The organism is Caldinitratiruptor microaerophilus, from assembly GCF_025999835.1.
Taxonomy (GTDB): Bacteria; Bacillota; Sulfobacillia; order Symbiobacteriales; family ZC4RG38; genus Caldinitratiruptor; species Caldinitratiruptor microaerophilus.
Map to the genome: position 1 here is coordinate 401,413 of NZ_AP025628.1, position 57,671 is coordinate 459,083.

47 protein-coding genes, 1 other RNA gene and 2 CRISPR repeat arrays (2 of these 50 only partly in view) are annotated in these 57,671 nt (G+C 69.5%); of the genes, 31 read left to right on the top strand and 17 right to left on the bottom strand.

The window, feature by feature from the left end; all coding sequences use genetic code 11:
* The 3 genes from caldi_RS01930 to caldi_RS01940 all read right to left on the bottom strand — a co-directional run.
* On the bottom strand, nucleotides 1-351 hold the 5' portion of the coding sequence (locus tag caldi_RS01930; protein ID WP_264843421.1) for a nitrogenase component 1. It extends 957 nt beyond the left edge of the window; only the first 351 of its 1,308 coding nucleotides appear in the window; the start codon lies at nucleotides 349-351; the stop codon falls past the left edge of the window.
* Nucleotides 348-1,721, bottom strand: a complete 1,374-nt coding sequence (locus caldi_RS01935) for a nitrogenase component 1 (protein ID WP_264843422.1) — start codon at nucleotides 1,719-1,721, stop codon at nucleotides 348-350. The genes caldi_RS01930 and caldi_RS01935 overlap by 4 nt, the downstream gene beginning before the upstream one ends.
* 419 nt (nucleotides 1,722-2,140) lie before the next feature.
* Entirely contained in the window at nucleotides 2,141-2,596 is a 456-nt protein-coding gene (locus tag caldi_RS01940; RefSeq protein WP_264843423.1) for a c-type cytochrome, read from the bottom strand.
* A gap of 330 nt (nucleotides 2,597-2,926) precedes the next feature.
* On the opposite strand from caldi_RS01940, the gene caldi_RS01945 reads away from it, so the two are divergent.
* From caldi_RS01945 to cas2, 9 genes are all read left to right on the top strand, one after another.
* On the top strand, nucleotides 2,927-5,683 hold the full coding sequence (locus caldi_RS01945; RefSeq protein ID WP_264843424.1) for a transglycosylase domain-containing protein: 2,757 nt from the start codon (nucleotides 2,927-2,929) through the stop codon (nucleotides 5,681-5,683).
* Between the two features lie 261 nt (nucleotides 5,684-5,944).
* Nucleotides 5,945-6,997: a helix-turn-helix transcriptional regulator gene (locus caldi_RS01950; protein WP_264843425.1), complete on the top strand. Its 1,053-nt coding sequence runs from the start codon at nucleotides 5,945-5,947 to the stop codon at nucleotides 6,995-6,997.
* Nucleotides 6,998-7,062: 65 nt separating this feature from the next.
* Entirely contained in the window at nucleotides 7,063-9,219 is a 2,157-nt protein-coding gene (locus caldi_RS01955; RefSeq protein ID WP_264843426.1) for a CRISPR-associated endonuclease Cas3'', read from the top strand.
* A gap of 467 nt (nucleotides 9,220-9,686) precedes the next feature.
* Nucleotides 9,687-10,334 (top strand): type I-C CRISPR-associated protein Cas5c, encoded by a 648-nt coding sequence (gene cas5c / locus caldi_RS01960; RefSeq protein ID WP_264843427.1) that lies wholly within the window; start codon nucleotides 9,687-9,689, stop codon nucleotides 10,332-10,334.
* Nucleotides 10,331-12,058 (top strand): type I-C CRISPR-associated protein Cas8c/Csd1, encoded by a 1,728-nt coding sequence (gene cas8c, locus caldi_RS01965; RefSeq protein WP_264843428.1) that lies wholly within the window; start codon nucleotides 10,331-10,333, stop codon nucleotides 12,056-12,058. Before cas5c ends, cas8c begins: the two co-directional genes overlap by 4 nt.
* Before the next feature lie 26 nt (nucleotides 12,059-12,084).
* Entirely contained in the window at nucleotides 12,085-12,996 is a 912-nt protein-coding gene (gene cas7c, locus caldi_RS01970) for a type I-C CRISPR-associated protein Cas7/Csd2 (protein WP_264843429.1), read from the top strand.
* 5 nt (nucleotides 12,997-13,001) lie between these two features.
* Nucleotides 13,002-13,655: a CRISPR-associated protein Cas4 gene (cas4, locus tag caldi_RS01975; protein ID WP_264843430.1), complete on the top strand. Its 654-nt coding sequence runs from the start codon at nucleotides 13,002-13,004 to the stop codon at nucleotides 13,653-13,655.
* Complete coding sequence (cas1c, locus tag caldi_RS01980; protein WP_264843431.1) at nucleotides 13,648-14,679, top strand: type I-C CRISPR-associated endonuclease Cas1c; 1,032 nt, start codon at nucleotides 13,648-13,650, stop codon at nucleotides 14,677-14,679. Before cas4 ends, cas1c begins: the two co-directional genes overlap by 8 nt.
* Before the next feature lie 15 nt (nucleotides 14,680-14,694).
* Nucleotides 14,695-14,985, top strand: a complete 291-nt coding sequence (gene cas2 / locus caldi_RS01985) for a CRISPR-associated endonuclease Cas2 (protein WP_264843432.1) — start codon at nucleotides 14,695-14,697, stop codon at nucleotides 14,983-14,985.
* A gap of 189 nt (nucleotides 14,986-15,174) precedes the next feature.
* Nucleotides 15,175-15,794: a CRISPR direct-repeat array (repeat unit 37 nt; unit sequence GTTGCACCCGGCCTCGCGGCCGGGTGAGGATTGAAAC).
* Between the two features lie 61 nt (nucleotides 15,795-15,855).
* Here cas2 and istB read toward each other — a convergent pair.
* Together istB and istA are read right to left on the bottom strand one after the other, a co-directional pair.
* Complete coding sequence (gene istB, locus caldi_RS01990; protein WP_264843433.1) at nucleotides 15,856-16,656, bottom strand: IS21-like element helper ATPase IstB; 801 nt, start codon at nucleotides 16,654-16,656, stop codon at nucleotides 15,856-15,858.
* Complete coding sequence (gene istA, locus caldi_RS01995; RefSeq protein WP_264843434.1) at nucleotides 16,653-17,876, bottom strand: IS21 family transposase; 1,224 nt, start codon at nucleotides 17,874-17,876, stop codon at nucleotides 16,653-16,655. Before istA ends, istB begins: the two co-directional genes overlap by 4 nt.
* A 169-nt stretch (nucleotides 17,877-18,045) precedes the next feature.
* Nucleotides 18,046-21,432: a CRISPR direct-repeat array (repeat unit 37 nt; unit sequence GTTGCACCCGGCCTCGCGGCCGGGTGAGGATTGAAAC).
* Nucleotides 21,433-21,708: 276 nt separating this feature from the next.
* Between istA and caldi_RS02000 the strand changes: the two genes are divergently transcribed.
* From caldi_RS02000 to caldi_RS02015, 4 genes are all read left to right on the top strand, one after another.
* Complete coding sequence (locus caldi_RS02000; RefSeq protein ID WP_264843435.1) at nucleotides 21,709-22,323, top strand: DUF6431 domain-containing protein; 615 nt, start codon at nucleotides 21,709-21,711, stop codon at nucleotides 22,321-22,323.
* A gap of 95 nt (nucleotides 22,324-22,418) precedes the next feature.
* A complete protein-coding gene (locus caldi_RS02005) occupies nucleotides 22,419-23,804 on the top strand; it encodes a DDE-type integrase/transposase/recombinase (protein WP_264841556.1) in 1,386 nt (461 codons plus the stop codon).
* 23 nt (nucleotides 23,805-23,827) lie between these two features.
* The gene (locus caldi_RS02010) at nucleotides 23,828-24,634 is read left to right on the top strand and encodes an ExeA family protein (protein ID WP_264841555.1); all 807 of its coding nucleotides are present in this window, start codon (nucleotides 23,828-23,830) and stop codon (nucleotides 24,632-24,634) included.
* Nucleotides 24,631-24,954 (top strand): hypothetical protein, encoded by a 324-nt coding sequence (locus caldi_RS02015; RefSeq protein WP_264843437.1) that lies wholly within the window; start codon nucleotides 24,631-24,633, stop codon nucleotides 24,952-24,954. Before caldi_RS02010 ends, caldi_RS02015 begins: the two co-directional genes overlap by 4 nt.
* Nucleotides 24,955-26,162: 1,208 nt before the next feature.
* Here caldi_RS02015 and caldi_RS02020 read toward each other — a convergent pair.
* From caldi_RS02020 to caldi_RS02030, 3 genes are read right to left on the bottom strand one after another with little or no spacing between them, the layout of a single operon-like run.
* Entirely contained in the window at nucleotides 26,163-26,639 is a 477-nt protein-coding gene (locus caldi_RS02020) for an MFS transporter (protein WP_264843438.1), read from the bottom strand.
* 48 nt (nucleotides 26,640-26,687) lie between these two features.
* Entirely contained in the window at nucleotides 26,688-27,203 is a 516-nt protein-coding gene (locus tag caldi_RS02025) for an MFS transporter (RefSeq protein ID WP_264843440.1), read from the bottom strand.
* A 3-nt stretch (nucleotides 27,204-27,206) separates the two neighbouring features.
* Nucleotides 27,207-27,425: a hypothetical protein gene (locus caldi_RS02030; protein WP_264843442.1), complete on the bottom strand. Its 219-nt coding sequence runs from the start codon at nucleotides 27,423-27,425 to the stop codon at nucleotides 27,207-27,209.
* 474 nt (nucleotides 27,426-27,899) lie between these two features.
* On the opposite strand from caldi_RS02030, the gene caldi_RS02035 reads away from it, so the two are divergent.
* Both caldi_RS02035 and caldi_RS02040 read left to right on the top strand, forming a co-directional pair.
* Nucleotides 27,900-28,121 carry a helix-turn-helix domain-containing protein gene (locus caldi_RS02035; protein ID WP_264843443.1) on the top strand — a complete coding sequence of 74 codons (222 nt, stop codon included), beginning with the start codon at nucleotides 27,900-27,902 and terminating at the stop codon, nucleotides 28,119-28,121.
* 216 nt (nucleotides 28,122-28,337) lie between these two features.
* Nucleotides 28,338-31,064, top strand: a complete 2,727-nt coding sequence (locus tag caldi_RS02040; protein ID WP_264843444.1) for an ATP-dependent helicase — start codon at nucleotides 28,338-28,340, stop codon at nucleotides 31,062-31,064.
* A gap of 254 nt (nucleotides 31,065-31,318) precedes the next feature.
* Here caldi_RS02040 and caldi_RS02045 read toward each other — a convergent pair whose 3' ends face one another.
* Nucleotides 31,319-31,573: a hypothetical protein gene (locus caldi_RS02045; RefSeq protein ID WP_264843445.1), complete on the bottom strand. Its 255-nt coding sequence runs from the start codon at nucleotides 31,571-31,573 to the stop codon at nucleotides 31,319-31,321.
* Nucleotides 31,574-32,285: 712 nt separating this feature from the next.
* Here caldi_RS02045 and caldi_RS02050 point away from each other — a divergent pair.
* On the top strand, nucleotides 32,286-32,681 hold the full coding sequence (locus caldi_RS02050) for a response regulator (RefSeq protein WP_264843447.1): 396 nt from the start codon (nucleotides 32,286-32,288) through the stop codon (nucleotides 32,679-32,681).
* Nucleotides 32,682-32,803: 122 nt separating this feature from the next.
* Entirely contained in the window at nucleotides 32,804-33,871 is a 1,068-nt protein-coding gene (locus caldi_RS02055) for an HD domain-containing phosphohydrolase (protein WP_264843448.1), read from the top strand.
* A 43-nt stretch (nucleotides 33,872-33,914) separates the two neighbouring features.
* Here caldi_RS02055 and caldi_RS02060 read toward each other — a convergent pair whose 3' ends face one another.
* Nucleotides 33,915-34,847 carry a S66 peptidase family protein gene (locus tag caldi_RS02060; RefSeq protein WP_264843449.1) on the bottom strand — a complete coding sequence of 311 codons (933 nt, stop codon included), beginning with the start codon at nucleotides 34,845-34,847 and terminating at the stop codon, nucleotides 33,915-33,917.
* 224 nt (nucleotides 34,848-35,071) lie between these two features.
* On the opposite strand from caldi_RS02060, the gene caldi_RS02065 reads away from it, so the two are divergent.
* Together caldi_RS02065 and caldi_RS02070 are read left to right on the top strand one after the other, a co-directional pair.
* Nucleotides 35,072-35,890, top strand: a complete 819-nt coding sequence (locus caldi_RS02065; RefSeq protein ID WP_264843451.1) for a copper amine oxidase N-terminal domain-containing protein — start codon at nucleotides 35,072-35,074, stop codon at nucleotides 35,888-35,890.
* 146 nt (nucleotides 35,891-36,036) lie between these two features.
* Nucleotides 36,037-38,454, top strand: coding sequence for a sigma-70 family RNA polymerase sigma factor (locus tag caldi_RS02070; protein WP_264843452.1), 2,418 nt, complete (start codon nucleotides 36,037-36,039; stop codon nucleotides 38,452-38,454).
* 32 nt (nucleotides 38,455-38,486) lie between these two features.
* Here the strand turns inward: caldi_RS02070 and caldi_RS02075 are convergent, their stop codons facing one another.
* The 3 genes from caldi_RS02075 to caldi_RS02085 all read right to left on the bottom strand — a co-directional run bounded on the left by caldi_RS02075 (nucleotide 38,487) and on the right by caldi_RS02085 (nucleotide 40,471).
* Nucleotides 38,487-38,717 (bottom strand): hypothetical protein, encoded by a 231-nt coding sequence (locus tag caldi_RS02075; protein WP_264843454.1) that lies wholly within the window; start codon nucleotides 38,715-38,717, stop codon nucleotides 38,487-38,489.
* 3 nt (nucleotides 38,718-38,720) lie between these two features.
* Complete coding sequence (locus tag caldi_RS02080; protein ID WP_264843455.1) at nucleotides 38,721-39,932, bottom strand: ArsA family ATPase; 1,212 nt, start codon at nucleotides 39,930-39,932, stop codon at nucleotides 38,721-38,723.
* Nucleotides 39,933-39,997: 65 nt separating this feature from the next.
* Nucleotides 39,998-40,471 (bottom strand): MarR family winged helix-turn-helix transcriptional regulator, encoded by a 474-nt coding sequence (locus caldi_RS02085; protein ID WP_264843456.1) that lies wholly within the window; start codon nucleotides 40,469-40,471, stop codon nucleotides 39,998-40,000.
* A gap of 620 nt (nucleotides 40,472-41,091) precedes the next feature.
* Here caldi_RS02085 and caldi_RS02090 point away from each other — a divergent pair.
* Nucleotides 41,092-41,877 (top strand): SDR family NAD(P)-dependent oxidoreductase, encoded by a 786-nt coding sequence (locus tag caldi_RS02090; protein WP_264844710.1) that lies wholly within the window; start codon nucleotides 41,092-41,094, stop codon nucleotides 41,875-41,877.
* A gap of 15 nt (nucleotides 41,878-41,892) precedes the next feature.
* Nucleotides 41,893-42,777 carry an RNA methyltransferase gene (locus tag caldi_RS02095; RefSeq protein ID WP_264843458.1) on the top strand — a complete coding sequence of 295 codons (885 nt, stop codon included), beginning with the start codon at nucleotides 41,893-41,895 and terminating at the stop codon, nucleotides 42,775-42,777.
* Here the strand turns inward: caldi_RS02095 and caldi_RS02100 are convergent.
* Nucleotides 42,767-42,967 carry a YgaP family membrane protein gene (locus caldi_RS02100; RefSeq protein ID WP_264843460.1) on the bottom strand — a complete coding sequence of 67 codons (201 nt, stop codon included), beginning with the start codon at nucleotides 42,965-42,967 and terminating at the stop codon, nucleotides 42,767-42,769. The genes caldi_RS02095 and caldi_RS02100 overlap by 11 nt on opposite strands.
* 526 nt (nucleotides 42,968-43,493) lie before the next feature.
* Nucleotides 43,494-44,183: a Crp/Fnr family transcriptional regulator gene (locus caldi_RS02105; protein WP_264843461.1), complete on the bottom strand. Its 690-nt coding sequence runs from the start codon at nucleotides 44,181-44,183 to the stop codon at nucleotides 43,494-43,496.
* A 201-nt stretch (nucleotides 44,184-44,384) separates the two neighbouring features.
* On the opposite strand from caldi_RS02105, the gene hisS reads away from it, so the two are divergent.
* From hisS to ltaE, 5 genes are all read left to right on the top strand, one after another.
* Nucleotides 44,385-45,677, top strand: a complete 1,293-nt coding sequence (gene hisS, locus caldi_RS02110; protein WP_264843462.1) for a histidine--tRNA ligase — start codon at nucleotides 44,385-44,387, stop codon at nucleotides 45,675-45,677.
* A gap of 8 nt (nucleotides 45,678-45,685) precedes the next feature.
* On the top strand, nucleotides 45,686-47,512 hold the full coding sequence (gene aspS, locus caldi_RS02115; protein WP_264844711.1) for an aspartate--tRNA ligase: 1,827 nt from the start codon (nucleotides 45,686-45,688) through the stop codon (nucleotides 47,510-47,512).
* A gap of 64 nt (nucleotides 47,513-47,576) precedes the next feature.
* Nucleotides 47,577-47,769, top strand: a non-coding RNA gene (ssrS, locus tag caldi_RS02120) — 6S RNA.
* 200 nt (nucleotides 47,770-47,969) lie between these two features.
* Nucleotides 47,970-48,293, top strand: a complete 324-nt coding sequence (gene trxA, locus caldi_RS02125; protein ID WP_264843464.1) for a thioredoxin — start codon at nucleotides 47,970-47,972, stop codon at nucleotides 48,291-48,293.
* A 143-nt stretch (nucleotides 48,294-48,436) separates the two neighbouring features.
* Nucleotides 48,437-49,507, top strand: a complete 1,071-nt coding sequence (gene ltaE, locus caldi_RS02130; RefSeq protein WP_264843465.1) for a low-specificity L-threonine aldolase — start codon at nucleotides 48,437-48,439, stop codon at nucleotides 49,505-49,507.
* Nucleotides 49,508-49,517: 10 nt separating this feature from the next.
* Here the strand turns inward: ltaE and caldi_RS02135 are convergent, their stop codons facing one another.
* Nucleotides 49,518-49,790: a hypothetical protein gene (locus tag caldi_RS02135; protein ID WP_264843467.1), complete on the bottom strand. Its 273-nt coding sequence runs from the start codon at nucleotides 49,788-49,790 to the stop codon at nucleotides 49,518-49,520.
* 495 nt (nucleotides 49,791-50,285) lie between these two features.
* On the opposite strand from caldi_RS02135, the gene caldi_RS02140 reads away from it, so the two are divergent.
* Nucleotides 50,286-51,857: a YifB family Mg chelatase-like AAA ATPase gene (locus caldi_RS02140; protein ID WP_264843468.1), complete on the top strand. Its 1,572-nt coding sequence runs from the start codon at nucleotides 50,286-50,288 to the stop codon at nucleotides 51,855-51,857.
* 104 nt (nucleotides 51,858-51,961) lie between these two features.
* The gene (locus caldi_RS02145; RefSeq protein ID WP_264843469.1) at nucleotides 51,962-52,192 is read left to right on the top strand and encodes a hypothetical protein; all 231 of its coding nucleotides are present in this window, start codon (nucleotides 51,962-51,964) and stop codon (nucleotides 52,190-52,192) included.
* Here the strand turns inward: caldi_RS02145 and caldi_RS02150 are convergent.
* Nucleotides 52,182-53,060 (bottom strand): alpha/beta fold hydrolase, encoded by an 879-nt coding sequence (locus caldi_RS02150; RefSeq protein ID WP_264843470.1) that lies wholly within the window; start codon nucleotides 53,058-53,060, stop codon nucleotides 52,182-52,184. The genes caldi_RS02145 and caldi_RS02150 overlap by 11 nt on opposite strands.
* Nucleotides 53,061-53,234: 174 nt before the next feature.
* Here caldi_RS02150 and caldi_RS02155 point away from each other — a divergent pair, with 174 nt between their 5' ends.
* The 3 genes in view from caldi_RS02155 to topA are tightly spaced (at most 40 nt apart) and all read left to right on the top strand, a layout consistent with a single transcriptional unit that may run on beyond the window.
* Nucleotides 53,235-54,404 carry a M20/M25/M40 family metallo-hydrolase gene (locus tag caldi_RS02155; RefSeq protein ID WP_264843471.1) on the top strand — a complete coding sequence of 390 codons (1,170 nt, stop codon included), beginning with the start codon at nucleotides 53,235-53,237 and terminating at the stop codon, nucleotides 54,402-54,404.
* A gap of 27 nt (nucleotides 54,405-54,431) precedes the next feature.
* On the top strand, nucleotides 54,432-55,544 hold the full coding sequence (gene dprA / locus caldi_RS02160; RefSeq protein ID WP_264843473.1) for a DNA-processing protein DprA: 1,113 nt from the start codon (nucleotides 54,432-54,434) through the stop codon (nucleotides 55,542-55,544).
* A 40-nt stretch (nucleotides 55,545-55,584) separates the two neighbouring features.
* Nucleotides 55,585-57,671, top strand: the 5' portion of a protein-coding gene (gene topA, locus caldi_RS02165) for a type I DNA topoisomerase (RefSeq protein WP_264843475.1). It continues 31 nt past the right edge of the window; 2,087 of the gene's 2,118 nt are visible here — the first part of the coding sequence; it begins with the start codon at nucleotides 55,585-55,587; its stop codon lies beyond the right edge, outside the window.

A 57,671-nucleotide genomic window follows, 5' to 3' on the forward strand; every position in this document is an offset into this window, starting at 1 on the left:
CACGTGAGGTTGCAGCTCCCGGGCAACCGCCTCCGGATCGGCCCCGATGAGGCCCCCGACAGTGACGTTCACCAGGGCGATGACCTCCGGGCGGTCAAGCCGGTCGACCTGCCGCACGGCCTCGGCCAGGCGCTCCTCGCCGCCGAGGACGACGCCGGCCTCCTCGAGCCCGGTCGAGAAGAGGGGCGGCGGCCAACCCGCCGGCTGCAGGTCCCGGAGGCCGATGAAGTCGTAGAACGTGCACCCCGACGCCCCGTGACCGATGACGCGGAGGCCTTCCACGCCTGCAAGCGCCCAGACGGTGCCCAGGTAATCCGTGGGCTGGGGCATCGTGATCCGGAGGCCCGTCACCGGGGTTTCCCCCCCATGGCCGCCCCCACCATCTCCGCAGCCCACCGGGTGGCCTCGTAGCCCCAGCGGGCCCGGGGCGGGTCGGGATGGACCTGGCCGATGCCCAGGCGGGCCAGGGCGTACCGGTCGCCGTGGCCGGCGTAGAGGTCGACGCCCAGTGATCGCAGGAGCGGCACCATCTGGCCCGTGCCCTGGGTCCGTCCTACCAGGGGATCGTGGCCAGAAGCCAGCAGGACCACACGCTCCCGGGCATCCTGCCGGGAGAACCGGCTTGCCAGGACCACGGCGGGCTCAGCCCCAAGCTCGGCGAGAAAGCGGGCCGCACCGAGGGGGCCGCCGGCGAAGGCCGCCACCGCAGCACGCCGGCCCTGCGCGGCCGCCCGGGAGCGGGCCATCGCCTGCCCGGCCGCCTCCCGCGCTACCGCCACGAGGGGCCTCAGGGCCACACCCAGGGCATCCTCCAGCTGTGCATACGCCTCGTCGACCCGATCCGGGGCGAGCGGGAACCCCACCTCGACGTACGGCACGCCGAACCGGGCCTCCATCTCCCGGGCGAGGTCCAGGGCGTAATCCTCCACGACGACGTTCAGGGCGGCCGAGGGGCACCGCGCGAGTGCCTCGACCGTGGTGGCGGCGGGCACGGTGCTCAGCACCCGGACTCCGGCGTCCTCGAGGGCTCTCACGAGTTCGGTGTGCCTTGCGCCCTCCGCCCGCAGGCCGAGGACGTTCACGCTCCGCGGCTCCGGGGGCACCGGCCCCATGAGCCCGACCAGCGAGGCCAGCACCCGGCGCAGGCCCTGCTGCTGGTGGCGCGCACTGAAGCCGTCCGTGCGGACGACGAGCAGCCGGGCCCGGACCCGGGGCGCCAGTTCGGCGGCGAGGGCATCCAGGTCCGTCCCGGCCATCTCCGGCACGCAGGTGCTGACGAGGAACAGGGCGTCGGGCTGGAAGCGGCGGTCGGCCTCCAGGACCGCTTCGACGATCTTGCTGTCGATCCCGAAGACCGCATCGTCCGGCTCCATGCACAGGAAGAGCAGGCCGGAAGGAGCGGCGGCCAACCCCCGGCTGCCGGACTGGTGCAGGCTGCCGGCGTGGTGGAGGCAGGCGGCTGGCCCGATGAGGAGGGTCCGGCTCCCGCGGATGAGCGGCGCCGTCAGGGCTGCCTCGAACAGGCCACAGTGGGCCCCGGGGGATTCGGCCCCCTCCGGGACGGGAAGGTCTTCGATGGTCTCGATCGCACGGAGGCGTCGAAAATACCGGAGGACATCCGCCTCTGGAACTGCCTCTTCCGGTACCCCGTGCGCTCCTTTCGGACCGGCCTGAACGGGCCATGAGCCAGCGCGGCCGAACTCCCCTGTCCGGTCGTGCACCCCGTTCCCTCCGCCTCCCGGCCCCACTGCCCAGGGCCCGGAGAATTTCGGACATTTTGTGGTTGGCCTGATTTTAGATGGCGAAACGGGTCCGGGTCCATGCCGCGACCGGACGATTTCCTTGTCAGATTTCCGCTCCCATCGGACGATAGCGTAGCACTTCCGGGGGGGCCGGGTCGGCCTGAAACCCTTACCCGGTATCCCCCCATGTCCCCCCGCCTCCACGCCAGCCACTCGGTGACCGCGATCAAGACGGACCCGCCGACTGCTCCCCCGTGGGATACCAGAACAACGGTGGAAAGTTCAAGCGTTGCACCTGCGTTTCCCCGAGGATCGGGCGTTACAGTGATAAAGTAAAAAGGCCACCCACCTCCGGTGGCCCATGGTTGCGCCTTTCTTTACCTGTTCACCTTCGTCTTTTACTTGTTCACCTTATTGACGGTCCGCATGAAGGCAATCACGTTGATGAGATCCTCGTCGGTCAGAGCCGGGTTGCCTCCCTTCGGGGGCATGTCGACCTTGGTGGTGTTGGCGGGGTCGGTCGCCGGGCGGCCCTTCTTGATGAACTCCAGCAGTTGCTGGTCGGTCTGGCTGGCGATGAACTCGCTGGTCACCCAGCTCTTGCCCAGCCCGGGCATGCCCTCGGCGTTGGGCCCGTGGCACGAGGCGCACGTGTTCATGTAGACCTGCTTGCCCCTGGCCGCGTCGCCGCCCAGCGAGGTGGCGTGCGCGCCGTGGTCGCCGCCCGCCTTGGCGCCACCGCCGCCTCCACAGCCGGCTGCCGGCAGGACGAGCCCGAGGAGCAAGGCGGCTGCGAGCCCCCGGGTCGGTCCGGCGGGAAAGAGGGCGCCAAGCTTTGTCTTCGTTTTCTCCATGTACTCGGGAAACCTCCCTGCATGTTCCCCCGCCCCGCGCAGCGCGCGGGATACCCATGCCGGGCGCCGCGTGCCACGCCGTTCCCGTTTCGTGGCCCCGTGCGCCGGGTCAACGGGCGGGAGAGGACTATGATGTCTACTTTCTTACGTAGCAGGTCGAGCACAGGTTTGGGTATGGTCCAAACGAACTAACTTGCGAACTTGCTTGCGAACTTGAGCGACCGTGTGTCGGACTTTCCGGCACCGCCGCCGGCCGCGGGGACGGAAGCCGGCCCCGCGCAACCGAACCGGGCGGACCGGCGTTACACCCTGGGTGTGGGGGTGACGTGCATGGACGCGGGCAGGAGTGAGATCGTCCGGCCGGCCGGTCCAGAGGTCGCGCCCGGGCAGGCGGCGCCCGGGCCGGCCGGGAGCCGGGTCCGCCGGGCCGTCCGGGGCCTCCTGCGGTCCCTGAAGTGGACCGCCGCCCTGGCGGCGCTGCTGGTCACGGCCAACGTGGCCTACGCCCTCCTGACCCTTCCCTCGTTTCCGCCGGGCGGGTTCGCCCCCGGCAGGGCGTCGATGGTCTACGACCGGGACGCCAACCCCGTCGGGCCGCTGAGCGGCCACGTCTTCCGCATCCCCGTGCGGTTCGGCGAGATCCCCCGGCACCTGCGGGAGGCGTTCGTCGCCTCCGAGGACGTCCGCTTCTACCAGCACCCGGGGGTCGACCTCCGTGGCATCGCCCGTGCCCTCTGGGCCGACCTGCGCGCCGGCGGGATCCGGGAGGGAGGCAGCACCATCACCCAGCAGGTCGTCAAGAACGCCCTGCTCTCTCCCCGGCAGACCCTGCGGCGCAAGATCCAGGAGGCCGTGCTGGCCATCGCCCTGGAGCGGCGCTACTCCAAGGACGAGATCCTCACCCTGTACCTCAACCAGATCTACCTGGGCGGCGGGGCGTACGGGGTGGGCGCGGCAGCGCAGCTGTACTTCCGCAAGCCGGTCTCCGACCTCACCCTGGGCGAGGCCGCCACCCTCGCCGGCCTGGCGCCCGCCCCGGAGCGGTACAACCCCTTCCGCCGGCCGGACCTCGCCCGGGAGCGGCGCAACGCCGTCCTCGACCGCATGGTGGCTGCCGGCTTCCTCGACCCGCAGCAGGCGGAGCGGGAGAAGGCCCGCCCCCTCCGGCTGCGGCCGGGCGATCCGCCGGAGCGCCAGGATCCCCACCCGTGGTTCACCGACGTGGTCCGGCAGGAGCTGGAGGCGCGCTACGGGCTGGACGAGCGCGTCGTCGGCCTCATGGGCCTCAAGGTCTACACGACCCTCGACCGCCGCACCCAGCAGGCCGCCGAGCGCGCCCTGGCCCGCCCCGCGAACTTCCCGCGCGGGGCGCCGGAGGGCCTCGAGGCGGCGGTGGCCGCCATCGACCCCCGGACCGGCGAAGTGCGCGCCCTCGCCGGCGGCCGGCGCTACGCCGTGCGCGAGGGCCTGAACCGGGCCACCGACGCCCGCCGCCAGCCCGGGTCGGCCATCAAGCCGGTGCTCGTCTACGCCCCGGCCTTCGAGCTGGCGGGCCTCACGCCGGACAGCGAGGTCGACGACAGCCCCCTCGACATCGGCGGCTACCGGCCCCAGAACCCGGACGGCAAGTTCCGCGGCCGGGTCACCGTCCGGGAGGCGGCCCGGCTCTCGCTGAACGTCCCCGCCGTCCGGATCCTGCAGCAGGTGGGGGTGGACCGGGCCCGCCGCTTCGCCGAGGGCCTCGGGATCCCGTTCGACCCGTCCGACCGCACCCTCGCCCTCGCCCTGGGCGGGATGGCGCGAGGGGTGACCCCCCTCGAGCTCGCCGCCGCCTACCAGGCGTTCGCCAACGGGGGCACATACATCGGGCCCCACGTCATCGTCCGCGTCGAGGCGGCCGACGGCGTGCTCCCCGCCCGGGAGCCCGTCCGCCGCCGGGCGATGAGCCCCCGCACGGCCTACTGGGTCACCGACGTCCTCCGCACCGCCGTCCGATCCGGCACCGGCCGCGCCGCCCTCCTCGACCGGCCCATGGCCGGCAAGACCGGCACCGTGGAACTCCCGGCCACGCCCGAGTTCGAGGGCGTAGAGGGCAACAGCGACGCCTGGTTCGCCGGCTACACCCCCGACCTCGTCATGGCCGTCTGGATGGGCTACGACCGCACCGACCGCCAGCACTACCTGCCGCCGTCCGTCAGCGGCTCGACCTACCCCGCGCGCATCTGGCGCCAGATCGCCGCCAACGCCCTCGCCGGCCGTCCACCGCTGGAGTTCCCCGGCCCCGACGGCCGCATCCCGCCGCCGCCGAAGCCCGCGCCCGCCCCGACGCCCGCGCCGGCGCCGCCCGAGCCCGCCCCGGTCGGGCCCGAACCGGCCCCCGTCCCCACGCCGCCGCTTCCGGCCGTGGTCGACCTCGCCGCCGCGCCCGGGCCGCGGCCGGGCACCGTGGCGCTCACGTGGCGGGTCGAGGCCGCCGCGCCCGCCCCCGCGCCCGGCGCCCCGGCCGCGCCCGACGGGCCCGGCGCCCCCGGCACCGGCGCGCCCCCGCCGACCCCGCCGGACTTCGCCCCGGCGCCCGCCGCCGTCCAGTACTTCGTGTTCCGGGGCGACACCCCGGACGTGCCGGCTGATCCGGACCACCTCCTCCAGATCGTCGCCGCGCCCCCGGCCGTCGATGCCCCACCCGGGCCGGGCACGTACTACTATCGCGTTGCCGCGGTCGACCCCCGCACGGGGCAGATCGGGCCCCCGTCGGCGGCGGTGCGGGTGGACGTGGTGGCGGCGCCGTCCGACTCCGGCAGTGCGCCTGCCACCGGGCCGGCCCAGCCCCCGGCGGAGGAGGCGGCGCCAGCGCCTCCCGAAGCCGGGTCCGGGCCCGGCTCCCCGTCCGGCCCCACGCCCGGCTCTCCGTCCGGCCCCACGCCCGGCTCTCCGTCCGGCCCTACGCCGGGTTCTCCGCCCGGCTCGGGGTCCGGCACTTCCGGCACCGGCGCCGGCCCGGCTCCCGAAGCGGGTGGCCCGGGTCCCGGCGGCGAGTCGCCGCCGCAGGTGACGCCCCAGGGTTCCGCCCAGGCCCCACCAGGGTGACCGAACACGGTCCTCGCGCCCCGCCCCGGCACCGGCGGCCGGGGCGCCTCCGCGCCATGCCAGCCCCTGCCGGGCGGGGCGGAAGGAGTTTCCTCACATAGGCAGAAATATTCGTATATCTAGCATCTACCGCCGGGTGAGAGTACGGCGCGGCCTGCCGGCCTCCGGGCCTGGGTGCCGGGGCCGGGCCGGTGACGCCGTGCGAGCTTTATGGCCCACCCGGGAGAGGCGCGGACGGTCTGACGGGGGAGGGGGAACCGCATGAACCGGTCCGCGATGGCCCGCCTGCAGTTCATCCACGACCGGATCCGCGGCGGCCACTATCCGAACGCCACGAACCTGGCGCGGGAACTGGAGGTCAGCCGCCGCACCGTCCAGCGCGACATCGAGTTCATGAAGGACCAGTTGCGAGCCCCGATCGAGTACGACTCCCGCCGGCGGGGCTTTTACTACACCCGCCCGGACTTCGTGTTGCCGTCCCTGCCGCTCACTCCTCGGGAGATCGCCGCCCTCCACACCGCGGCCCACCTGCTCGGCCTGGTGGCCGGTTCCGTGCTGGAGGCGCCGGTCCGGAGCCTGATCGACAAGCTCGTGGCCGCGCTGCCGGCCACCGTGTCGCTGGGATGCGACACACCCGACGAGCTGAGCTTCGGCCTGCCCGCCATCCGGGGCGACGAAGCCCAGGTCGTCGAAACGCTGGGGCTCCTGCAGGAAGCCATCGTGACGCATCGCACCGTCGACGTGCTCTACTACACCGCGTACCGCAACGACTGGCGCCGCCGCCGGCTCGACCCGTACCACCTCCACTACCGTGACGGGGCCTGGTACGCGATCGCCTGGTGCCACTGGCGCCAGCGCGTCCTCACCTTCGCGGTCGACCGGATGCACGACGTGCGGCTCACGTCGAAGGCATTCCAGGTCCGTGCCGGTTTCGACGCGCGGGAGTACCTCCGAACCGCCTGGCGGATCGAAGCCGGCGACCCGGTACCCGTCGCCGTCCGGTTCGCCCCGTCCGTGGCCCGGTACGTGCGCGAGCGACGCTGGCACCCGACGCAGGAGATGCAGGAAGAACCCGACGGCAGCCTCATCCTGCGTGTCCGGGTCGCCGGCCTGGGGGAAGTCGCCCGGTGGGTGCTGCAGTTCGGTGGTGGGGCGGAGGTACTTGAACCCGCAACTCTGCGAACACTGGTGGCCCGGGAGGCTGCAGCGTTGGCGGCAAAGTATGGCGGCAGGGGGACGATTCCTGGCCCTGATGCTCAGTCAGGCCGGATCGTATCTGCCTCACCGAACATGCGATCTCGTCAGCTGTTGTAGGCGACAGGTCTGTATTGTGGACTTGCGACTCCCAGCACCGGCCTTTCCGGCAGGGGGAACACAGTGTGACCTGGTTGGCCCACTCTGCCTTCGAGGGAAATGAAGGTCACGACCTCAAGGAGCACCTCTATTCGGTGGCAGCCCTCACGAGGCAGTTCGCGACAGCTCTGGGCGCACCGGAGTGGGGATGGTGGGCTGGGCTCTGGCATGACATCGGGAAGATCCATCCGTTGTTCCAAGCGTACTTGAAGGACAGCAAGGTAGCCCGCGGTCCCGATCATAAGGGAGCGGGCACAGTCATGGCCTTTCGTCATGCGCAGCCTCTGGCTTTTGTGATCGCCGGCCACCACGGTGGGTTGCACAGCTTGGGAGATCTCAAGAGCCATATCCACGAGTGGATGCGCTCATCCCATGTGCAGGAAGCCCTTGCACAAGCTAAGTCCCATTTCTCCGATCTGGAACCACATGCGCCCTTGCCTACGCCGCAGCATCTTAGAGGGCCACTTGAGCAGGAGTTCTTCATTCGATTGCTCTTCTCTTCCCTGGTTGACGCGGACCGGCTTGATACTGAAGCGTATTTCCATCCTGACTTGGCAAACCTGCGCGTTGCGCCCGTCCGCATGGACGAGTTGTGGCGATTGTTCGAGGCTAACCAACGGAACATCACGGGTAAGCCAGGTGTGGTTGGGCAGGTTCGGCACGAAGCGTATCTCGCGTGTTTGCGAGCCGCGCTGGAGTCGCCTGGCTGGTTCCGCCTTACGGTTCCCACGGGTGGAGGTAAGACCCGTTCGACCCTTGCGTTCGGCCTTCGTCATGCGTTGCTACACGGTCTCGATCGGGTCATCGTTGCCATCCCCTACACGAGCATCGTCGAGCAGACTGTCGACGTGTACCGCGACATCCTCGGCGTGGGAGCCGTATTGGAGCACCACAGTAGCATGGAAGGTCCTGCAGATCCCCTGAACCCCACGCCCGCTGAGCGGTGGGCGGAACTCGCAGCAGAGAACTGGGATGCTCCTGTGATTGTAACCACCACGGTCCAGCTTTTCGAAAGTCTTTTCACGAACCACCCGTCAAAGGCCAGGAAGCTCCACAACCTTGTGCGTAGCGTCATTATCCTCGACGAGGCCCAGTCGCTCCCACCTGGCCTTCTGGAACCGATTCTCGACGGTTTACGGCAGTTAACTGTCCATTACGGTGCAACGGTTGTTCTCGCTACGGCCACTCAACCTGCTCTGGACGACAGCCCCGTCTTGCATGGGCTGCCGGGCATTCGCGAGATCGCTCCTGAGCACCCCCGCTGGTATCAGGAGTTACGTCGAGTTGACTTCTCAGTGGTACCACCTGATGAGTCGTGGCCGTGGGAGCGGGTAGCGGAGGAGATGCGCTCCCGCCCCCAGGTTTTAACAATAGTGAACACGAGAGCAGACGCCGCTCGCTTGTTGGAGGCCTTGGGAGATCCTGAGGTCCTGCATCTATCGTCTATGCTCTGTGGCGCGCACCGGCGGGCGGTCCTTGCCGAGGTGAAGCGTCGGCTTACGAAGGGGCTTCCGTGTCGGCTTGTCACGACTCAAGTGGTCGAGGCGGGCGTGGACCTGGATTTCCCAGTCGTGTTCCGTGCCGTTGGCCCCCTGGATCGGATCGTTCAAGCTGCAGGTAGGTGCAACCGTGAAGGCCGTCTCACGCGAGGCCTGATGACAGTTTTCACGCCGGCAGAGGGCGGTCTCCCAAGAGGTGCATACTCTACAGCCACTCATATTGCCCAGAAGTTCATGGCATTCCCGGACTTCGACTTCTATGACCCTGGGCTTTTCCTTGACTACTTCCGGGAGGTTTACCGTCACACAGATACTGACGCTAATCGCGTACAGAAGCTGCGCGCAAGCTTCGATTTCCCAGCAGTAGCTAGGGAATTCCGCATGATTCCGTCGGACACACTGCCGCTCGTCGTGCCGTACTGGGAGGTCGCCCCCGGTGACGTGCAAGCGCGACAGGCCGCTTCTCGAATTTCAGAACTACGGAGGGGTGAACGTATGCCCCCACGGTCCGTTTGGCGGCAGTTGCAGCCCTACATCGTCCAAGTGGACCGGAGACAACTGGGTGCCTATCCTAGGGGCCTGGCAATAGAGATCGTCCCTGGACTGTGGGAGTGGCGCGGTCGGTACGACCGCGTCCGCGGGCTTGTTAACGAACCCCTGGCACCTGAGGACGTCGTAGTCTGACAGAAGGGACACGAGGATTAAGGAAGCACGGGGCTTCCCAGTTTTGCTGGCGCCCCGTGCGCATTCCGGATAAATCCTGCACAGACCAGACCAACGTTTCAATCCCCACCACCGGGGAGGCGAACTCCCGGGGTGCTTGTCACCTCGCCATTATATCAGAAGCGCCTCAGTCCACCGGATGTGCAAGAAGCAGGAAGCAAAGCGAAAGGTGGGAGACGGGTGCATGAACGTGGGCGGTGTAGCACGAGGAGCCATTGCGCACCGGAAGGGATTGACAGCCGAAGCTAAGGTGTGCATAATGGAACCTGATCCTTCGTTGGGCTGGTGTGTGCAAGGGCGCATCCAAACCTGCCGGTACACACAGGATCGACCCGTGTGGCTCCTCTGACCTGTCCCGGATCATGACCACACCACAACTGTCAGGAGCGAACGCCGGCTCAGCCCTTTGACCGAAGGAGGTGAGACACTTGAGCACGTGGCCTCCGCTGGAGGTGAAGGTGTGGGGCGACTACGCCTGTTTCACTCGACCCGAGACGAAAGTCGAGCGGGTTTCCTACCCCGTCGTGACGCCCTCTGCTGCCCGCGGCATCCTTGAGGCTATTTTCTGGAAGCCCGAATTCGCGTGGCGCATTCGAGAGATTTGGGTACTCCGCCCCATCCGGTACGTATCGATGGTGCGGAACGAGGTGAACTCGAAAATTTCCTTTGCCGCCGCGCAGCGTTGGATGGCAAATGGCGGTGGTTTCTTCGCAGACGAGGATCGGGCTCAACGACACACCCTAGCACTCTACAACGTGGCCTACGTCATTCGAGCCGATGTCGAGCCGCGTTCCGGTACTGCTGCCGATATCGCCAAGTACAGGGATCAGTTCCGGCGTAGGGTCCGACGCGGGGAGTGTTTCCACCGGCCGTATCTAGGCACGCGGGAATTTGCTGCTTTCTTCGGACCGCTGGATGGTACCGAAACACCCATCGACTACAGTGCTCCGTTGGGCAGGATGCTGTTTGACCTCGAGTACGAAAAGGACGGGTCTGGGCGCGGGACTCCTCGCTTCTTCGAGGCAAGCCTCGACCGTGGTGTCTTGCGCGTGCCCCCGGACCTGTATGGGGGGTGAAATACGCCATGCTCTTACAGCGGCTGAACGAGTATGCGGATCGGTTGCGGCTGCCGCCACCGATGTACGGCCCCACCGCGGTTCGCTGGGTGATCCACCTTGATACCGACGGGCGAATGTTGCAGATGGTCGAGACAACCGGCGGGACCACGAAAAGTACACAGCGGGGCAAAGTAATGTTGACGCCGCAGATCGGGCGAACAGTAGCGATTCGAGCCAAGTTACTTGCTGACAACGGTGAGTACGTTCTAGGCATTCCCCGCAAGCCTGAGGACGCAGACAAGGTGGTGTTGCGTCACCGAGCTTTTATAGACCTAGTTCGTGAATGCGCCCTCGCCACGGGAGAGCTCACGGTGAAGGCCGTTCTACAGTTCCTCGAGGGATTGCCGCATGGTCTTCGCTTGCCCAGCGGCTTCGATCCGGCGGATAACATCACCTTCGAGGTCGCTGGGATCCGTCCCATTGACTTGCCGGTTATCCAACGCTTTTGGGCCAAGCGCGCGGGCGCGGAGAAGGAGAATGCGGACGACGATACTGGCCGGGTCGCCACGTGCTTGGTTTGCGGCGAATTAAAGCAAGTTGTCGCGCGGCTACCCTTCAAGCTAAAGAGCATTCCGGGAGGACAAACCTCTGGAATTGCCCTCGTCTCCGCCAATGCACCAGCGTTCGAGTCCTATGGCCTCGAAGCCTCGCATGTCGCACCGATTTGCCACCAGTGTGCTGAGCGGACCCACAAGTCGATAAATGCGCTCCTGGCCGACCCTAACACGCATCTGGTCGTCGGTCCGATCGTGTACGTGGCGTGGACACGGGAGCCTGTGGAGCAGAATTTCTTGAATCTTCTCTCGCGTCCGGATCCTGCCGAAGTTCGTGCCTTGATTGCTTCCGTATACACGGGCCGAGCGGGTTCCCTAGAACTGGATGACACGCAGTACTACGCGGTGGCCTTCTCTGCCAGCGGTGGACGAGCGGTCGTACGCGATTGGCTTGATACAACGGTGGGGGAAGTGAGACGCAATCTTGCCCGCTTCTTCATGCTACAACGTATCATCGGTCCAGATGGCAACGAGCCCGCGCCCCTCGGGATCTTCGCCTTGTCCGCAGCAGCTGTTCGGGATGCCTCGCGGGACCTACCTCCAGAGCTTCCCAAGGCGTTGATTCGATGCGCGTTGGCCGGGACGTGGATTCCCAGCTGGATCCTTGCCCAGGCAATCAGGCGAGCCCGCGTGGAACAGCGGGTGACCCGTCAGCGTGCGGCTCTAATCCGTTTGTCCTATCTCTCCTACATGCGGATCGAAAAGGAGGATGAGTTGATGCAGTTGGATCGTACGCAGAGAGATCCGGCTTACCACTGCGGCCGCCTTCTCGCTGTTCTTGAGGAAATCCAGCACGCGGCCGTACCGGGTGCAAAGGCCACGCTATTGGACCGATTCTACGGTGCTGCTTCCGCAAGCCCAGCCACCGTTTTCGGAACTCTCTTCCGTACCGCCCAGTCGCACCTGGGTAAGCTGCGTAAGGACCGTCCGCGCCTTTACAACGTGTTCCAGCAACGACTCATGGAAGTACAGGAATCGATCACGTACTTCCCGGCAACGTTGAACCTCGGGGAACAGGCACTTTTCACTCTTGGCTACTACCACCAGCGGGCGGCCGATCTGGCCGCCGCCAGGGCTCGCTCTCAGAAAGCGGAAGATACGGAAACCGACGAGTCTGATGACGAGTGAATTCGTCAAGAGAGGGAGGAGACCAAATGTCCGTGCACCTGGACCCCGAAAGGCGCCACGATTTCGTAATACTGTTTGATGTCACCGACGGTAACCCGAATGGAGATCCCGATGCCGGGAACCTGCCGCGCGTCGACCCGGAGACCATGCAGGGCCTGGTGACTGACGTATCCATCAAGCGGCGGATACGCAACTGGGTCGATGCCACGCGGGGCACAGAGGAACGCATGAAGATCTACGTTCAGACTCGAGGCGAAGCCCTCAACGACTTGCACCAGCGGGCGTATGACGCGTTGGGCCTCCGGTCCACGGGGGCTCGGCAGGACCGCGAAACCGTCGAACAAGCCCGTGCGTGGATGTGCTGGAACTTTTGGGACATCCGTACGTTCGGTGCGGTGATGACCACAGGGGTCAATTGCGGTCAGGTGCGCGGTCCAGTGCAGCTAACGTTTGCCCGCTCCATCGACCCAATCGTACCTCTCGACCTCGCGATCACTCGGGTAGCGGTCACGCGCGCCGAGGACGCCAAGGTTGTGGTCGGTGACGAAGGTGTGGGCGAGTCCGGCGGTAAGACGACGGAGATGGGACGCAAGGCGATCGTGCCCTACGGGCTGTACAAGGGCTACGGCTTCGTAAACCCGATCTTTGCCCGCCAGACTGGGTTCAGTAAAGAAGACCTCGACCTCTTCTGGACTGCGCTCATCATGTGCTGGGACCTTGATCGATCGTCCAGTCGGGGAAGGATGGCCTGCCGCGGACTATACGTGTTCACGCATGATTCGCCCTTGGGAAAGGCCCCCGCCCACACTTTACTGGACCGGGTCCGGGTCCAACGTCGGGACGGTGTGGTATCCCCGAGAAGCTTTGGTGACTACACGGTTGTCGTCGATGACAAGGACCTGCCTGACGGAGTCACCCTTACTCGGCTGGTGGGGTGAGGGCAGTGGTTACGGGCGCCGTCCCTGATGAGTACTGGGTCCCCATCTCGGCCCTGCAGCACTACTCATACTGCCCACGGCAGTGTGCGCTGATCCACCTTGAGCAGACCTTCGATGAGAACCTGTACACGCTCCGAGGTCGCGCCGTCCACGAGCGTGTCGACGTTCCGGGGGTAGCCGTCGAAGCTGGCGTCCGAATTGAACGCGGGCTTGTACTCTGGTCGGACCGATTGGGCCTCGTTGGTAAGGCCGATGTGGTTGAGTTTCACGGCGAGGTCCCCTACCCTGTCGAGTACAAGCACGGTTCGCGCAGAGCTTCGGAACACGACGACCTTCAGCTATGTGCTCAGGCTCTCTGCCTCGAGGAGATGCTCGGGGTCCCTGTGCCCAGGGGAGCGATTTACCACCACAGTTCGAGACACAGGCGTGAGGTTGTGTTTACACCAGAGTTGCGAGAACGTGTGACGGTTGTCTTGCAAGAGGTGCGGGCGCTGTTGAGCGCCCGACTTTTGCCTCCTGCCGTTAACGATACCCGTTGTCCCCGGTGCTCCCTAATCGACTCATGTCTACCTCGACCGGTCCAGGACAGGCGGCGAATAGAAGACCTTTTGCAGGAGGTGTTCAACACCGGTTTAGAGGAGGGAGAAACCAGTGCTTGAACTCCTCAATACGCTCTATGTTACAACCCCCGGCGCGTATGTAAGGCTCGATCATGAAACAGTTCGGGTGGAGGCCGATGGTGCCAAGCTGCTGCAGGTTCCTGTCTTGCACCTGCGCGGTATCGTCTGCTTCGGCAACGTGATGGTAAGCCCGGCCGTGATGCAGCGGTTTGCTCAGGATCGGCGGTCTGTTGTGTTCTTGGACGACCGCGGCAGGTTTGCGGCTCGGGTCCAAGGACCCACAGCCGGGAACGTGCTCCTGCGGTGGGAGCAATACGAAGCAGCACGCTCTCTAGCACGGAGCGCAGCGATCGCCAGGGCAATTGTCGGTGGCAAAATTCAGAACGCCAGGTTCCTGTTACAGAGAGCGGCTCGGGAGACGCCAGACTCAGCCGAGTCCAAGACGCTACGCGACTGCGTTGCCGATCTCGCCGGAATACTGGAGCGCCTGAAAGCAGCCTCCGAGATCAATGTGATCCGTGGCCTGGAGGGAGAGGCAGCGAGACGCTACTTTGGTTCCTGGGATTTGATGATTAAACGAGATCGCCAGGCCTTCGCCCTCCAGGGCCGGCAGCGGCGTCCCCCTACGAATCCGATGAACGCACTCCTTTCTTTCCTGTACACGTTGTTAACGGGCGAATGCATAGCCGCAGCCGAAGGAGTTGGGCTTGATCCACAGATTGGCTACCTGCACGAGCTTCGCCCCGGCCGGCCAGCTCTCGCCCTTGACCTCGTTGAGGAACTAAGACCCTCAGTGGCGGATCGCCTTGCGATTGCCCTGATCAACCTGCGCCAGGCAACGTCGGACGACTTCGTGACCCGCCCCGGAGGGGCCATCCACTTGAGCGACGCGGGCCGCAAGAAAGTGATAGTAGCTTATGAGAGGCGCAAGCAAGAGCAGGTATACCATCCGGTACTGGACCGCAAGGTTCCTATAGGTCTGATCCCCCATGTTCAAGCGCGTCTGCTTGCTCGCCATCTTCGTGGCGACTTGGACCATTACGTACCTTGGCTGTATCGGTAGGGTGGTGCCGACCTCGTGCAGATCGTTGTGGCCTACGACGTCAATACAGAGACAGCGGCAGGCCGTCGTCGGTTGCGTAAAGTGGCTCAGATCTGCCTTAACTTCGGCCAGCGCGTACAAAAGTCCGTCTTCGAATGTCAGGTCAATCAAGCACAGCTTGAGCAACTCATCCGCCAGCTACGGAACGAGATTGACGAAGGGGAAGATAGTCTTCGGCTGTACAGGATCATGGAGCCGAGGGACAGGCACACTTACGCCTACGGCATCCAACACGTTCTCGATTTCCAAGAGCCACTAATCTTGTGACGGCAAGCGTTTGCGAACCAGTAGTACCTGTCAAGAAGTGGGGAGGTTCGCCGATGCGTAATCGCCTACTCTGTAACGCCCCGCGCGCCTTCCCTGCCTCGGGGTCAACCCACCCTCGCCACGTTACGCTGTTCGGTTCGCTCATTCCCCTCCCTCAAGCCGCTTGCGGCTTGGCTTTCGCGACCTAGCGTTGCACCCGGCCTCGCGGCCGGGTGAGGATTGAAACCAGCTTTACCTCGACAAGATCGGCGAGTTGCCCGAGTTGCACCCGGCCTCGCGGCCGGGTGAGGATTGAAACCAGGCCAGGAGCGCGATCAACCGCTACGTGGTTGCCGTTGCACCCGGCCTCGCGGCCGGGTGAGGATTGAAACGAGGCCGGCGACATCGACATCGACCCGGCCGACGACGTTGCACCCGGCCTCGCGGCCGGGTGAGGATTGAAACCAGGGAAAGGACTGGAAGGTTACGGTATCTCTGCAGGTTGCACCCGGCCTCGCGGCCGGGTGAGGATTGAAACCGCGTGAAGTCGGCCTATCGCATGGGCGGCCTCGACGTTGCACCCGGCCTCGCGGCCGGGTGAGGATTGAAACGAGACCTGGCCGGACGCTGCGCTGACCGCCGCCCTGGTTGCACCCGGCCTCGCGGCCGGGTGAGGATTGAAACCGGACCTGGCCACCCCGGTTCACCAGCCAGTTGTAACGTTGCACCCGGCCTCGCGGCCGGGTGAGGATTGAAACGGCGCCATCTTCTTGGGGTATACGGGGTCCATCGAGTTGCACCCGGCCTCGCGGCCGGGTGAGGATTGTGTCAACGCCGGCTTACTTTTGACCCACTGGGGCCGGTTGGGAAATGACCCACCCCCCAGGCGAATCACTCCTTCGGTGGTTCGGTGGGGAGGCCTCCGGGGTGAGGCGGTACGGTGGTGAAGAGGCCGGCCCGCTTCTTGTCGCGGAGGCGGTAGGACTCCCCGCGGATGTTGAGTACGTGGCTGTGGTGCAGGAGGCGGTCCAGGATGGCGGTGGCGATCACCGCGTCCCCCAACACCTCCCCCCACTCGGCGAAGCCTTTGTTGGACGTCAGGATGACGCTCCCACGCTCGTACCGGGCGGAGATCAACGCGAACAGTGCCGTAGCGGCCGCCCGGTCGTAGGGCCAGACCCCGAACTCGTCGATGATCAGCACCTTCGGGGCCAGGTAGACCCGCATGCGGCGGTCGAGGCGGTGCTCGGCCTGCGCCCGGCGCAGGTCTTCGAGCAGGTCGTGGGCCCGGACGAAGTAGACGCCATAGCCCTGTTCGATGGCCCGGATCCCCAGGGCCACCGCCAGGTGAGTCTTCCCCACCCCGGGCGGACCGAGGAAGATCACGTTGGCGGCGTCGGCGACAAAGGCCAGGGTCGCCAGCTCACGGACCTGACGCTCGTCGATGGACGGCTGGAAGCGGAAGTCGAACTGTTCGAGGGTGCGGTAGTAGGGCAGGTGGGCAAGGCGTGTGCGGGTGCGCAGGTACCGCTCCCGCCGGGCGGCCGCTTCGACGCCCAGCAAGTCGGCCAGGAACTCGGCGTACGGGAGCTGCTTCTGAGCTGCCGCCTCCAGCCGGCTCTCCAGCACGGCGGCTGCCTGGACCAGGCCGAGTTGCTCCAGGTACTGCCGGGACTTCTCCAAGGCGATCATCCGGCGACCACCGCCCCCACGAGCGCCTCGTAGGCCGCCAGCGGCCGGCGCTCGACCTCAACGGTGGGCAGCTGGACCGCCAAGGCCTCCTTGGACGGCCGTCCGTCGCCAGCCTGAAGGCCCGCCCACTGACGGGGGTGCGTGAGCCGCTGGCCCCTTTGAGTGGCCCGGGCATGCACGGCGAGGCGCTTGCCCCCGTCCCAGAGCTCAACGATCCCATCCCGGGGCTGGACCTGCACCACCTGGCCGGGCTTCCATGGCCAGGGAAGGCCATACCAGGCGTTCTCCCACTGGACGTACCCGTCCCGGCCCACGTGCCGCTCTTCCCGCAGGAAGACCTCGAGCCGTTGGGGGCTCGGGAGGGGCTGCAGGTGCTCCCGTTCAATGCGCAGCCGGTCGACCGGCCGCTCGTGGGTCGTCCCATGCACCCGGACGTCCGCCACGGTGTCGCACCACTGGGCCGCCTGCTGGTTCAGGTCCGCCAGGTCCACAAACCGCACGCCGGGCCAGAAGTTGCGCTTGACGTACTTGATCCCGCTCTCCACGCGCCCCTTCGTTTGGGGCCGGTACGGGTGGCAGAGCCGGATGTCGAAACCCACCCGCAGGGCGAAGTCCAGGAAGCGAGGGTTCCAGACAGGTTGGTCGTGCTCATCCCGCTCCAGGACGACCACCTTGGTGTTGTCATACAGGCACCGGCGGGGTACGCCCCCGAACCGGGCGAACGCATTCAGGTGGCAGCGGATGAACGTGGCGACGTCCGCTCGCCGAACGAACTCGACGTAGATCGCCCGAGACCAACTCAGCACCATGACGAAGACCCAGACCCGCTGCGTCTTGCCGTCCGGGGTCTTGTACTTGAGAAGGCCGAAGTCCACCTGGGCCTGTTCCCCCGGCCGGGTCTCGAAGCGGACCGTCGCCTGGGGCTCTCGGCGCCGGCGCAGCGGCTGGACGAACTCACGAAGGATCGTATGGCCGCCGGTATAACCCTGTGCACGGATCTCCCGGAGCAATACGGTGCAATTGTCGACTCCCTCGCCCACTCGCTGGAGGATATACTCCTTGTAGGGGTCCAGCTTGGAGGCCCGCTGTGGCCGTGGCGCCGGCTTGGGCACCTCGGGAGAGCGCAAGTACTTTCGGATCGTGTTCCGGGAAACACCCAACATGCGGGCGATGGCCCGGATGGACTTGCCCTCCCCGTGCAACTCGTAAATGCGCTTCACTTTCCCACCCCTCAGCACGTTCTCTGGACACCCCCGACTCTTGGCGGAATCGGAAGGTGTCTTCGCTGGGGGGTGGGTCAATTCCATTCCGGCGCTACTGGGTCAGTTTAGCACCGGCGCTGACAATTGAAACGAGCGACTGCAGGCCCAGCAGGAGGAGGCATACCGAGTTGCACCCGGCCTCGCGGCCGGGTGAGGATTGAAACGACCTTGGCGACGGTGAGCGGCTCGGACGGCACCTGGTTGCACCCGGCCTCGCGGCCGGGTGAGGATTGAAACCGGTTGCAGTAGGCGAGGCCGGCAAGCCACACGCGTTGCACCCGGCCTCGCGGCCGGGTGAGGATTGAAACCGTGCCAGCTCTGCCGCGACGAGAGACCCATCGCCCAGTTGCACCCGGCCTCGCGGCCGGGTGAGGATTGAAACCGCGATCACCCCCCCTTACCCATGGGGAGGGGGGCGCGTTGCACCCGGCCTCGCGGCCGGGTGAGGATTGAAACAAGCAGGGGGCTCGTAACACGTGGGAGGCCCTGCGGGTTGCACCCGGCCTCGCGGCCGGGTGAGGATTGAAACGTGCAAAAGGTATATTCGAGACAACATGGCGATGAAGGTTGCACCCGGCCTCGCGGCCGGGTGAGGATTGAAACCCGTTATCGACACGGCAACCAACGTGGCGGCCAGGGTTGCACCCGGCCTCGCGGCCGGGTGAGGATTGAAACCCTCCTTTCCTGCAAGGCCATCATCGCCCGCGGGCCGAGTTGCACCCGGCCTCGCGGCCGGGTGAGGATTGAAACCGGGCTATCAGGTGCGGGACACCTCGGTAGGCGCCACGTTGCACCCGGCCTCGCGGCCGGGTGAGGATTGAAACTCTCGTTCCGGTGCTTGAGTTGCAGCACCTCGACCACGTTGCACCCGGCCTCGCGGCCGGGTGAGGATTGAAACCTGCGCGGACCGACGCCCCCGGGGAGACCCTGAAATTGTTGCACCCGGCCTCGCGGCCGGGTGAGGATTGAAACCATCTGCTCGTAGGTCTGCCGCAGCTCGTCGGCCTCGTTGCACCCGGCCTCGCGGCCGGGTGAGGATTGAAACTGCCATCTCCCATTCCACCGCCTTCCGCAGCATATCGTTGCACCCGGCCTCGCGGCCGGGTGAGGATTGAAACGTCACGGACTATGCCCGTGTGCTCCGGCTCCCCTACTATGTTGCACCCGGCCTCGCGGCCGGGTGAGGATTGAAACTTGCCGAGGCTGTCGAGTTGCGACAGGGACTGCAGGTTGCACCCGGCCTCGCGGCCGGGTGAGGATTGAAACTACCAGGGCGATCGAACCATGGTGTGCGGCACCTGCGTTGCACCCGGCCTCGCGGCCGGGTGAGGATTGAAACTACCAGGGCGATCGAACCATGGTGTGCGGCACCTGCGTTGCACCCGGCCTCGCGGCCGGGTGAGGATTGAAACGCCAGTTGGAGTGGGTCGATCTCGTCGAAGTACTGCCAGGTTGCACCCGGCCTCGCGGCCGGGTGAGGATTGAAACCCGTAGGCGACAGCCATGCGGGTCTGGATGGCGGGGTTGCACCCGGCCTCGCGGCCGGGTGAGGATTGAAACCTGGATTGGCTCTGGTAGAGGGAGCGCCTCCGCGGAAGTTGCACCCGGCCTCGCGGCCGGGTGAGGATTGAAACCTGACGAAGCGCCTTAACGTCTGGCCCCAGCAGGCCAGTTGCACCCGGCCTCGCGGCCGGGTGAGCATTGAAACAAGATCAACCGGACGGACGTCGGGGCCACCCGGGGGTTGCACCCGGCCTCGCGGCCGGGTGAGGATTGAAACCCGTCGAGGTGGGCCGGTGTGCTCTCCATCGCCTGTTGCACCCGGCCTCGCGGCCGGGTGAGGATTGAAACCCGGAGCCTGCGGACCACCTCCCGGAGCACGGCCGGGAGAGGATTGAAACTGGCTCGTGGCCGCGAACCCGCGCTACGACCCGATCCCCGTTGCACCCGGCCTCGCGGCCGGGTGAGGATTGAAACCGCTCTGCGCCCCACGTGGATAGCGGCGCTGCCGGAGTTGCACCCGGCCTCGCGGCCGGGTGAGGATTGAAACTCGTACAACCGGAAGAAGTGCGCCCGGTCTGCGGCGGTTGCACCCGGCCTCGCGGCCGGGTGAGGATTGAAACAGCCGCCGGCGGATCTTGAGCTTGGTCCGGCGCCGGTTGCACCCGGCCTCGCGGCCGGGTGAGGATTGAAACGTCCAGGCCATGGGAGCCAAGCAGCCCGAGGCGGGCAAGGTTGCACCCGGCCTCGCGGCCGGGTGAGGATTGAAACGTGCGCGCTCCCTGCCGCACCTCGCCGGCCGCGGCGGCGTTGCACCCGGCCTCGCGGCCGGGTGGGGATTGAAACCAGCCAGGTGCGCTCCACCTCAGGATGCTCGCGCGTTGCACCCGGCCTCGCGGCCGGGTGAGGATTGAAACAGGTTGCCGGCCGGGTCCTGCCGGACGGCCGCCGAGTGTTGCACCCGGCCTCGCGGCCGGGTGAGGATTGAAACGGGCCATCGAAAAGGGCTGGTCGCCGCAGGACCTGGGTTGCACCCGGCCTCGCGGCCGGGTGAGGATTGAAACAGCCCGGGGAGCAAGACCTACGTCCCTCAGGGTCCTGACGGGTTGCACCTGGCCTCGCGGCCGGGTGAGGATTGAAACGTGTCGAGGGCGAGGAAGTCGGCCTCCTCGTCGGTCGTTGCACCCGGCCTCGCGGCCGGGTGAGGATTGAAACCTGGTCCTCCGTGGGAAGCCCCGCCCGGCGCCGGTTGTTGCACCCGGCCCCGCGGCCGGGTGAGGATTGAAACTCCCACGGCGCCACGGCCCGGTTGCGCGGCGGCACGTTGCACCCGGCCTCGCGGCCGGGTGAGGATTGAAACTGGGCGATGCCGCCAGCGATAGTACAACGTCCGATGTTGCGCCCGGCCTCGCGGCCGGGTGAGGATTGAAACGTCGTACGGATGTGCGCATAGGGTGGAGAGGTCTCGTTGCAGCCGGCCTCGCGGCCGGGTGAGGATTGAAACGTTTCCGGGCCGGGCAGACCCCGGACGGTGAGCCCCGTTGCACCCGGCCTCGCGGCCGGGTGAGGATTGAAACATCGGACCGACTTGGCAGCGGGCGCAGGAACTGCCGTTGCACCCGGCCTCGCGGCCGGGTGAGGATTGAAACCGGCCATGGTCCGCACGGCGGTGCAGGCCGGCATGGTTGCACCCGGCCTCGCGGCCGGGTGAGGATTGAAACTGGTTCGGGACGGAGTTCCGGCCGCGCCTGCTCGAGTTGCACCCGGCCTCGCGGTCGGGTGAGGATTGAAACTCAGCCGCGTTGCAGTGGATTGAGACGAACAGGTCGGGTTGCACCCGGCCTCGCGGCCGGGTGAGGATTGAAACTGGTCGCGCAACTACGGCGAGCGTGTGGCCATCCGCGGGTTGCACCCGGCCTCGCGGCCGGGTGAGGATTGAAACAAGGACGCCTGGGAAAACATCTGGCGCCGCTCGCTGTTGCACCCGGCCTCGCGGCCGGGTGAGGATTGAAACTTTGCTGCCTTCTTACGCCCCTCGCTGCAGGAGTTACGCAACTCCGGTTTCTGAGAGGCCGAAAAGGTGGGTTGGAGCAGGTGTTTTCGCCCACGTTATTTGTCGCCGCGTTGACCGGAGTGGTTGGCGCTGGAAGGGGACCAGGAGATAGGTGTGGAAGAGCCTGGGGAGGTCGAGCCTCCCCGTTTTCGCGTGGGAGGTGGAAATAAAGACACCTGCCCCGGGCCGAATTTCCCAGCCGAGCCCCGGGGCAGGCTTCAGAGGAGTTACCTCTGCGTGTCCATCATACTGCCCCTTGCGGTCTCAGTCAAAGCGTACTTACGCCGGTACGGCCGTGACGGGCCCGCACTGGCGCTTCGTTGTGCAGGCTGCGGCCGGCAGATGCGGAAACATGGCGCCCACCATCGGTCGGCGGTCACTCGCCGGCGCATCTACCGCATTCCCATCTACCGCTGGTTCTGTCCCCGGTGCAAGCACACGTGCTCGGTCTTGCCGGACTTTCTACGTCCGTACGCCCGCTTTGTCACGCTGCTGCGGGAAGTGGTCGTGCGCCGGCGCCTTCAGCGAGGAAGGTCGTGGAGGGATCTCACCTGGGAAATCAGTTCACCGGCGGTCAGTGTGGTGTCGGAGCGCACGCTGCGCCGGTGGGTGCGCACGGTTCGCAGTATCGCGGGGAATTGGGGACAGTTCCTGACCGCCTGGCTGCTGGAACAGCGACCCGCCGTCGACGTTTTCACGCTGGTCCCCCGCCACGAGGGTCCCGACGCCACCTTTCATTTTTTGCTCGCGCTGGGTGACTGGCTCCGGCGGCAGATGTCCGTGGACCCTGCCCGCCACCGTGGGCTGTTTGCGTTCCTGAACGGCTTTTGCGAGGCCCCGGCGCCTCTGTGAGGTACGGCTCCCCCCCACCACAAACTTTGTCCCTCCCGGCTGGCTCGGCGTGCCGGCCATAATGGCGGCAACGACGCCAGCAGGGGAGGGATTCCATGGACGAGCAGCAGCGGGAAGAGATCGCCACGTTCCGCTGGAGCCTCATCGCCCCCGTACTGACCCAGAACCTGAGCCCGTCCGAGCGCCAGCGCCTGTTGCGGGAGATCGCCGGGCACCCGCACGAGATCCCTTCCAGTGACAAGACCCGAGTCGGGCTCAGGACGCTGCAGCGCTGGGTCCAGGCCTACCGGCAGCACGGGTTCGAGGGGCTCAAACCGCACACCCGGGCGGATGCGGACCAGGGCCGGGCCGTTCCCCCGGAGGTCCTGGAAGCGGCGATCGCCTTGCGGCGGGCGGTGCCCGACCGTAGTGTGCAACAGATCATCGCCTTGCTCGAGCTGGACGGAAAGGTCGCACCCGGGCGTCTCAAACGCACCACCCTGGGCCGCTACCTGGCCCGGGCAGGCTGCACCCGCCAGGAGTTGCGCAGCAAAGCCGCCCGGAGTTTGCTCCGCCGGTTTGAGGCCCAACACCGCAACGACCTGTGGCAAGGAGACGTCCTGCACGCCCTGTCGCTGCCGGTGCCGGGACAACCCGGGAAGCGGCGCCAAGTCTACCTCATGGCTTTCCTCGACGACCATAGCCGAGTCGTTTACGGCCAGATGTATTTCGAGGAGAAGCTCCCCCGCCTGGAGGACTGCCTCAAACGCACCATCCTCCGCTACGGCCTGCCCCGCCAGATCTACGTGGACAACGGGGCGATCTACTCCACCCGCCACCTGGCCCGGATCTGCGCCAAGCTCGGGATCCGCCTCAGCCACTCCCGCCCCTACCGACCCCAGGGGCGGGGAAAGGTTGAAAAGTTTTTCCAGTACGTCCGCCGCAGCTTTGTACCCGAAGCGCACGCGCTGGTCGAAGCCGGCCAGCTCCGCACCCTGGACGAACTCAACGAGTTCTTCTGGGCCTGGCTCGAGGTGGCCTACCTCAGTCGCCCCCACGGCAGCACCCACCAGACCCCCCGCCAGCGGTTCGAGGCGGACACCGAGCCCTTGCGCCGCATCGACCCTACGGCCCTGCGGGAGGTGTTCCTCTGGGAGGAGCAGCGGGTCGTCGACAAGACCGGATGCTTCTCCCTGCATGGGAACCGCTACGAGGTCGACGCCGCCCTCAGCGGCCACCGGGTGCTCCTGCGCTACGACCCCTACGACCTCAGCCAGATCCAGGTCTGGCACGAGGGAAAGCGTTTCCCGGACGCTGCCCCCCTCCAGCTCCGCCGCACTCACCACCACGCCGTCCCTGCCCCGGCCCAACCCCCGTCCAGCGACGGGATGAACTTCCTCACCCTGGCCCGCAAGCACCACGAGGCCGAGAAGCAGCGCCGCCTGGGTCAGACCTCTTACGCTCGCCTGGTCGGCCACAAGGACGGTGAGCCGTCACGCTGACCGAGTACTTCGGCCTCAAAGCGGTGCCCTTCGCCAGGGAGATTCCCACCGACCGGCTGTTCCCCGCTCCCCAGCACCAGGAACTGCTTGCTCGCCTCCAGTACGCCATCCGCCACCGCGCGTTCGCGGTCGTCACGGGTGAGGTCGGCGCCGGGAAGTCCACCGCCATCCGGGCCCTGTACGATCAGCTCGACCGGACCCGCCACCTGTTCGTGTACATCGCCGACTCCCGTCTCACCCCCAGCGCGTTCTACCGAGACGTGCTCACCCAGCTTGGGGTGGCCCCGCCTTCTCTGTTCCACGGGCGGGAGGTGAAACGGCTTTTCGAGCGCACCATCCTGGACGGTTACACCACCAACGGCCGTCAGCCAGTGATCGTCATCGACGAGGCCCACCTCCTCAGCGGCGCCATGCTCCAGGAGGTCCGCTTCCTCCTGAACTTCCACATGGACTCCATCTCGCCGCTGACGTTCATCCTCGCCGGCCAGAGCGAACTCCGGGGGCTGCTCCGGCTTCGCACCTTCGAGGCCATCGCCCAGCGGGTTCAGGTGCGCTTCCACCTCACCGGCCTCGGGGAGGCCGAGACTCTGGCCTACATCCAGCACCATCTCCACCTGGCCGGCGCCGACCGGCCCCTCTTCTCCGAGCAGGCCCTGCGCAAGATCGTCACGGAGTCCCGGGGCATCCCGCGGGTCATCAACACGATCTGCACGAGCTGCCTCCTGGACGCTTGCGCCCATGACCAGCGCCTAGTGGAGGAGGCCCACGTCGAGCGGGTGCTGCTCGAGCTGCAGGATACCCAGGCCCCCAGAGGAGGTAGCCCGTGGTGACAGATTCTGGCCTGCAACACGCCGGGGTTTCGCTGCGGCTTTACGGGTACGAGATCACCGACCTGCTCGACCTGCTGGAGGCCGCCATCCGGCAGGCCACGACCGGAGATGGGGTCCGGCGCGGCCAGGCGGTCACGGCGTTCATCCTGAGTTACCGTCTGCTCCACCGGTTACGGAACCTGAAGAGCCGGCCCACGTGCCGGCTCGACCTTCCCGTCTTCCGGTACATCGAGGACTACGAGGCTTGGTGGTGGCGCCTCTACCGGGAGTTCGTTCACAGCCCCGGGGTCAACCACCCGTACGGCCCCGGCGGATTCTAGTGGCTGCCGGCCCTGCATTTCGGACTCTGGGGCGCATCCTTACCACGGGCTGCGCCCCTTCAGCGCCAGTGGGCCGGTCACATCTCATGAACGGCCATGACATCGTCGCTGGTCACCGGAGCGACAAATAACGCGGTCAGCAACACCGGGTGAGGATTGAAACAGCGCCCGATACATCACCATGAGCCCCGTCGGCGAGTTGCACCCGGCCTCGCGGCCGGGTGACGATTGAAACTTCGGCTCGTACGCCTGGGCGACACGGGCCGTCGTGTTGCACCCGGCCTCGCGGCCGGGTGAGGATTGAAACCGTACGTGCCCGGATTGCGGCAGGATACTTTGCCCGCAGTTGCACCCGGCCTCGCGGCCGGGTGAGGATTGAAACCTGCGCCAGATCGTGGCCAAGTACGAAGGGACCCGGTTGCACCCGGCCTCGCGGCCGGGTGAGGATTGAAACGGGTCATGAACCTCAGCTACTACGCGGACGTGCGCGCCAAGGGTTGCACCCGGCCTCGCGGCCGGGCGAGGATTGAAACGTTGCGTGTCAAGCTCACGATCTATGCGTTGTCGGCGTTGCACCCGGCCTCGCGGCCGGGTGAGGATTGAAACTCCAGGATCTCCTTCACGGAGTACGTGTGCCAGTACGAGTTGCACCCGGCCTCGGGGCCGGGTGAGGGATTGAAACTAGGGTACGGCAAAGTCTGGAGCTTGTCCAGGAGGGCCTGCACCCGACCTCGCGGCCGGCTGAGGATTGAAACCTGTCAGAAGCCGGTTACGAAGGCCACAACCTGCAAGTTGCACCCGGCCTCGCGGCCGGGTGAGGATTGAAACTCCCGCGCCTCCGTCGCCTATAAGTCGGACGGCACGTTGCACCCGGCCTCGCGGCCCGGTGAGGATTGAAACAATTGCGCCATCGATGTTGATCCGCGGATACGCTGTTCCACCCGGCCTCGCGGCGGGGTGAGGCGGCTGCCCCTCGAGCGTGAACCAGCGAGAGTGGCGGAGGACACGTGTCTTCGGGCTCGTGACTGTAGAGTTCCCGCACGGATCACCATACGCTGCGGGACGCACGAGCGAACGTGGATACGGCTGCGGCGGGGTCCTCGCGCCCGACGCCGCGGCAGAAGGCACCTGTGGCCGTTCACTGAGCCTCGCACCGCGGCCGGGCGGGGGGTCACCCGTTCAGGCCGCCTTCCGCGCGGTCACGGTCGTCACGTGTGAAGGCGCAGCGACCCGTGCGGGGGCAGGGTGTGCGTCGCGTACGTCTCCCTGCTGAGTAAGGCCCCGACGACGGCCACCGCTGCGATGGCCACGGACACCCACTGCGCGCCGAGGTAATCGGCCGGCTCGTACACTCGCATCCCTGCACTGACCTGACCGGCCCAACTCCGGTCCAGCAGCCACCCGACGAAGGGCTGCGCCAGGGCGGCGCCGACGAAGCCGCCGGCGTTCACCACGCCGGTGGCGATCCCGGTCGACAGCGCAAGGTTCACCTCCTTGGCGACCGAGAACGCCGCGACGAACCCCGATACCGCCCAGCCGACGGCGGCGAAGAGGAAGTCCAGCAACCAGAGCGGGGGCGTGCCCAGTGCAGCCAGAGCGAGCCAGCCCGTCACGCCCACCGTCGCCGTGGCCAGGAGGAAGGGCTTGCGCCGCCGGAAGACGGCGGACGCATGGCCCGTGAGCACCGTGCCCAACACCAGCGGAATGGTCATGACAAGCAGGTGCGCCGACGCCTACTCCCGGGTCAAGTCGTAGACGTGCATGAGATACGCGATGCCCCAGGTGCCGGTGAACGCCAGGTAGGGGGCGTACAGACCGACGAAGACCAGCATGGGAGGCCATGTGTGGGGGTTCCGGACCACGCTCGCGATCGCCGGGGGCAGCTGGTGAAAGGTCAGCCGGGTGGCCTTCGCCCGGTCCCGAACACTCCACCAGGAGACGGCGGCCATTGCCAGCGACATGGCGCCGATGAAGCTCGCCGTGGGGCGCCAGGAGAATCGTTCGATGGCCCAGGCCAGGGGGATCGTGGCGACGACCGCGCCGACGTGGCTGACGCCGGAGCTGAGGCCGGAAAGCGTGCTGAACTCCCCGGGTTCGAACCAGTCGGCGACCACCCGGGCCACGGCCACGAACAGGACGGAGAGGCCCAGCCCCGACAGCGCCCGCCCGGCGTACAGCAGCGGCGCGCTGGGCGCGGAGGCGATGGCCAGGGCCCCCACGCCGGCGAGGACCATCCCCCACGTGGACACGCGTCAGGCCCCTAGCCAATCCACGATCGTGCCGGCCGGCACCTGTCCGGCCACGTAGAGGTAGAAGTAGATCGAGGACAGCGTACCGAGGTCTTCGGCGCTCAGGCCGAAGCCGGCCATGAGCTGGTCGATTGCGACGCCCGGGATGGAACGGTGTATATGAATGAACATCATGTCCGTACACAGAGCCAGCCAGCTCAACCATCGCCAGCGGCCGGACACGATCACAGCTCCTCTCGCCGGTAGTCCGCTGAGACGGAAGGCTCAGCCGCTGCGGATCGAGGCCCTCCAAGGGTGACCGATCAGCCTCATGGTAGCCCGTGGCATGCCCCCTTCACCATGTGGCCACAAGGTGAGGGCCACGGGAGGGCAGTGTCCGCTCCGCCGGGTTCGTCGTTCCCGTCGCATCCGTGGCCCGGGTGTAGCGTGACTGGCCGGCCGAGGCCGAACGTTTCGCGTACGGGTATCCACGGATCGACCGCCATCCGCAACTCCGTGGAAGGGAAACCAGGCGATTCCGTCAGCACGGTGCACGACCTCGGTCCTCACGCGACCGCGGAGCCGTGGCGCTCCGGGGTCTTTTGTTACCGCTCTTTGGCTTATCAGGAACCGAAACGGACCTTCGGCTCCGCAGGAGGTGGGACTGCGACCGACAAAGTGATCGATGATTCGGCCAACGACCGGGGAGGTGGGACGATGTTCGTCGGCTCTCGGATTCGCGACCTGCGAGCCGAGCGGAACCTGAGCCTGCGGGAGCTGGCGGAACGGGCGGCGGTGTCGTCCTCGTACCTGAGCGCCATCGAGCGGGGGCTCAAGAAACCGTCCCTACCGATGCTGCGGCAGAAGCCTGACGAAGCGCCTGAGCGTTTGGACCCAGCAGGCCACGTATCCACCGATCAACGCCGGTGGGCCAATTGAAGCTCCCGGGTGCTCCGGGCGCCGGTCATGCGGGTATTGCAGGGATCAGGCGTCGTGCTCGCAAAGTAACTTTTCAAACATGCCTTTCGACGGGACCTTTCGATGGGGCCCCGGCGGCGCCGGTGAACCAGGCGGGGCGCCGCCGGCGGTTCGAGCACCTCGGCGATGAGGGTGCCCTCACCGGCACAAGGCCACTGGGCTGGCAGGGGAGCGGGCATGGACGAACTGGAGAAGCGCATCGTCGAGGGCCTTTCCGCCCGCCAGCGGGAGGCCGTGGTGGCGCCGGACCGGTACCTGCGGATCATGGCCGGGGCCGGCGCGGGGAAGACGGAGACCCTGACGCGGCGGATCGTCTGGCTCCTGGCCCGGGGCTGGGCACCTGGGGAGATCGTCGCCTTCACGTTCACGGAACGGGCCGCTGCGTCGATGAAGGACCGGATCCACAAGCGGGTGGCAGAGATCCTCGGCCCCGAGAGAACGAAGACCCTTGGGGAGATGTTCGTCGGCACGATCCACGCGTACGCCGCCCGGCTGCTGCAAGATCACTTCGGCTACGGCAACTGGGACGTCGCCGATGACAACCAGGAGATGGCGTTCCTCCTCCAGCGGGGATGGGAACTGGGGCTGGGCGAGGACGTGCGGCGGCTGCCCGCCGGCGCACGGACGTCGTACAGTGAGTACGTGGTCCGGTTCAAGCGGGCCGAGGCCGTGGTCTGCCACGAGTTGCTGGAACTGGACACCCTGCGCGGCTCCCCGGAGGCCCCGGAGTTCCCTGAGCGGGTCCGGCGTTACTGGGATCTTCTGGACCAGCACCACATCCTCACCTTCGATCGCATGGTGCGGCTGGCAGCAGAGCGGCTGCGTGCGGACCCGGGCGTGGCGGGGTGCCGGCATCTCCTCGTCGACGAGTACCAGGACATCAACCATGCCCAGCAGGCCCTGATCTGGGCGCTGGCGAGGGCGCCGGACCTGCGGTCCTGCACGGTGGTGGGGGACCCCCGCCAGTGCATCTACGAATGGCGCGGCTCCGACCCCGGCTGCTTCGACCGCTTCGCGGAGGAGTTCAGCGCCCGGACGGTGACCCTGCAGGAAAACCGGCGCAGCGCCAGGGCGATCATCGACGTCGCCAACGCGGTCGCACGGCACTTCCCCGAACCGGCGCTGAGGGTGCCCATGGAGCCGGCGCGGCGGTCTCCCGGAGTTGTGGTCTGTCAGGTGGCGGAGTCGGCGGTGGGTGAGGCACGCTCCATCGCTGGCCAGATCCGGGGTGAGGTCGAGGCGGGGAGGGCTCACTACGGGGATTTCGCCGTGCTGCTACGGAGCGTGTCGACGTCGGGTCCTGTCTTCATCGAGGCCTTCCGGGAGCTCGGGATTCCGTACATCGTCGGTGGCAAGGTGGGACTCTTCCAGCGGCCCGAGGCGCGGGCCATGGCGGCACTCTGGCTCTGGTTCGGCGGTCACGACTGGCGGCCCGAGCCGTATGGCCCCGCGTACAGCGGCGACGCGCTCCTCGGGCTGGCAGAGGCGGAGTGGCCCGGCGGGCTGAACCGGGCGGCGATGGAGGCTTTCGCCGGGCGCCTGCGCGACGGCGCGTTCCACGATCTGACGGAGGCCTACCAGACGCTCCTGGCCGAGCTCGGCTACCTGGCGTGGAACCCCGACGACCCGGAGGATGCCGTCCGAATGGCGAACCTGGGCCGCTTCAGCACGCTCCTGGTCGACTACCAGGCTGCGGCGTGGCGCGGCGGCCGCAGCCCGAAGTGGCCCACGCTCCTGGGCGGCCTCGCCTGGTACATCAAGGCGTATGCCCAGGGAGCCTACGCGGACCAGCAGGCCGACGACCTGCCCCAGGTCGATGCCGTCCACATCAGCACCGTCCACCAGGCGAAGGGCCTCGAGTGGCCGGTGGTGTTCGTCGCGGCGCTTGTCGACAGCCGGTTTCCCTCGAGCCAGATGGGACGGGAGCAGAAGTGGCTCCTGGCCCGGGATCTCTTCGACGCTGCCCGCTACGAGGGCGGCGAGAACGCCGAGCGCCGGCTCTTCTACGTGGCTGTGACCCGGGCGCGGGATACCCTGGTGCTGTCTCGCTTCGAGCGAGCTTCCCGGAACTCGGCGCGGCCGTCACGCTTCCTGCGGGAGGGTGGAGCCCTCCCGGAGCGCGGGCCGGCCGTGCTGCCGCGTGGGGCCGTGGAAGGGGCGCGCCGGTCGGAGGACGAGGTCCTCACCCTGAGCGTGGAAGAGATCCTCACCTACCTGCGCTGCCCCCACCAGTACCGCATGCGCCACGTCTGGGGGTACGAGGCCGAGCTCGCTCGGGAGCTCGGCTATGGCCGGGCGGTCCACCACGTCCTGCGCCTCCTGGCCCGGTCTGCACGGGATGGTGCCGATCCCGAGGCGGTGCTGGTGCGGATCCTCGAGGACGAATTCTTCCTTCCTTATGCTCACCCCGCCGGACGCCAGCGGATGATCGAGGCCGCACGCCGGGGGCTGACCTCCTTCGTCCGGCACCACGGGGACATCTTGTACCGAGCCGACGACGTCGAGGCCCGCCTCGAGTTCCTCCTTTCACCGGCCGTGACGGTAGCCGGGCGGGCCGACGTCCTGGTCGCCGAGGGTGGCGGGCTGGAGGTGATCGACTACAAGACGGCGCCGCCGGGCGAGGACGGAGGCCTGGCGGATGCCGAGGCCGACCTGCAGGTGCAGCTCTACGCCGCCGCGCTGCGGGACATGGGACGGGACGTGCGGCGGGCGCGGGTGATTCACGTGCTCGGGGAGGGCCACCCGGCGCGGACCGTGCCCGTCGACTCACAAAGCCTGACCCGCGCCCGCCAACAGGCGGAGGAATCGGTGCGCGAGCTGGCGGCACGCCGGTTTCCGGCCCGTGCCGGCAAGGCGTGCCGGTCCTGCGACGTCCGGCGGATCTGCTCCCTGGCGGCCGGGTGAGGGCGGCGGCGCTGTGCCGGTCCCGGGGGCGGTTGCGCCGGGCCCTGGCGGAGGCGGCCCGCCGGAGCCGCTGGCGCCTCGGGACGGCGCGAGCAAGGACGAAAGCGAGTTGCACCCGGCCTCGCGGCTGGGCCCGGTTGAACCCACACGGGCACGTCCTGGCCCCAACGCGCGCCGTCCGCCTGGTATCCCCGGAGGAAGGCCGTGGTGAGCGTCGGCGAATCCGACGCAGACCGGCGTCGACCTGGTCCGTCTCAGGTCCTCCAGAGCCGCTCTTCCGGTGTGCCCTGCACGTTCGTTTCCGCAACGTATGCCGCGAAGTCGTGGCCCACCAGCAGGTGCCGGTACGCGTCCAAGAGGGTGTCGCGCACCTCCTGCGCTGTACGTTCGTCGTCGAACGGGCCCACGGAGTCGATCTCGCGCCGTTGTGCGGTTCCCGCGGGATCGCCCCACGTGATGACAGCCCAGTACATGGTAGCCATTTCGCTCCCTTCCGGCTCGTCGCTCACAGGTCCGTTCCTATATTCTGTCGGAATCGACGAGCCGGACACGCGATATGCGGTAGAGAGTCGCCCGGCAGCGCCAAAATGCCGGGTTGGCACCCCGAGCGCGGGAATTGGGTGCTGTCCGCGGCGCGGGCGACAAGCCGCGCCCCACCCGGTGCGGTTCACGGTCCGCTCCGGGCAACTCATCGCTGGAGAGGCACGGTCGCGCCGCGCCCGCGAACACGCCGGGTGTGCCGCGTGCTGCCGGGGGAGGAACACACACGACGGACGACGGCGCGTCGTCGGTGAGTGCGAGTGCGTTTCTGAGCGTTGCCTCCCGCCGCGGCCGCCAGCCGCGGGTACCGAACATATAGATAAATACAATAGATAGATGGAACAGCATTGGCTTCATCTATTGATTACGTCAATGGATTGACGCACAAGGCATTGATGTTATCTATTCGTATAAGGGCTGCCGATCGAAACGGAACTCACCATCGAGTCGTCTGATCGCGCGCTTTGCAGGAACCCCGACGATTCTCGATTATCCCCGCCCCGTCGGATCCCGGACGGCGATCAGACGATCAAAAATTTCGACTTCTACCTGGGGGCTGGGGAGAGGCGGCGGCGGCCACGGCGGACGAGGCGGCGCCGGCGGTGGAGAGTCTGGCGAACATCGGACGGGACCATCGGGCGGCCCGACGCAGATCGGGAACGGAAACGGAGGCAGCGATCGGTGCCTGAGACGGGGAGCCATCCGATACGCGTCTTGATCGCAGACCGTTACGAGCTGATCCGGGCGGGGATCCGGGCGGTCATGGCGACGGATGCCCGCTTTCGGGTGGTGGGCGAGGCGGCTACCGCGCCGGAGGCGATGGAGCGAGCCCTCGCCCTCTCCCCGCAGGTGGTCCTCCTGGACGTCCGGTTGCCCGGACGGTCCGGGATCGACCTCTGCCGGGAGATCCGCACCCGCCTGCCGGGCACGCGGGTTGTCGCGCTGGCCACCCACAGGGATGAGGAACTCGCCGCCGCCTGCTTTCAGGCGGGGGCGTCGGCGTTCCTGTTGAAGGACATCGATCCGGTAGAACTGAAGCGTACGATCGAGGCTGTGGCCCAGGGCAATTCGCCGTGACAGGGTCGGCGGACCCGTGCAAACGGGGAGCTGTCATTTGGCATGTGGGCCCTCTTACCCCAACACGACGGGTTCGTTGCAAGCCGGTTGACCCTTTTGGAGGAACTGGGGGGCCGACGGCGATGGCCGGCCATGTTGCAGCCCTGCAGCAACTGTTCTGGAACGCGACCGACGGCATGATCATCACGGACGCGGATACGGTGGTACTGGATGTCAATCCGGCGTACGAGGAGTTGACCGGCATCTCCCGCAAGGAGTGGATCGGCAGGAAGCCGAGCATCGTCAAGTCCGGGAAGACCCCGCCGGAGGTCTACCGGGACATGTGGGCCAGGTTGACCACCACCGGCAAGTGGCTGGGTGAGGTGACCAACCGCCGGCCCGGCGGGTCGGAATGGGTGTCGTTCCTGAGCATCACCCGCGTCCAGGACGAGGCCGGCCGCACGTGGGGCTACGTGGGCATCGCCCGGGACGTCACGGCCCAGAAGCAGCAGCAGGCCGAACTCGCCCGCCGCCTGGAGGAGATCGCCGGGCTCCAGGAGGCCCTTGTGTTCGCCCTCGCGGAGGAGGCGGAGTTCCGGGACCCCGATATCTCGGCCCACCTCAGCCGCGTCCGGCGGTACACGGAGCTTCTCGTCGACGTCCTTCGCGAGCGGGGCCACCCGGAACTGCAGGACGCGCGTGTTGGCGCTGCCATCGCTCGTACGAGCGTCCTGCACGACATCGGCAAGGTGGGCATCCCCGAGGGGATCCTGTTCAAGCCGGCGCGCCTGACCCCGGAGGAGATGCAGGTGATGCGGCTGCACCCGGTGATCGGCTGGCAGATCCTCTCGGCGACGTCGGAACGGGTCCGGGACCGGTTGGGCGAGGACGAGCCCTTCTTCCGGATCGCCCGCCAGGTGGTGCGCTACCACCACGAGCGCTGGGACGGGACGGGCTATCCGGACGGCCTGGCGGGCGAGGCCATCCCGCTGGGCGCCCGGATCGTCGCCCTGGCCGACGTGTACGACGCCCTCCTGTCACGCCGGGTGTACAAGGACGCCTGGTCCCCGGACGATGCCCAGCGGTACATTCTGAGTCAGGCCGGTGCCCAGTTCGACCCCATGGTCGTGGACGCTTTCCGCGCCGTGGAGGGGGAGTTCCGGCGCGTCGCGCTCAGCCCGGGTGCGGCGCGGCGGGTCATGACGGCCTGACCGGCCAGGCCGTCCGGGCGAGCGGGTCGGCCAGCCGGCGTCCTCAGGCGACCGCCGGGTCGAGCAGGCGGAGCCCGTGCTCGTCCAGGGCTGCCCGCACCCCGATCGGCAGGGTGACGTTGGCGATGTTGTGGCCCAGGCCGCGGATCTGGACGATCGGGATGTCGAGGCCCTCGCAGGCGTCCAGCACCACCCAGCGCAGTGCCTCCCGGGGGTCGGGGTCGTCCTCGAAGCAGCGCTCCCAGCTGCCCAGCACCAGGCCGGCGACCGAGCCCAGGTCACCGGTGAGCCGCAGCCGGTGCAGGCACCGGTACACCTCGGCGCCTCGCTGGCCGTAGCCCTCGAGGAACAGGATGCGGCCGCGCAGGGAGGGCCAGTAGGGCGTGCCGGCGAGGTGCACGAGCACCGCCAGGTTCCCGCCAACCAGCGGACCCTCGGCCCGGCCGGGGCGGAGGACCCGGTCGACCCCGGCCCAGGCGGGGAGCGGGCCGGCCGGCTCCGGGCGCGCGGCCACCGCGAGGAAGTGCGCCTCCAGGCCGGGGTCGGCGAGGGCGAAGCCGTAGGCCACGTCCGGACCGTGCAGCGTCACCAGGCCGGTCCGGGCGTGGACCGCGTTCAGGAGGACCGTGACGTCGCTGATGCCCAGGACGAGCTTGGGCCGGGCGGCCAGGGCGGCGTAGTCGAGCCGGTCCACGATTGGCAGGCAGCCGGCCCCGCCCGTGGTGGCGATGACCGCCCGCACCTCCGGGTCCGCGAACATCTCGTTCAGGTCGGCCGCCCGCTCGGCGTGGGTGCCGGCCAGCCCGTGCCAGTCTGCCCGGACGTGGCGCCCGAGGCGCACCCGCAGCCCCATCGCCTCGAGCCGGCGGATGCCGCGCTCGACCCGGTCCCACTCGCCTGCCACGCTGCCGGAGGGCGAGACGACCCCGACCCGGTCGCCCGGCCGCAGGCGCGGCGGGCGGATCGGCGATTCCATGTGGCTGCACCTCGCCAGGAGCCCGGTGTGTGAGGGGCCCGGGGTCGGAAGTTCGCCGCCGCACGGTCGTTTCCCCGCAGACATACCCGGGGCGGGCGGGAAAAAATACCCGTCGAATTCCACGGAAACGGCGAAAACCTGTAAGGATTTCCGGGCGAGCACGTCTAACTACTGAATCGGTCCCCGCAGGGGGGATCGCAAATCCGGGGATGGAGGGGTCGTAGGTGAGGCGCAATCGAAGGCTGTGGGCTGCGTTGGTAGCGCTGGTGGCGGTCCTGGTGGGCGGGGTGGCTTCGGCGGCGACGCCGCTGTTCCGTGGGTTCAGGACGGTCCGGGTGGTGCTTGAAGGCAGGGAGATCCAGGCCGACGTGCCGGGGGTGATCCTGGAGGGACGCACCGTGCTGCCGGTGCGGGCACTGGCGGAGGCGCTGGGCCTCAAGGTGTCCTGGGACGAGGCGACCAGCACCGTGGTGCTCGAGCGCCAGAGCCCGCCTTCCGGTGCGCAGGAACAGGGCCCCGACGCCGGAGCGCGGCAGGCAAGTACAGAGCTCGCCATCAAGACGAAGAGCACTCCGAAGGGGCTGGCGAGCCCCAGCGGGGTCACGCTTACGGTTGAGAACGTAACCATGAATACGAACCTGTCCGAACGCCTGGCCGTCCCGTCGGCGATGATCGTCATGGAGGGCACCCTCGCGAACGCCGGCCGGGCGCCGTACGATCTCGCCCAGGCGCGGGTCACGCTGCGCAGCGTGGCGCCGGATGAGGCCGGTCGGATCGTGAAGGGGCCGGAAGTCCAGGGTGTGCTGGCCCAGCCTTCCGGCGAGCGGGTGGCGGGCACCCTGGCCCCGGGCCAGTCGATCCCCGTGCGGCTCGTGTTCCGGGTGCCGGACGGCTCGGTGCCGGTGCCCGGCGAGCTGGAGCTGTCCTTCAGCGGCGCGCCGGGTGAGGCGCCCGTGACGGAACGGGTCAACGTCACGATCCGGTGCAGCTGGCCGCCGCTGAAATGCGAGATCGTCATCGTCATCGGCAAGGCGACGGATTGAACCCGGTTCGGTGATCCTTCCCGGGGGCGGTTGTCCGCCCCCGTCTGAGTCTTGCCGGGGAAGGCAGGGGATGACCCCTCCGGCGCCGAATCCCGGTGGCGTTGCCAGGGAGCGAGCGGGATGGGGCTGGCGGGGGTGAGGCCGTCGTGGCGCAGGAGCCGCATGGCGACGAGGAACTGGCCGCCCGGGCGGGCGCCGGCGACCGGCAGGCCGTGGAGGCGCTGTTTCACCGCTACTTCGACCGGGTCTACGACCTCGCCCTCGGCATGCTCCGGGACCCGGACGCGGCCGGCGACGTGGCCCAGGCGACTTTCGTGAAGGCCATGGAGCGTCTGCGAAGTGGCCCGCCGCCCCGTGGCTTCCGGGCGTGGCTGTACGCCATCGCCCGGAACACGGCGATCGACGAGCTGCGCGGGCGCCGGCGCCGCCTGCCGTGGCCGGGGGTTTCCACGGAGGAGGGGGAGACCCTGGACTACGAGCCCCCGGCTCCGGCCGCCTGGGCGGAGCCGGAGCAGGTGGTGGCCGACCGCGAGACGGCGGCCCTGGTCTGGGAGGCCGCCGCCGGGTTGAGCCCGGACGACCGCCTGCTCCTCGACCTGCACCTGCGCAAGGGACTGGAACCCGGGGAGATCGCCCGGGTCCTGGGGGCCCGCCCCGGAAGCGTGTACACTCGCCTCAGCCGCCTCCGGGATGCCCTGGAGGAGAGCGTCAGCGCCCTGATCCTGTACCGGCGGGGTCGTGGCCGCTGCCGGGAGCTGGAGGCCCTGGTGGCGCGGTACGGCGGCGAGACGCTCACGCCGGTCCTGCGGAAGGCGGTGAACCGGCACCTGGAAAACTGCGGCGTCTGTCGGGAGAGCCGGCGGCGGTTCGTCGCCGCCGGCGCCCTGTTCGGCGCCGTACCCCTGTTCGTGGCGCCGGCACGCGTGCGGGCCAGTGCCCTGTCGTCCGCCCTGAGTGCGGCCGGTGGGACGGGTCCGGGCGGGGTGCGCGGCTCGCGGGGGCATCTTTCCGCGTCCGCCCGGATCGGCCTGGGCGCGGCGGCCGCCGCCGCCGTGGGCCTGGCGGGCTGGGCGGTGGCCGGTCGCCTGGAGGGCCGCCCGGCCTCATCCCCGACCGTCTCCGCGGCACCTGTCCGCACCGGCCCACCGCCGGCACCGCCATCCTCCGGTGCGCCGGCCGCGATGTCGAGTGGCGCCGCCGGACGGCTCGAGATCGCCGCTTTCCGGCTGGTGGGCACGGGGCCGGAACCGGCGGAAGTGACCGGAAGTCGAGAGGTGACGGTCGAGGCCATGGCGACCGGGGCGGACGCCTGGCTGGTGGCCGAGGGCGCGGCCGAAGCGCCCGACCCCGGGGACCCTCGCTGGGCGCCGACCGTACCCGACCACTTCCTCCTGAGTCCCGGCGACGGGGCCAAGACCGTGTACCTCTGGATCCGGGACGGGGCGGGTCACGTGGCCGGAGCCCAGGCGCGCCTGTTCCTGGACACGGCGCCGCCTCCGGCGCCCACGGCGCTCCGGAGTCCGAGCCATGAGGCCGGCCGGGAGTCGGCGGAAAACGTGGTGACCGTCACGTGGCAAGCGCCAGGCGACCCGCCTCCCGCCAGCGGGCTGGCCGGCTACGCGAGCCGCTGGGACAATCCCGGCGAGGCCCTTCCCGGTGAGGTGAACCTCGGCCCCGGGGCGACTCGGGCCGTGAGCCCCCCGCTCCGGCCCGGCCGCTGGTACTTCCTGATCCAGGCGGTGGACCGGGCCGGCAACCGCAGCCCGGTCGCTCGGGCAGGTCCCTTCGTGATCGTGGCCGGGTCGCCTTCGCCCCCTCCGGCGGACGCCGGGCCGGTACCGGAGGGAGACGCTGCTCAGGCCCCGGAGGAAGGCGCCGCCCCATCGGCCGCCCGGCCCGGCTCCGCAGTGCGGCCGGATCCGGAACCGCCCCCGCCGCCTGTCATCGACCGCTTCGTGCTCCGGGACCCGGATCGCGGCACAGCCGGTCTCACGGGCTCGCTGCGGGCCAGCGTCTCCCTGCGCGTCTCCGGTACGGTGCGGGGCTGGCTGGTGGCGGAGGACCGGCCCGAAGCACCGGCACCGGAGGACCCGGACTGGGCGGCGGCAGCCCCGGAGACGGTGGTGCTGTCACCGGGAGAGGGGCGGCGCACCGTGTACGCGTGGGTCCTGGGCGAGGGCGGTGCGGTGGTGGGCGAACGGACGACGATTGTTGTCGATACGGTGCCACCCGGCCCCGTGCAGGAACTGGGCAGCCCCACCCACCGTCCCGGTGCGGTGAGCCAGGCCGAACGGGTCCGGGTGACGTGGGCGCCGGCCACCGACGAAACCCCCGGAAGCGGGGTTGCCGGGTACGTGGTCCGCTGGCTGGATGGCAAGGGGAACGTACTCGGGAAGGAACTCCTGCCCGTCACCGCCCTCGAGGCGGAGAGCCCGCCGCTGTCCCCGGGCGTGGACTGCTACGTCGAGGTCTGGGCCGTCGACCGGGCCGGGCACCGTGGCCCTGCCGCTCGCCTGGGGCCTTTCCTCGTGGCGGCCGCGGACAGCACCGCGGCGCAGCCGTAGCCTGCGCACCGGGCAGCAGCAGTGGAGTCCCCTCACTCCTCCACGGGGATCGGCTTCGGCTCCTCCGTCCCGTCGCCCTCCGGGCTCTCCGCGTCGAGTGCCATGAGGGCGTGGTCGACCAGTTCCCGGATGCCCAGGAGTGCCTCCCGCCGGGCCGCTCGGAAGTGCCGGGCGGCGGCCGGGGGGACGGCCTTGCCCACGAGGCTGTCCCGCAGGTCGAAGAGCTTGTCGATCAGGGCGTGTGCCTGCTCTCGCCGCAGCATGGCTCATGCCTCCTTCGCGTGTTCGCTGCTCGCCCTGTCCGCCTCCGGGCGCTCGCCGAAGCGGATGCGCAGCCGCCCCTCCGTGAAGCGGGCGCCCAGCACCGGCCGCCCCATCAGGATGCGCGGCAGGAGCACCTTGCGCCGGTAGGCGCCGACCTGCACCGTCAGTTCGTCCCCCCGCTGGGTGAGCCGGATCTCGTCCCGGGAGGCGAACCCGACGGCGAGGTCGAGGACGTGGCCTTCGGGCGTCTTCCGCACCTCCTCGGCGCGGCCGTCGAAGAGCCTGGCCGCCGGGTCGACCCCGGCGAAGGCCGCCTCGGCCACCCGCTCCAGCATGGGCAGCCCGACGACCTCGGTCTCCATGAGGGGGACCCGCAGGATCGGCAGGGGGCGGAAGGACGCCTCGATCTCCTCTTCGTACCTCGACTGGACCTGACGCCAGCCCGCCAGGTAGCCGCCCTCGGCGACAGTGGGCAGCACCCGGTTGACGATCACCGCGTCCGTGTGGAACCCGAAGAGGTTCAGGTAGGTGAAGGAGCGGCGGGACTCGGCCAGGACCATCTTCTCGGGGTTGAGGACGATGCGGACCGAGGTGGTCCCGGGGTCGAGCAGGAGCCGCTGCAGCTCCTCGAGCTGGAGGACGAGCTGCTCGATCGCGTCCATCACGTCGTCCCCGGGCAGCTCCAGCCCGCCCGCCACCAGGCGGGCCACCGGCCGGGCCGCCTTCACCAGGCGGCGCTGCCACGGGAAGATCTTCTCGAACCACCAGTTGAGGGTCTGCGGGTAGGAGAGGAGGCGGAGGGTCTCGCCGGTCGGGGCGCAGTCGACCACCAGGGCGTCGTACTGCCCGCTCCGGGCGAACTCCCGCACCCGCAGGAGGGAGAACAGTTCCTCGAACCCGGGGAAGACCAGGAGCTCCTCGGCGCTGACCTCGTCCAGCTTGGCCCACCGGAGGACCCCGGTGAGCCATCGCTGGATCGCGCCCCAGTTGCGCTCCGCCTCCCGCAGGCTGTCGACCTCCACGCCCCAGAGCCGGTCCGCCACGTGAACCGGTTCGGGCCCCAGGGGCCGGTCGAATGCGTCCGCCAGGCTGTGCGCGGGGTCGGTGCTGACGACCAGGGTGCGGCGCCCCGTCGCGGCGAGGCGCAGGCCCGTGGCGGCCGCCACGGTCGTCTTGCCCACGCCGCCCTTTCCGGTGTACACGAGCACACGCATCGGGATGGCCTCCTGTTGCTACGATGTCGAAGTATCGACCAGGATGCCAGGCGAGACCCGGACCGCTACTCGACACGGACCCGCCTGGGGGCGGAAGGGTCCGGGAGGGGTGCGTCCGCCGGCTCCTGGAGCGCCCGAACGACCTTCTGGGCCAGGTTGAGGAGCTGGTCGACCTCCTCCGGGGCGAGGGCTTCCTGCACGCGCCGCAGGAGGCTGTCGATCTTCGCCCGGGCCCGCCCGGCGAGCTGCCGCCCTTTCGGCGTCAGCCGCAGGAGGACGACCCGCCGGTCCCCCGGGTGCCGCTCCCGCAGGGCGAGGCCGCGCCGCTCGAGGCGGGTGCCGATGCCGGTGGCGGTGCTCAGCGGGGCGCCCAGGTCCGCGGCGAGTTCGGACATGGTGGCCTCCCCGCGCCGTTCGAGCATGAGCAGGGCCAGCCAGTCGGACCGGGGCAGCTCCCGTTCCAGGGCCAGGAGTTCGGGGTCCCCGAGGAGCGGGAGGCGAATGCGCCCGGTCAGGAGCATCTCGAGGAATTGCTGCACGCCGCTCACTCTTTGCTACGACGTCGAAGTAACTGCCTGGCTGGATCATACTACGAGGACGAAGTATCGGCAAGGCGATTCACCACGGCGGCTGCGGGTTCAGGGCGGCGGCCCACCCGGGCGGTCCACCGTGGAGGTTCACGGCCGTGCGTCAGGCTTGTCGTGGCCGGCGTGGCCGGGAGAGTCTGACGCAGAAGTTGGGGGTCTAGCCGGGCCGTTGCCTGTCAACTTTTGCGTTTTGGGACCGCAGCGTGTGCGTCTGGGTTGACGTAACACCGACTTCCGGTAACATTTGGTCGCCGTTTCTCCCCCAACCCCCCAGGTTTCGGACTCCACGCCGATCGGCGCACGCAGAATTTGACAGGCGAGGAGCGCTCTCGCCTGTCAAGTCGTGCGTTTCGTTCCACCCATGTGGACGGGGTTCCGGCCAGAGGAACCGGCCGCGTCCGCGGAACCGGCCTCGCTTCCCGGTCCTGCCGGCCGGAGGCGGTCCCGTCGCAGCCGCTGGAGCGTCTCACCGGCTGGCGCAGGAGATCGCCGGTGTTGTCCCGAACATGCAGAGCCGTACACGTACGGAGGAAGCCAGGAAGACGGAATCGGAGGAACGCAGGTTGGCCATCGTGGTGATCACGGGGGCCTCGAGCGGGATCGGCGAGGCGGCGGCGAGGGCCCTGGCGGAGCGGGGGCACCGCCTCGTCCTCGCCGCGCGCCGGGTGGACCGCCTGCAGGCGCTGGCGGCGGAACTCGGGGCCCGGACGGAGGTCGTGGTCGTCCCGACCGACGTCGCCGACCGGGCGCAGGTCGAGGCGCTGGCGCGGCGGGCCGGGGAGCACTTCGGCGGGATCGACGTGTGGATCAACAACGCCGGGATCGCCCACCGCCACCCGTGGTGGGAACTGAGCCCCGAGGCGATCGACCGGGTGATCGACGTGAACCTGCGGGCCGCGATCCACGGCGCCCGGGCGGCGATCCCCTGGATGCTGCGGCAGCGGCGCGGTCACATCATCAACGTCGCGTCCGTCTCGGGGCTCGTCGGGGTGTCGGGGGTCTACTCGGCGACGAAGTTCGGCCTGCGCGGCCACAGCGAGGCGCTGCGCCGCGAGCTGGCCCCGTACGGCATCCACGTCTCCCTGGTCAGCCCCGGCTTCGTCCGCACCGAGATGACCGCCAACAACCCCATGCCGATGCCCCCGGCCTCCGTGGTGGGGAAGGTCATCGCGAACCTGATCGACCGCCCCCGCCGGGAGGTGGTCGTGCCGGGCTGGTACCGGCTGGCGGTCTGGCTCAACGCCGCCGCGCCGTGGCTGGTCGACCGGGCGCTGTCGGGGCGGCTCGGGCGGCTGCGGTCCGGCTCGCACGGGACGGCCGTCTCGCCGGCGGCCGGCGAGGACCGTGCAGAGCGGTGAGAAGGGAGGTACGGGGTGGACAACGTCGTCCTCGTCCTGTTCCAGCCGGAAGACGTCGTCAACGTGGCCGGCGTGGTCCGCGCCATGAGCAACTTCGGCCTGAAGGACCTCCGCCTGGTCGAGCCCGCGGCGTTCGACGCCTACCGGGTCGAGGGGATCGCCCACCACACCGGTGAGATCATCGAGCGGGTGCGGCGTTACCCCTCGCTGGAGGAGGCGGTGGCCGACTGCAGCCTGGTGCTCGGCACGACGGGACGGCCGCGGCGCGTGCGGCGGGAGCGGCTTACGCCGCGGGAGGCGGCACCGATCGTGCTGCGCACGGCGGCGGCCCACCCCGGCGCCCCCGTGGCCCTCCTCTTCGGGCGGGAGCGCGACGGGCTGCCGAACTCGGCCCTGGACCTGTGTCACGCCGTGGTGACGATCCCCACCTCGCCCGAGAACCACTCGCTGAACCTGGCCCAGGCGGTGCTCGTCATCGCCTACGAGCTGTGGCTGGCCGCCGTGGGGACGGACCGGGAGCAGACGGGGCAGGGCGCCCCGGAGATGACCTTCGGCGCCCGGACCCTCCCGGCGGCGCTGGAGGAGCCGGGGCCGCTGGCCACGGGGGCGGCCCGGGAGGCGATGTTCGCCGCGCTCGACGACATGCTCCGCGCCCTCTATCCGGGGACGACCGAGTCGCGCCTCGGCGCCGCGGTCTCGCGCCTCCGGGCGATCGTCCTGCGGGCCGCTCCCCGCGCCGACGAGGCCAGGCTCCTCTCGCACCTGTTCCGCCACATCGCCCGGGTCGCCCGCACGGCGTACGCCGCCCGGCAGGCGGCAGGGGCGCGGCCGCCCGGCCCGGACGCGGCCCGTCCGGAACCCGGCGGCCGGGGAGCGGACCCGGCCGGGCCTACTTCTTGACGGCGCAGGTGTTGATGCCGAAGAGCCGGTACAGCGCGCACCAGCCGAGCGCCGCCGTGCCGAGCATGATGACCGCCACGACGTACCCGACCCAGGCCGCGGCGCCTCCGGCCCGGTAGCCGAGGTACGCCGCCACCACGCCGATGATGACCCGGATGATGCGGTCGACCGTGCCCACGTTGGGCGTCACTGCGCTCGCCTCCTCACGGTGGTGTCATCGCAAGTGTAGGGAAGCCGGGCAGTTCGTGTACGTACATTTGCATACGATCGGTCGTGTTCGAAGCGGGTGCGGCCGCGGCGGCTCCGGCCCGGATAGCGGTTCCGGCCCGAGCAGCGTCACGGGGACAAGTCTTGATCCGGTTTGGCTTCCGGGCTTGGTACAACGATTGTGCTGGTGGAACCGGAAAGCCGCATGAGACCGTCGGCACCTTCTCACGGTCTTGGTACTAAGACTACATAACGTGGTTTTCCTGTCCCCAACAGGACCTTCAAGTGCCTCTGACGGCGGCCCAAAAGGCGAACAAGGATCACATTTGACCCACCTACCCTGGGGGGTTCCTAGATCTGAAGTTGGTCTGGTCCCCCGTCGAACGCATGGAACCGACCGCCGGCCCGTTCGTTGGTCTGTAGAAGACGAGACGGCCGCCGGTCGGGGCCGGCCTTCGTGGTGTTCGCCCTGGTACCTCCCCGAGGAGCAAGACGGCACGTCGGGGCAGCTAAGAAGCCGTTTCGAGGTGGCGGCCGAGTCGGTCCGGGAAGACCACGATGGGGCCGCCGCGGCGGTAGTCGACCAGCCCCTGCTCCCGGAACTGGGTCAGGATGGCCGTGACCTGCTCGCGGGTGGTGGCCACGCGCGCGGCGAGTTCCTCGTGGGTGAGCCGTTCTGGGCAGACGGCGCCACCGTCCGGCCCCGCCGGCTGGCCGTCGACCAGGCGAAGCAAGAGGAGCCCGAGCCGGGTGCGGACGTTGGCGAAGGCCAGCTGGGCGAGGCGGTCCTGCAGGTCGGCCATGCGCTGACAGAAGACGTCCAGCAGCGCCAGGGCCTCCGCCTGGTCGCCGGCGACCAGGCTCAGGAGGTCGTCGACGCGGAGGCGCACCACGCGGGAGTCGACCACCGCCACCGCCTGCTCCTGCCGCCGGCGGATGGCGCAGAAGCAGAGCTCGCCGAACACCTCTCCCGGTCCGTGGACGCCCAGGACGAGCTCGCGCCCGGCGGGGGAGACGATGCTGGTGCGCACGCGGCCGTCGAGCACCACGTAGAGGTGGTCGGTCGGGTCGCCCATCCGGTAGACGAGCTCCCCCCCGGCCACGGCGCGAGAACGCCCGCGGGCGGCCAAGCGGGCGATGCGGCCGCGGACGAGGGTCGTGAGCGACTGGCAGTGCGCGTGGGAGGGAAACGAGAGCACGGTGCGGTCCTCCGGTTTCCTCGTACGGTTACCGAGCAGTTCGCCCCCGACCTGTGCCGCCCCTGCCGTTCGCGGCCTTCGGGGGGGCCGGGCCGGGCCCCGGGACTTGACTCCGGGGTGAGACGGGCGGTACCGTAACCTCGTGCGGAGCCGCGCCGGAGCGGCGCCGCGCCCTTTCACGGAGAGCGAGGTGGCCCCCTCTTGATCACCGCCCCGCGGGGCACCCATGACATCCTGCCCGGCGCGCAGTTCGGCTGGCGGGACTCGGCGCGCTGGCAGCACCTGGAGGCCGAGCTCCGCCGCATCAGCCACCAGTACGGCTACGTGGAACTCCGCCCGCCCGTGTTCGAGGCGACGGAGCTGTTCGCGCGCGGCGTGGGCGAGTCGACGGACATCGTCCAGAAGGAGATGTTCACCATCCAGCCCCGCGGCCGGGCCGGCGGCGATGGCGCCGGGGAGCCCACCCTGACCCTGCGGCCCGAGTTCACGGCCGGCCTGGTGCGGGCCTACATCGAGAACGGCCTCCACAACCTGCCGCAGCCGACGAAGATCTTCACCTACGGCCCCGCCTTCCGGGCCGAGCGGCCGCAGAAGGGCCGCTTCCGGCAGTTCCACCAGTGGGACGTGGAGGTGTTCGGGGCCGCCGACGCGGCCGTCGACGCCGAGGTGATCGAGATCGGCATCGCCCTGGCGAAGCGGATGGGGCTCGGCGACCTGGAGGTCGACCTGAACAGCATCGGCTGCCCCGTCTGCCGCCCGGCGTACCGGGAGAAGCTGCGGGAACACCTGCGGCCGCACGCGCACGAGCTGTGCGAGGACTGCCAGGCTCGCCTGGAGCGCAACCCGCTGCGGGTGCTCGACTGCAAGGTCGACGCCGACCACCCGGCGATCCGGTCGGCGCCGGTGAGCGTGGAGCATCTGTGCCACGACTGCCGCACCCACTTCGACCAGCTCCAGCGCCACCTGCGGGCGCTGGGGATCCCGCACCGGGTGAACCCCCGCATCGTCCGGGGGCTGGACTACTACACCCGGACCGTGTTCGAGGTCCTGCACCCCCGCCTGGGCGCGCAGAGCGCATTGTGGGGCGGCGGGCGCTACGACGGGCTCATCGAGCTCCTGGGCGGGCGGCCGACCCCCGGGGTGGGCTTCGCCCTGGGCATGGAGCGCCTCCTCATGGTGCTGGACGAGTCCGCCGCGCCCGGCCCCGGGGCGCCCCGGCCGGACGTCTTCCTGGCGCCGCTCGGCGCGGCGGCGCGGGAGCGGGCGCTCCCGATCCTGTACGCGCTGCGCCGGGCCGGCCTGGCGGCGGACATCGACTACCTGGACCGGAGCCTGAAGGCCCAGATGAAGTACGCCGGCAAGGCGGGCGCCCGCTACGTGGCCATCCTCGGCGACGCCGAACTTGCCCGCGGCGTGTGCACCCTGCGCGACATGGCGACCGGCGACCAGCGGGAGGTCGCACTCGAGAGCCTGGTGGAGGCGGTACGGACGTGACGCAGCAGATGTCGCAGAGCCCCCGCGTGCCCCTCGGCACCGTGCTCGGCAAGCCCCGCACACACGGCTGCGGCGAGCTCCGGGCGGAGCACGCCGGCCAGACCGTGGTCCTGGCAGGCTGGGCGCAGCGACGGCGAGACCTTGGCGGGCTGGTGTTCATCGACCTCCGGGACCGGTCCGGGATCGTCCAGGTGGTCTGCGACCCCCGCGACGGCCGGGAGGCCTTCGCGGCGGCCGGGGAGGTCCGCAGCGAGTACGTGCTGGCCGTCGAGGGCACCGTGGCCCGGCGCCCCGCCGACCAGGTCAACCCGTCCCTGCCGACGGGCGAGGTGGAGGTGCGCGCCACCCGTCTCGAGATCCTGAGCGCGGCGAAGACCCCGCCTTTCTACATCCAGGACGACCTGGACGCCGGCGAGGACCTGCGCCTGCGCTACCGCTACCTCGACCTGCGCCGGGCGCCGCTGCAGCAGGCCCTGATCCTGCGCCACCGGGTGACGAAGGCGGTCCGGGACTACTTCGACGCGCGCGGCTTCCTGGAGATCGAGACGCCGATGCTGACCCGGTCGACCCCCGAGGGCGCCCGGGACTACCTGGTGCCGAGCCGGGTGAACCCCGGCAAGTTCTACGCCCTGCCCCAGTCGCCGCAGCTCTTCAAGCAGCTCCTCATGGTGGCCGGGTACGAGCGCTACTTCCAGATCGTGCGCTGTTTCCGGGACGAGGACCTGCGGGCGGACCGCCAGCCGGAGTTCACCCAGGTCGACGTGGAGATGTCCTTCGTGACGCGGGAGGACGTCCTGTCGGTCATGGAGGGCCTGGTGGCGCACGTCTTCCGGGAGGCGCTCGGGGTCGAGGTCCCGACGCCCTTTCCCCGACTTTCCTGGGACGAGGCGATGCACCGCTACGGTTCGGACAAGCCCGACCTGCGCTTCGGCCTGGAGCTCGTGGACGTCACCGACCTCCTGCGCGAGTCCCCCTTCCAGGTGTTCCGCGCGGCGATCGAGGCCGGCGGCGTGGTGAAGTGCCTGCGGGCGCCCGGCTGCGCCGGCTTCAGCCGGAAGGAGGTCGGCGAGCTGGAGGAGCTCGCCAGGACGTACCGGGCGAAGGGCCTGGTGTGGCTGGCGATCGGCCAGGAGGAGGGCGGCCTGCGCGGCCCCCTGGCCCGCTTCCTGGGCGAGGCGGACCTGGCGGCCCTGCGCGAGCGCACCGGCGCGCAGCCCGGCGATCTGCTCCTCTTCGTCGCCGACCGCTTCGAGGTGGCCGCCACGGCCCTCGGGCAGGTCCGGCTCCGGCTGGGCGACCGGCTCGGCCTCATCCCGGACGGCGTCTGGAAGCTCGTCTGGATCGTCGACTTCCCGCTCCTCGAGTACGACCCCGATGAGGGCCGCTGGGTCGCGGTGCACCACCCGTTCACGTCGCCGCGGCCCGAGGACGTCGCCAAGGTCATGGACCCCGACTTCCCCGCCGAGCGCCTGGGCGAGCTGCGGGCCAGCGCCTACGACCTGGTGCTGAACGGGGTCGAGCTTGGCGGCGGCAGCCTCCGGATCCACCGCCGGGAGCTGCAGGAGCGGATGTTCGCCCTCCTGGGCTTCACGCCGGAGGAGGCGCGGGCCCGCTTCGGCTTCCTCCTCGACGCCTTCGAGTACGGCACGCCGCCCCACGGGGGCATCGCCTTCGGGCTCGACCGCTGGGTGATGCTCCTGGCGGGCCGCCCGTCGATCCGGGACGTGATCGCCTTCCCCAAGACGGCGCGGGCGACCGACCTCATGGTGGACGCCCCGTCGGAGGTATCCGACGCGCAGCTCCGGGAGCTCTCGATCCGGGTGGAGGAGGGGTAGCGAGGCGGCTTGCAGAGCGGCCCGGAGCGGTGGTATCATCAAGGGCGCAAGCGGGAACCGTAGTGGCACCCTGCCGTGTGCGTGCTCGCTCCGTTTTAAATGACCTGGACAGTCATTTAAAAGGGAGCCCGGGTCTCCGCCGGTGGCGCACAGGCCCCCTCCGCAAGGGGACAGGGGAAGTGCAAAGCCGGCGGGAGGGCACCCACCTGCTGGGGAGGCAGGTTCATTGAACGGCGACACGGCTCGGTGGGGTCCTTCTTTGTGTCGGAACTGCGCCCTTTCCTCCGGGAGCCCGGAGAGGGAGGGCGCAGTCGCTTGCCGTTTCCGGGTACCCCGCTACAATGGTTGGGGAGGTAACGGCCGGGAATGGCCGGCTCCTCACGTAGCCGCCACTGCCCGGGATGCAGGTTGCGGGCGTGGCAGGTTGTCGCCCGGGTATCAAGGGAGGGTCCACAGGTTGGCGAACATCCTCACGCTGGATCGCGCGAACTGGCAGAAGGAGGTCGTGGAGTCCCCCACGCCCGTTCTAATTGACTTCTGGGCGGCCTGGTGCTCGCCGTGCCGGATGATCGCCCCCATCGTGGAAGAGCTCGCCGGCGAGTACGACGGCCAGCTGCGGGTCGGCAAGCTGAACGTGGACGAGAACCCGCAGGTCGCCGCACAGTACGGGGTCATGAGCATCCCGACGCTCCTCCTGTTCAAGAACGGGGCGCCGGTGGAGCGGATCGTCGGGTTCATGCCCAAGAAGGAGCTCAAGCGCCGCATCGACGCCGCCCTGTGAGCGGGCGGGTCGCGGGCGGCCGCCAGGCTGCCAGGTGGGGCCGGCCGGGCGCCGGCCCCTGTCGCGCCGGTCGGACCCGGCAGGAACCGGGGTGGCGCCGCGCGAAGTTCGGATGAGGGACCCACCGGGAGGTATGGCTCACGATGCGCGTGATCGACCTGCGAAGCGATACCGTCACGACGCCGACCCCGGCGATGCGCCGGGCCATGTACGAGGCGGAGGTCGGCGACGACGTCTACCGCGAGGACCCCACCGTTCGCCGCCTGGAGGAGCTGGCGGCGGAGATCATCGGCAAGGAGGCGGCCCTGTTCGTCACCAGCGGCACCCAGGGCAACCAGGTGGCGATCCTGACCCACACCCGGCGCGGCGACGAGGTGATCGTCGAGGCCGAGTCGCACATCTTCATCTACGAGGTGGGCGGCATGGCCGCGCTCGCCGGCTGCCAGGCCCGTCCGCTGCCCGGCAGGCGGGGCGCCCTGGACCCGGCGGACGTGGCGGCGGCGATCCGCCCGGAGAACGTCCACTTCCCCCGCACCGGCCTCGTATGCCTGGAGAACACGCACAACCGCGCCGGCGGCGCCGTCCTGCCCCAGCACCTGGTCGAGGCCGTCGCCGAGACGGCCCGCTCCCGCGGGGTACCCCTGCACCTCGACGGCGCCCGGATCTTCAACGCCGCCGTCGCCACCGGGCGCCCGGCCGCCGAGCTCGCCGCTCCGGCGGACTCGGTCATGTTCTGCCTCTCGAAGGGGCTCGGCGCCCCGGTCGGCTCGATCCTCGCCGGCAGCGAGGGCTTCATCGCCGAGGCGCGCCGCATGCGCAAGCTCCTGGGCGGCGGCCTCAGGCAGGCGGGCGTCCTCGCGGCGGCGGGGATCGTCGCCCTGACGGAGATGGTCGACCGCCTGGCGGAGGACCACGAGAACGCCCGGCGGCTGGCCGAGGGCCTGGCCCAGCTGCCGGGCGTGGCGGTGGACGTGGCGGGCGTGGAGACCAACATGGTCATGGTGGACGTCACGGACTCCCGGTGGACCGCCGCGACCCTGTCCGGGGCCCTGGCGGAGGCGGGGGTCCGGTGCAACGCCGTCGGCCCCCGCCGGCTGCGGCTGGTCACCCACAAGGACGTGTCCCGGGAGGACATCGACGAGGCGCTCCGCCGCTTCGAGTCAGTGCTGCGGGAGGCCCCCGACCCGGCGCGGACGGGCACGGTCTACGGGTAACAGGGTCCGTTCAGATGAGACCCGGCTTCGACTTCTCCTTTTCCGCCGGGGCCAGGCTCACGGCGATGATGGCATCGTAGGGCACCACGGCCCGGCGCTTCTCGTTGCGGATCTGATAGTCGAACGCGATGTAGCTCGGCCCCGCCTCGATGGGCCCCTCCGCGCGGAGAAACACGCCGTGCTGGAGGAGCAGCTCGGCCTGGATCTTCTCGTTCGGGCGCTCCCCCTGGTAGCGCTCCATGAGGCTCGGGAGTTCCTCGCGGAAGAACCGCTGGTCGAGCAAGGATCGCACCCCCTGTCGGCTTCCCCGGTTAGCTTCTCCATTCCGGTGCATTTCCCTCTTGGACGGGTACGCCGGCCCCCGCCCGGTGGGGCGGGGGCTGCCCGCGCCCGGGGCGACTCCGGTCTGTACGTAGTATAATGAAGCAACTCGCCTGCGCGGGGGCGGTTCGCCCGGCGCCCCGACGTCGGGGCGGCGGCCCGGTGACGGGGCGACCGGCCGCGCGGCGCTGCGGCGGCCTGCCGGCCATCGTCCGCGACCCGTGGCCCGGACGGACGGTGCGCGGGGGCCATCTACATTTCTTGCAGTTGCCGGGGACGGCGGCCGGGTCAGGGGCGGCTCGCCGGCTGCGGTGATGGCTCCGGGGAGGCCTGAGCGCGCGCAGGACCGGCAGAACCCCGGGTGGATGTTGTTGACAGCGAAGTGCGTTTTTGGTATACTGACTCCAGGAAAAGTCAGCTATGGCAGCACACGGACACCGCGCACGGAGGGTCGGCGGTGGTCGCCCGGGTGGTCAGTTTTGCGCTGCGCGGGGTCGACGCGTACCCGGTGCTCGTGGAGGTCGACGTGCAGAATGGCCTCCCCTCGTTCGACGTGGTGGGCCTGCCCGACCCGGCCGTGCGGGAAGCCCGGGAACGGGTACGGGCGGCGATCCGCAACGTCGGGTGTGAGTTCCCGCTGCGCCGAATCACGGTGAACCTGGCACCGGCCGACTTGCGGAAGGCCGGCCCCGGGTTCGACCTGCCGCTGGCCCTGGCGGTGCTCGCGGCCACCGGTCAGCTCGGCGAGAAGGGGAGCGGCGTGTTGCCGGGCCTGGGGGTGACCGGCGAGCTGTCCCTCGACGGCCAGGTGCGGCCCGTGCCGGGGGCGCTGGCGGCCGCGGAGGCGGCGCGGGCGTGCGGGCTGCGGGCGCTCCTGGTGCCGGCCCCCGACGCCGCGGAAGCCGCCCTGGCGGGCGGGCCGCCGGTCTTCCCCGCCCCGGACCTGAGCGCCGTGCTCCGGTGGCTCCGTCATGGCGGTCCCGATGCGCCCCCGGGTGCCGAGGCGGTTCTCCGCCCCGTCACCGCCGCAGGGCCGTGCCCGGACGACCCGCCCGCGGTGGAGGACCTCGGCGACGTGCAGGGACAGGAAGCCGGCAAGCGAGCCCTCGAGATCGCCGCGGCGGGGGGTCACAACCTCCTCCTCGTGGGCCCGCCCGGCGCCGGGAAAAGCATGCTGGCCCGGCGCCTGCCGGGGATCCTCCCACCCCTCTCGCGCGAGGAGGCCCTGGAGGTCACGCGCATCTACAGCGCGGCCGGGCTGGTGCCGGCCCCCGCCCGCCTCATGACCCGGCCCCCGTACCGGGCGCCGCACCACAGCGCCAGCCGCGCCGCACTGGTGGGGAGTCTTCACCGGCCCGGGGAGCTGACGCTGGCGCACCGGGGGGTGCTCTTTCTGGACGAGCTACCCGAGTTCCCCCGTGACGCCCTGGAGGCCCTGCGCCAGCCCCTGGAGGAAGGGCGGATCACGATCGCCCGTACCGGCGGTTCGGTGACGTATCCGGCCGACGTGATGCTGGTGGCCGCCGCCAACCCGTCCCCCTGCGGGCAATTCCCCGGGGCCGGGTGCACTTGCGCCCCCGCCCAGGTGGAGCGCTACCTGAGCCGTCTGTCCGGTCCCCTGGTCGACCGCTTCGACCTGCAGGTCCGGGTGGCCCGGGTCTCCTACCGGGAACTGACCGGTGCGGCCGGCCGGAGCCCGGCGCGGCAGTCCGAGCGAGTCCGGGCCCGGGTGGAGGAGGCGCGGGAACGCCAGCGCCGGCGGCTGGCCGGTCACGGCTGCACCTGCAACGCCCGCATCCCCCCGCGGCTGCTGCGCCACCTGTGCCGCCTGCCGCCGGAGGCCGAGCAGCTGCTGGCGCGGGCCTTCGACTCCCTCGGGCTCACGCTCCGGGGCCACGACCGGGTGCTGCGGGTGGCGCGCACGATCGCCGACCTGGAAGGCAGCCGGGACATCCGCACCGAGCACCTGGCCGAGGCGCTGCAGTACCGTTTCCCCCTTCCGGCCGAGGCCGCCGGCGCCCGTCCCTAGGCACCCCCCGGAGCTGCCGCCGGGCCCCGGATCGACGTCTCCCGCCAGGGCCACACTAGGGCCAGCGCCATGCCCGCGCAGCGCACCGGAGAGAGGGTGAACCCATGCCCGAAGATCGGCGCGCCGGGGACCGGGTCGCCCACGGGAAGAGCCCGGTCCGGGACCCGGTGCAGAGGCGCCTCGTGGAGAAGGAAGTGGAGGAGCAGCAGAACCCCTACAAGACGGCCCCGAACCGGCTCGGCAGCGTGGACAAGGCGGTGGACGCCGGCTCACGCCCCCACGAGCTGCACGTGGGCGAGCTCAAGGAGGGGACGGACGACCGCTTCAAGGTGTGAGCCCTGCAGCGAGGCCGCGCAGCCACCGGACGGCCAGGTCGTTGAAGCGGTCGGCCTGCTCTTCGTGAGGGAGGTGGCCGGCGTCCCGGAACACCTCGAGGGGGGCCCCGCCGAGGTCCCTTGCCAGGCGCTGCCCGTGGTCGAGCGGGGTCCACGGGTCGTGCAGGCCCCACACCAGGAGGGCGGGCTTGCGGATGGAGGCGAACTGCCCGGCCGCCGCCCCCGGGTCCATCTCCGGCAGCATGCCCAGGAGGCCCCGCGCGGCACCGGGTGTGCGGGCGGGGAGCGCGTACCCCGCCACGTCTTGCGCCGTCAGCCGTGCAGGGTTGTGGTAGGCGGCCCGCAGCACGGAGCCGATGAAGCGTCCGTTGGCCCACACGAGCCGGGCGAGGGGCGTTGCCAGGGCCGGGTACCGCACCGCCCACCGCGCCAGCGTGGGCATCCACATCGGTACGTACCCGGCGCTGGAGACCAGCAGCAGGCCGAGCACCCGCTCCGGGGCCAGGAGGGCGATGCGAAGGCTGATCTCGCCGCCCAGCGAGTTGCCGCCCAGGACCGCCTGCCGAATGCCGAGGGCGTCCATCCAGGCGAGCACGAGGCGGGCCTGGTCCCAGAGCGAGTACCCTCCGGCCGGCGGCTTGGTCGTGAGCCCGAACCCACGCAGGTCCGGGGCCAGGGCCCGCAGGCCGGCCCGCCCCAGCGCCTCCAGGTTCAGGCGCCACGTGAAGGACCACGCCCCGAAGCCGTGGAGGAGGACCACGGGCAGGCCTCCGGCCGGGCCGGTCTCCACGTAGTGCACGAACTCCCCTGCTGCCGGGACGAACGCGCCCACCCATGCGGTGCCCGAGCGGGCGACCAGCCGGCGCATCGCCTTCTCGTAGCGATCGAGGGCGCTCCTGTTTCTCCCAGTGAATTCCGACAGTATTGGCATTCCTGGAATACCTCCGCTTTCCCGGCCGGGACGGTTCGAGTATAATGTCCTACTGAACGCCGGCCGGGAGGGGGATCGCCCCCGGCACGAGGGGGGCTTCGGTCGCTGCGCATGGACGTGCTGCAATCTCCCGTGGCCGAGCGGATCGTCCAGAGAGCGCACGAACTGCGGGACGAGGTCGTCGCGGAGCTGATCGGCATCGCGCAGGTGCCCGCACCCACCTTCCACGAAGAGCGGCGTGCCCTGCACGTCCTGGAACGCATGCGGGCGGCGGGACTGGTCGACCTGGAGATCGATGCCGTCGGCAACGTGGTGGGCCGTTTGCCCGGGCAGAGCCGGGAGGCCCGGCCCCGCATCCTGGTCGCGGCCCACCTCGACACGGTCTTCCCCATGGAGACCGACGTCACCGTACGGTTCGAGGGTGATCTTCTCCGCGGCCCGGGGGTGGGCGACAACGCGGCGGGTGTGGCGGTGCTCCTGTGGGCGCCGCGGCTTCTGCGGGAGGTTGCCGGCACGCTGCCGGCCGACGTGCTCGTGGCCGGCACGGTCGGGGAAGAGGGCCTGGGCAACCTCCGGGGGATGCGGGCCCTCATGGAGCGGTTCGGCGACCAGGTCGACGCCGTGATCGCCCTGGACGGCAGCCTCGGCGGGCTGGTGCGTCAGGGCGTGGGCAGCCGGCGGCTGCGCATCCAGGTGGAGACCGAAGGCGGCCACTCGTGGGGGGCGTTCGGCAACCCGAGCGCGATCCACGTCCTGTGCCGGATCGTCAGCCGGATCACCGAGATCCCCGTCCCCAAGGACCCGAAGACCACCTACAACGTGGGCCTGATCGAGGGCGGCACGGCCGTCAACGCCATCGCCGCCCACGCTGCGGCCGTCATCGACCTCCGGTCGGTGGACGGCGCCAGCCTGAGTCGCCTGGAGGCGCGCGTGCGGGAGATCGCGGCCCGGCAGGCGGCCCAGGCCGGCGCAACCGTTCACATCTCGGTGGTGGGCGACCGCCCGGTGGGGTCGATCCCCGAGGATCACCCGCTATGCCGGGCGGTGATGCGGGCGCACGAGCGCCTGGGCATCCAGACGCGTATCTATCCTTCGAGCACGGACGCCAACATCCCCCTTGCCGGCTCGATCCCGGCGGTCACCATCGGCGTGACCCTGGGCGGGAACGGGCACCGGCTGGACGAGTACATCCAGATCCCACCCCTCAGCACCGGCCTTGCTCAGGTCGCGCTCGTGCTCCTGGCGCTCCAGGGTGCACCGCTATCCGCGCCGGTCCGATGAAGGCCGGGTGAAGAGGGGGGTGGCGGAGTGGATCGCTCCGCCCACTGGGTGGCGCTGGCGAGCCTCCTCGGCCGGGCCGAGCTGCGCAGCCTCCTGCGCGCGGTCCCGGACGGGGAGGAGGCCTTCCGGCTCGTCGCCCGGCGAATCCCGCCGGAGCAGCGGGAGCGGGCCCTGGCAGCCGCGCAGGCCGGGGTGCGCCGGGTGGCCGGCATGGGCGGCCGCATCGTGCTCTCCACCGACCCCGAGTACCCCGAGTCGCTGCGCCGGATCGACGACCCGCCACCCCTTCTCTACTGCGCCGGACCGCTGCCGCTCGGCTCGTCGCCGGCGGTGGCCGTGGTGGGGACCCGCCACCCCTCGTCGTACGGGCTCCAGGTGGCGCGGCGCATGGGCGCGGACCTGGCCTCGGTGGGGGTGACGGTGGTGAGCGGCCTGGCGATGGGGGTGGACAGCGCGGCGCACCGGGGGGCGCTGGAGGCCGGCGGGCCAACCGTGGCGGTGCTGGGCACCGGGCTGGACGTGCCCTACCCGCGCAGCTCGGAGCGCCTGTACCGGGAGATCCGCGAGCGGGGCCTGCTGGTCTCCGAGTTCCCGCCCGGGGCGCCGGCGCTTCCGTGGAACTTCCCCCAGCGCAACCGCATCATCAGCGGGCTGTCGGCCGGGGTGGTCGTGGTCGAGGCGGGCGAGAGGTCAGGCACCGAGTGGACGGTCCGGTGGGCCCAGAAACAGGGCAAGGAGGTCCTCGCCGTGCCCGGGCCCGTGACCAGCCGGCTGAGCGTAGGGCCCCACCGTCTGCTGCTGGAGGGCGCGCCCATGGTCACCTGTGCCGGCGACGTGCTCCAGGCCCTGGGGCTGATCGACGTGAGGCGGGCCGGCCGGCAGGAGCCGGCCCCGGCCTCCGGGCGGAACCCGCCGGCGAGCGCGCCCGCGCCGCCCCCCGAAGCCGGGCTGGCGCGCGACGAGGCCCGGGTGCTCCGGGCCGTGGGAACCGGATCGCTGGATCCCGACGGCCTCAGCGAGGCGTCCGGGCTCCCGGTGGAGCGGGTCCTGGCCGCCCTGGGGCTTCTCGAGCTGAAAGGTCTGGTCCGGCGCTGCCCGGACGGTACGTTTCATAGGGTGGAGCCGGCCGGCCGAGGATAACGGACGGGGCGGCCACTCCACAGCGGGAGGAACAGCGAGCGTGGGCAGGTCACTTGTCATCGTCGAGTCGCCCGCCAAGGCGAAGACCATCGAGAAGTTCCTGGGGCGCCAGTACCAGGTCCGCGCCTCCATGGGCCACGTGCGGGATCTGCCCCGTTCCCAGCTGGGCGTGGACATCGAGCACGGCTTCTCGCCCAAGTACATCACCATCCGGGGCAAGGGCGAGACGCTGAAGGAGCTGAGGGAGCAGGCCCGCAAGGCGGATCGGGTCCTGCTGGCCACCGACCCCGACCGCGAGGGGGAGGCGATCTCCTGGCACCTGACCCAGGTCCTGGGCCTGGACAGCGAGAGCCCCTGCCGGATCGAGTTCTACGAGATCACCCGCGATGCCGTGCAGAAGGCGCTCAAGTCGCCCCGCCCGATCGACCGGAACCGGGTGGAGGCGCAGCAGGCCCGGCGCATCCTGGACCGCCTGGTGGGCTACAAGCTGAGCCCGCTCCTCTGGAAGAAAGTCCGGCGGGGCCTTTCGGCCGGGCGGGTGCAGTCGGTGGCGGTGCGCCTGATCTGCGACCGGGAGGCGGAGATCCGGGCCTTCACACCGGTGGAGTACTGGACGGTCGACGCGCTGCTGGCGCCAGGACCCGAGGAGGCGCCCTTCCGTGCCCGGTACCACGGGAAAGGCGACGAGAAAGCGGAACTCAAGAGCGAGGCGGAGGCCCGGGCCGTGGTCCTCGCCGTACAGGCCGGCCCGTGGAAGGTCGAGGCCGTACGCCGCCAGAAGCGCCGCCGTTCCCCGGCCCTTCCCTTCACGACCTCGACGATGCAGCAGGAGGCCTCCCGCCGGCTCGGGTTCACGGTCCGGCGGACGATGGCCGTGGCGCAGCAGCTTTACGAGGGTCTCGATCTCGGCGAGATCGGGCACGTGGGTCTGGTCACCTACATCCGCACCGACGCCACCCGCATCGCCGAGGAGGCCCGTCTCGCCGCCCGGGAGTTCATCGTGGCCACGTGGGGAGAGGAGTACGCCGGCGGCGAGGAGCGCCGGGAGGAGAAGGAGCGGCCGGGCGTGCAGGGGGCGCACGAGGCGATCCGGCCCACGAACGTGACCCTCACGCCGGACACGGTCCGCCCGTACCTCACGCCGGACCAGTACAAGCTGTACCGGCTGATCTGGGAGCGGTTCGTCGCCTCGCAGATGGCGCCCGCCGTGCTCGACACGGTGAGCGCCGACATCCGGGTGGGGGAGCACCTGTTCCGGGCCAGCGGGTCGGCGGTGCGCTTCCCGGGCTTCCTCGCCGTCTACGCGGAGGCCGAGGACGAGGAGCGCCCGGCGGCGGAGGAGGGGCACCTGCCCGACCTCAGCGAGGGCCAGGTGCTCGAGCTCCGGAAGCTGATCCCCGAGCAGCACTTCACGTCGCCGCCGCCCCGGTACACGGAGGCCGCGCTGGTCAAGGCCCTGGAGGAGCGGGGCATCGGCCGGCCGTCGACCTACGCGCCGATCATCGAGACCATCCAGGCCCGGGGGTACGTGGTGAAGGAGGACAAGCGCTTCGTGCCCACCGAGCTCGGCGAGAGGGTGGTCGAGCTCCTCAAGGAGTACTTCCCGGAGATCATCGACGTGGAGTTCACGGCGCACATGGAGGCGGAGCTCGACCGGATCGAGGAGGGCCAGGAGCACTGGCAGGAGCTCCTGACGCGGTTCTACGGGCCGTTCGAGGCCACCCTCCGGGAGGCCGAGGAGAAGATCGGCGGCTTCGAGCTTCAGGACGAGGAGACGGACGAAACCTGCCCGCGCTGCGGGCGCAGGCTCGTGATCAAGTACGGGCGCTTCGGCCGGTTCATGGCCTGCCCCGGGTTCCCCGAGTGCAAGTTCACCAAGCCGATCCTGGAGGAGACCGGCGTGACGTGCCCCGCCTGCGGGCAAGGGGTGCTGGTGGAGCGCCGGAGCCGGAAGGGGCGCCGGTTCTACGGTTGCTCCCGGTACCCGGAGTGCGACTTCGTGGTGTGGCAGCGGCCCGTGCCGGGACGGTACTGCCCGGAGTGCGGCGGCATCCTCGTCGAGCGTCGCACCCGGGAGGAGGGCCTGGTTCACGCCTGCATCCGGGAGGAGTGCGGGTTCCGGGAGCC

Excerpts from the sequence above, each read along its gene's own strand:
- caldi_RS02040 (WP_264843444.1), top strand. The coding sequence starts at position 28,338 with ATGGACGAACTGGAGAAGCGCATCGTCGAGGGCCTTTCCGCCCGCCAG.
- aspS (WP_264844711.1), top strand. The coding sequence starts at position 45,686 with ATGTCGCAGAGCCCCCGCGTGCCCCTCGGCACCGTGCTCGGCAAGCCC.
- caldi_RS02055 (WP_264843448.1), top strand. The coding sequence starts at position 32,804 with ATGGCCGGCCATGTTGCAGCCCTGCAGCAACTGTTCTGGAACGCGACC.
- ltaE (WP_264843465.1), top strand. The coding sequence starts at position 48,437 with ATGCGCGTGATCGACCTGCGAAGCGATACCGTCACGACGCCGACCCCG.
- cas7c (WP_264843429.1), top strand. The coding sequence starts at position 12,085 with ATGTCCGTGCACCTGGACCCCGAAAGGCGCCACGATTTCGTAATACTG.
- caldi_RS02060 (WP_264843449.1), bottom strand. The coding sequence starts at position 34,847 with ATGGAATCGCCGATCCGCCCGCCGCGCCTGCGGCCGGGCGACCGGGTC.
- caldi_RS01940 (WP_264843423.1), bottom strand. The coding sequence starts at position 2,596 with ATGGAGAAAACGAAGACAAAGCTTGGCGCCCTCTTTCCCGCCGGACCG.
- istB (WP_264843433.1), bottom strand. The coding sequence starts at position 16,656 with ATGATCGCCTTGGAGAAGTCCCGGCAGTACCTGGAGCAACTCGGCCTG.
- caldi_RS02145 (WP_264843469.1), top strand. The coding sequence starts at position 51,962 with ATGCCCGAAGATCGGCGCGCCGGGGACCGGGTCGCCCACGGGAAGAGC.
- caldi_RS01945 (WP_264843424.1), top strand. The coding sequence starts at position 2,927 with ATGGACGCGGGCAGGAGTGAGATCGTCCGGCCGGCCGGTCCAGAGGTC.
- caldi_RS02075 (WP_264843454.1), bottom strand. The coding sequence starts at position 38,717 with ATGCTGCGGCGAGAGCAGGCACACGCCCTGATCGACAAGCTCTTCGAC.
- caldi_RS01950 (WP_264843425.1), top strand. The coding sequence starts at position 5,945 with ATGAACCGGTCCGCGATGGCCCGCCTGCAGTTCATCCACGACCGGATC.
- caldi_RS02150 (WP_264843470.1), bottom strand. The coding sequence starts at position 53,060 with ATGCGCCGGCTGGTCGCCCGCTCGGGCACCGCATGGGTGGGCGCGTTC.
- caldi_RS02155 (WP_264843471.1), top strand. The coding sequence starts at position 53,235 with ATGGACGTGCTGCAATCTCCCGTGGCCGAGCGGATCGTCCAGAGAGCG.
- caldi_RS02005 (WP_264841556.1), top strand. The coding sequence starts at position 22,419 with ATGGACGAGCAGCAGCGGGAAGAGATCGCCACGTTCCGCTGGAGCCTC.
- caldi_RS02035 (WP_264843443.1), top strand. The coding sequence starts at position 27,900 with ATGTTCGTCGGCTCTCGGATTCGCGACCTGCGAGCCGAGCGGAACCTG.
- caldi_RS02080 (WP_264843455.1), bottom strand. The coding sequence starts at position 39,932 with ATGCGTGTGCTCGTGTACACCGGAAAGGGCGGCGTGGGCAAGACGACC.